Origin of the sequence: Pseudolabrys sp. Root1462, assembly GCF_001426945.1 — a bacterium.
Lineage (GTDB): Bacteria > Pseudomonadota > Alphaproteobacteria > Rhizobiales > Xanthobacteraceae > Pseudolabrys.
In genome coordinates this window covers 485,097-542,144 of the sequence record NZ_LMFS01000003.1, presented here as the reverse complement: position 1 = coordinate 542,144, position 57,048 = coordinate 485,097, and the positions used below count along the sequence as shown (strand labels likewise).

Genomic DNA, 57,048 nt, shown 5'->3' with positions numbered 1-57,048 from the left:
GATCGGACGTGCGGTGATGTCGGTCATGCTTGAATAAGGTGGGCGGGCACCGGATCGACCCGGCGCCCGCCGCTGGCCTTAGTTGGTCGGCGCGTTCGCCGCCTGGGCGGCGAAGTCGGCGATCATCTTCTTCAGCTTGGCCTGATCGCCGGCCTTGTCGGCTTCGACGAAGGCCGCAACCTGCGCCTTGAACGGCGAGGATTCGGCCTTCGCGGTGGCGGCCTGGTCCTTCTTGATCTCCGCCTGCAGCGGCTCGATCTGCGCGGTCTTCTCGGCCTCGGAGAGCTTGGCGTCGCCCTTGATCTTCATCATCGCCTTGTTCGCTTCGAGGATGCGGATCGGCAGCAACTGGTTGTTGCTCGAGGGATTGAACGGCGACCAGATCAGGTTGGCCAGGACTTCCTTGGCGTGCTTGATCTCGTCGGGGGTACCGACGCGGCCATAGCCCAGCAGGAAGGTGTAGAGCTTGGTCTTGACCGCCGGGTCGAGATCCTTACGCCAGGCCAGCGGATCGAGCGGGATAATCGGCGAGGTCCAGATGACGCGGATCTTCTTGAAGTCTTCCGGCGACGACATCTGCAGGCGCTGCATGTCTTCCGAGTTGTTGGTTGCGGCCTGTACCTGCTTGTGCGAGATCGCCATCTGGTTGGCCTGATGGCTGGCGTTGCGCACGGTCTTGAAGCATTCCTTCGGGTCGATGTTCTTGGCCGCGAAGATGTACGAGGTCGGCACCAGGAAGCCCGAGGTCGAGTTCGGATCGCCGATGCCGAAGTCGATCGACTTATCGCACTTCAGCACGTCTTCGAGCTTCTGATACGGGCTGTCGGCGTTGACGATGATATGCGAGTAGTAGCCGGTCGAACCGTCCTTGCTGACGGTCTGGGCGAAGACTTCGGCGTTCGAACGATCGACCGCTTCCATGCCCGACTTGTTGCCGTACCAGGCGACCTGCACCTTGTTGAAGCGCATCGCTTCGATCACGCCGGCATAATCGCTCGAATAGAACGCGTTGATCTTGAGCCCCGTCGCCTTCGTCATGTCGGCGAGGAAGGGCTCCCAGTTCTTTTTCTGGTTCATCGACGCTTCGGTCGAGATGACGCCGAAGTTGATTTCACTCTCGGCGCGGGCGGCGGTTGCCGAAATGCTGGCGACGATCGCCAGGGCAGTACCAAGCAGGGCGAGCTTGCGCATAGGACCTTCTCCTGTTGCAGTCGTTTCTTAGTCAGATGTCCGGACGTCTGCCCGCCGTCAGGCGGAGAGCCGTCCGGCTTTCGCGTGCGACTTGGTCATAGCGACAGTCGGTGCATGCGGGATGACAATGGTCGGCGGCTCGGACCAATGACCGTTGCCGTCGATCGCCGCTTCCGTATCGGCCCAGTGCAGGCCATCGCCCTGCTCCAGCGCGGCGCCGAACGACGGCAGGAACAGTTCTTCCGATTCGGCGCCGTAGATCCGGTTGAGGAAAGCCGGCGTCAGCGCGCTCGACGGCCCGTCATAGGCAATCTTGCCGTCCTTCAGCGCGATGGTGCGCGGGCAATATTTCATCGCGTATTCGACCTGATGCAGCGACACCAGCACGGTCAGGCCGTCATTGCGATTCATGTCGGCGAGCAGATCCATGACGCGGCGCGACGACGCCGGGTCGAGCGAGGCGATCGGTTCGTCGGCGATCAGCAGTTCGGCGCCCTGCACCAGCGATCGCGCGATCGCCGCGCGCTGCTGCTGGCCGCCCGACAGGTCGTTGGAGCGGCGGAGTGCGTGCTCGGCGATGCCGACGCGCGCCAGCGCCTGCATGGCGATGCGCTTCTCATCGTCGTTGAAGCGGCCGAGCGTGCCGCGCGCGCTCGGCACGCGGCCGAGCAGGCCGAAGCAGACATTGGTGAGCAACGACAGCCGCGGCACCAGATTGAACTGCTGGAAGATGACGCCAATGCGAGCGCGCAAAGCGCGACTGCAGGAAATACGGCCGCCGCGCTGGATCGGCTGGCCGAGCACATGGATCTGCCCCGCGTTCGCGCCGTTGCCGCGCGGCGAATCGATCGGGATGAGCCCGGCGATGGAACGGATCAGTGTCGATTTGCCGGAGCCCGATGCGCCGATCAACGCGACCATCTCACCGCGCTTGAGCGACAGCGAGATATCGTCCAGCACGATCACGCCGCGCAGGTACGATTTCGAAACGCCTCGGGCCTCGATGACAGCATCCATTCGCGGGGCACCCTTCTGCATCGTCTGTCACAATCGCTAACAACGGCGTGTGACAGTTGGATGAATGGCGGACGGGTTTCCGTGGAGTTCACACGTCTCATTATCCGCGCCACGAGCGGGCCGGGAAGCGCAACATCTTCAAGAGATTGCGCGACAGGAAGTCAGGCGGGACTGCCGAGTGCCGCCTGATGCAGCACGGTGAACGGGGCGCCGGGCTGCGGCTGCCGCGATATGACGAGGCGGTCGAAGGTCAGGAGCGGCGCCTGCAGCAGTTGCTCAAATTTCGCGCAGAGGAATCTGGAAGCCGCTGTCCGCTTCTGCACCGGCAAGGAGCCGGTCAGCGTCATATGAAAGCGGAAATCCTCGAAAACATAAGGATAACCCCAGCGGTATAGATGTTCGATCTGGCGCTCGCTGAGGCCGGGCGTGAGGCGGCGCGTCAGTTCCTGATCGGTCATCATCGCACGGTATTTGTCGAACGTACTGACGCAGGAAGCGGCAAGCGCGTTGAGCGGTTCGCACGGCGCTTCCGGCACCGCCGCGATGAACGAGCCGAGCTCGCGCACAACCAGGCGTCCAGCGGCAAAGGGTCGCTGTCGCGCGGCGAAAGCCTGAAAGGCCTCCACCAGATCGCGCTCGATGTAGCCTTCCTTGAGCCGGATCGGCGCTTTCATGGTCGCGTGAAAGCCGTAGACCCGCGGTTCGCGCACCAGCGCCGGCCAAGTGCCGCCATCGGCTCCATCGAGATACGAGCAGTCAACGCCTTGGTATGCGTCGTAGCCGAGCGCGGCGGCGCCGAAGCGGTAGAGCGCCGTTGCCGCCGCCGGCACGTAATAGATGGCGTAGCGGGCTGTCGAACTCATGCCGCCGCACTCCAACTTGTCAATTGAACCGGCTGGCGTCGGCGACATGAACGAAGCGGCCGCTCGTCATGGTGGCGAGGGCGCGCGGCCGCAACGGATCGTTGGCATCGACCACGACGATGTCGGCGCGCTTTCCAGATTCCAGCGTGCCGCGATCGTCAAGACCCGCAGCCTGCGCTGGATGGGCAGAGACGAAACGCCAGGCTTGTCCCAGCGGCGCGACCTTGTCGGCGGCGAGGCGGAACGGCGCGAGCAGCGGCGCCGGATAGTAATAGTCGGACGCCAGCACGGTGCAGAGGCCGCGGGCGATCATGTCGGCGGCGGCGATCCAGCCGATGTGGCTGCCGCCGCGCACGACGTTGGGCGCGCCCATCACGACGTTATCCCCGGCGCGCGTCGCATCGTCGGCGGTCTCGAGATTGACCGGGAATTCGGCGAGTCGGCAGTCGAGCGCGCGGAACCACTGCCGCTGCGCCGGCGAGTTATCATCGTGCGACAGAGTGGCGACGCCATTGTCGTTCGCAGCGTGCGCCAGACGTTCGATCGAGCCCGGCACTTCATTGGCGCGGGCGCGGAGGCGTTCGACCAGAGCATTGAATTCCTCGACGGTAAGCCCGGCGCGCGCCGCCATCTCGGCAATCTTGCGCGTGCGCGGCGGCGCATCGGCGCTTGGCATATGATCGTTGAAGCCGAGCATGCCGATCCGCTTGTCGCCGAGCCAGTCGGTGATCTCGGCCTCGGCGGCGAGATTGAAGGTCTCGTGGCGCAAGTGGCAGCGCGTGTCGGCGCCGAGCGACGGATTGAGCGCTTCAATGGCATTCAGCACCGCGCGCGCATTGTCTGCGCCGCGCAGGCCGGGCTCCCACGACCAGGTGACACCGTGGAACAGGGTGGTGATGCCATTGCCGACGGCCTGGCGGTCGCTCTCCTGCAACGCCAGATCGGTCGGAAAGCCGACGCCCGGACGCGGCATCAATTGCCGCTCGAAAGCATCGGCGTGAATATCGACGATGCCCGGCAGCACATAGAGGCCACGCGCGTCGTACGTCCGGCCATTGCCGCCATTGGCGCCGACCGAGGCGATGGCGCCGTCCCTGTCGTCAACCACAATGTCCGCTTCGACGAATTGCCCGCCGACCAGAACCTGCCCACCTTGAATCCGCATTGCCATTCCTTATCCGGCGGCCGTGACCTGCATGGCCGGCTCCGGCAGCGCGCCGCCTTCGTACCTGTCGAGAAACTGCTCGGCGCTCAACGCGCGGAAATCCCTGAGCGCCGCGTGCAAGCGCTCGTGCGGCCAGTTCCACCAGCCGAGTTTCAGCATTCGCTCCGCGACCCCGTCGGCAAAGCGCGGCCGCAGCACGCGCGCCGGATTGCCGACTGCGATCATGTAAGGCGGGACGTCCTTGGTGACGACGGCGCCCGCGCCGATCACGGCCCCGGTCCCGATCGACCGTCCAGCCATCACAATGGCGCCATGGCCGATCCAGACGTCGTGGCCGATGGTGACGTGAAACGAGCGACGCCAGTTGAAGAATTCTTCCTCGTCGGCCGCGCCGTCGAAATAGGCGCTTGCGCGGTAGGTGAAGTGCGATTGCGTCGCCCGATTCATCGGGTGATTGCCCGGATTGATCCGGGTCATCGCCGCGATCGAGGTGAACTTGCCGATGGTGGTGTAGGCGATGTCGCTGTCATTGACGACATAGGAGTAGTCGCCGAGCTCGACCTCCTGCAGCTTGGTGCGCGGCCCGACCTCGGTATAGGCGCCGAGGCTGCATTTCTTCACCGTCGCGGTCGGGTCGACGAACGGTGTGGGGGAGAGTTTGTTGTTGGCCATTGCTACAGAACGACTCTCTTTCAAGACAGCAGCGTGACGCCGCCACGCAATCCTAGCTTTCCACAATCAGCGCCACGCGATCGGCGGAGAACCGCGCGCGCGCCAGCATGATCGGTTCGTCACTATCGGTGACGTTCAGTCCTTCGGCGATCAGGATCGGCCGATGGACCGAGAGCCTCAGCCGGCCGGCATCGACCGCGTCGGTGAAGCCCGCGCTGATCCGCGTCCATTTGCGGCGATAGCTCTTGATGCCGAAATGCTCGAGCATGCGGGTGATGGAACGCACACGGCGGAATATCTTGGCGGCCTCGCCGTAACGATCAGCTGGCAGCCAGGTCGTCGAGACCGAGATCGGCACGCCGTCGGCGGCGCGCAGAATTTCCAGGCGCACCACCTCGTCGCCGGGCTTGATGCCGAGATCGCGCGCGACATCCTCGTTGGCCGCTTCGTGACGATGGCCCTGCAACCGGCCTTCCGCCTCGTGACCGGCCGCGGTCACGATCTCGGAGAATTTCATGCGCTGGCTGATCGGGTAATTGAGCTTGTCGGTTTTGACGAAGGTGCCGCTGCCGCGCTCGGTGCGCACCAGCCCGCGCGCCGCGAGCTCCGCCATGGCGCGCCGAACCGTATGACGGTTGACGCCGTAGCGCGCCGCGATCTCGCTCTCGGCCGGCAGCTTCGAGCCGTTGTCGTGCTTGCCGACCAGAATCGCCTGTTCGAAATCGTCGGCGATGCAGCGCCACAGCATGACACCACGCGCCAAAAGGTCGTCGCGGTCCGAAGACCCTTTCGCAGTTCCTCGGGGAGTCCGTGTCAGCATGGGCGCCCTGTCATCATGGCGTCATTGGAAGGCATTTATAACTTGTCTATTGGACTAGACAAGTTATAACGGCACTTGTCTAGTCGACTAGACAACTTTCCGCAAGGCTGCCGAAAGCTGACCGCCCATGACCGCAAGCACCCACGCTGCCGCCAAAAACCCGCCCGACCTCCAGGACCGGCGTGAAGCGCTCGGCGTCCTGGCGCGTGCCGAATCGCGGGATATTGCGGACGGCCTGCGTCAGTTGGATGACGGGTTGTCTTATTCGGAACCGCGTCCGCCGGAAGTCGGCCTGGTCATGTTGCGCGGACGCATCGGCTCGCGCGGCGCGCCGTTCAACGCCGGCGAAGCCACCGTCACCCGCGCCGCGGTTCAATTGGCGAGCGGCGAGGTGGGTTTCGGCTATGTGCTTGGACGCGACCGCGAAAAGGCGCGGCTGGTCGCCCTGTGTGACGCGCTCTGGCAGGTCGCGGACCGGCGCGCAGCCGTCGAGAACCAGGTTCTCGCGCCGCTGCGCCGAAAGCAGAACGAAAAGAAGGATCTCGAGCGCGCCCGCACCGCGGCGACGCGCGTCGACTTCTTCACCTTGGTGCGCGGAGAGGATTGAGCATGCTCGACATCACCGCGAACACGCCGGCATTCGACCCCGCTTATGCCAGCCAGGCCGCGTTCCGCGCGCTGATGGAGTGCATGGCGAGGCCGGGCGAGATCCGCTCGCTCAAAGGCATCGACGCGCCCGCGCCATTCGCACCGGCAACGGCGGCGCTGATCAAGAGCCTCGCCGATTATGAGACGCCGCTGTGGCTCGATGCCACCTTCGCCGCCGCGCCTAAAGCCGCCGAATGGATCCGCTTCCACACCGGTGCGCCGGTCGTCGGCTCACCCGCTCAAGCCGCCTTCGCCCTGATCGCCGACGCACGCACCCTGCCGGATTTCGGTCTCTTTGCGCAGGGGACGTCGGAATATCCTGACCGTTCGACCACGGTGATGGTGCAAATCGACGCTTTCAGCGGCGATGCCGTCACGCTCAAGGGGCCTGGCATCAAGGCGGCGCACCGTTTTGCCGCCGCGCCGTTGCCCGCAGACTTCGACACGCGCCTGCAAGTTAACCGCGCCCTGTTCCCGCGCGGCATCGATCTCGTTTTCATTGCCGGCAACGGCATCGCGGCGCTGCCGCGCTCGATCATGATCGAGGAGCGCTGAACCATGTATGTCGCAGTCAAAGGCGGCGAGCGCGCCATCGACAACGCCCACAAGCTGCTCGCTGACGCCCGGCGCGGCGACCGCGAGGTGGCGGAGCTATCGCTGGCGCAGATCGACAACCAGCTCGCTTTGGCGGTCGATCGCGTGATGTGCGAGGGCTCGCTGTATGATCGCGAACTCGCTTCGCTCGCGATCAAGCAGGCGCGTGGCGATCTGATCGAAGCGATCTTCCTGCTGCGCGCCTATCGCACCACGCTGCCGCGCTTCGGCGCCTCGGAGCCGCTGGAGACCGGCGCCATGGACATCCGCCGCCGCGTCTCGGCGACGTTCAAGGATCTGCCCGGCGGGCAGGTGCTGGGCCCGACTTTCGACTACACCCATCGCCTGCTGGATCACACGCTCGCCGAACAAGGCGACGTCGAGGAGCCGGCGACGGCGCCGGCCGAAACCGGCCGCTTCAAGTCGGTGGCGGAATTGCTAGACGGCGGCGGACTGATCGAGGGCGATGACCCGCCGGCCGACGAGATCGGCGATCTCACCCGTGAGCCTCTTTCTTTCCCCGCCAACCGCGACCTGCGCCTGCAGAATCTAGCGCGCGGCGATGAAGGTTTCCTGCTGGCGCTCGGCTATTCAACGCAACGCGGCTTCGGCCGCACGCATCCGTTCGCCGGCGAAATTCGTTACGGCTCGGTCGAGGTCGAGTTCTTCGCCGAGGATGCCGGTTTCGCTGTGCCACTCGGTTCGATCAGCGTCACCGAATGCCAGATGGTCAATCAATTCACCGGCAACGGCACGCAGGCTCCCCGCTTCACGCGCGGCTACGGCCTGGTGTTCGGCCAGAGCGAGCGCAAGGCTATGGCGATGGCGCTGGTCGATCGCTCGTTGCGCGCACGCGAACTCGGCGAAGAAACCGGCTCGCCGGCGCAGGACGAAGAATTCGTGCTCAGCCATTCCGACAATGTGCAGGCGACCGGCTTCGTCGAGCATCTGAAGCTGCCGCATTACGTCGACTTCCAGTCCGAGCTCGGGCTGCTGCGCAAGCTGCAGGTCGAATTTCATGCGCGCGACGGGCGAGACGAAACGCCGATACAGGATGCCGCCGAATGAGCGCGCCGGTTTACAACTTCGCCTATCTCGACGAGCAGACCAAGCGCATGATTCGGCGCGCGATCCTCAAGGCGATCGCCATTCCGGGCTATCAGGTGCCATTCGCGTCGCGCGAAATGCCAATGCCGTACGGCTGGGGCACCGGCGGCGTGCAGGTCACCGCCTCGATCCTCGGCCCCGACGACAAGCTCAAGGTGATCGACCAGGGCTCCGACGACACCACCAACGCCGTGTCGATCCGCAAATTCTTCGTCAAGACCGCCGGCGTGGAGACCACGACGAAGACCAGCGAAGCGACCGTGATCCAGACGCGCCATCGCGTTCCGGAACAGGCGCTGACCGAGGACCAGGTGCTGGTTTACCAGGTGCCGATTCCGGAGCCGCTGCGTTTCCTCGAACCGCGCGAGACCGAGACGCGGCGCATGCACGCGCTGTCGGAATATGGGCTGATGCACGTCAAGCTGTACGAGGACATCGCGCGCCACGGCCACATTGCCACGACCTATGCCTATCCGGTCGAAGTCGGTGGCCGCTACGTCATGGACCCGTCGCCAATCCCGAAATTCGACAATCCGAAGCTGTCGGACTGCGCGGCGCTGCAACTGTTCGGCGCCGGCCGCGAGAAGCGCATCTACGCCATCCCGCCCTACACCCATGTGAAGTCGCTCGACTTCGAGGATCATCCGTTCGAGCCGTACCGCCACGATGCGCAATGCGAACTATGCGGCGCGATGAATTCTTATCTCGACGAGGTGATCACCGACGACGCCGGCAGCCGGATGTTCGTCTGCTCGGATACCGATTTCTGCGAGGGCCGTCGTGCCGCCGGCCACGGCCCGGTTGCAGCGGGCGCAATGGAGACCGCACGTGGTTGAGCTCGACGCCATCAATATCCGCGAAGCCGAAAAGCGCGACCTGCCCGGCGTGCTGGCGCTCTATGCCCAGCCCGATCTCGATGACGGCGACGTGCTGCCGATGATCGACGCCGAACGCATCTTCGACCGCTTTGCCCGCTATCCCGACTACACGCTCTATATCGCCGAACTCGATGGCCGCATCGTCGGCACCTTCGCGCTGCTGATCATGGACAATCTCGGCCATCTCGGCGCGCCGTCGGCCATCGTCGAGGATGTCGCCGTCGGCCCGATCCTGCATGGCCGCGGCGTCGGCCGCGCCATGATGGCCTTCGCCATGGAACGCGCCAAAGAGAAGCACTGCTACAAGATCGTGCTGTCGTCGAACGCCAAGCGCGAACGGGCGCACGCCTTCTACGAACAGATTGGCTTCGAACGGCACGGTTACAGCTTCCGGATCCTGTTCGACGAGGTGACGGCATGATCCAGGAAAACGACCGCCCGCTGCTCGTCGCCGAGGGCCTGACCAAGTATTACGGCCGCCAGCTCGGCTGCCGCGATGCCTCGTTCGAGCTATACGAAGGCGAGGTGATGGCCGTGGTCGGCGAATCCGGCTCCGGCAAATCGACGCTGCTGCAACTCCTGTCGACGCAGATCGAACCGAGTGCCGGCCGCGTCCTCTATCGCATGCGCGGCGGCGCGGTGAAGAGCCTGTGGGAGATGACCGAACCGGAGCGCCGCTTCCTGCTGCGCACCGATTGGGGCTACGTGCATCAGGATCCGCAGCATGGCCTGCGCATGGGCGTATCCGCCGGCGGCAATGTCGGCGAACGCCTGATGGCGGTCGGCCAGCGTAACTACGCCAACATCCGCTCGGTCGCGACCGATTGGCTCGGCCGCGTCGAGATTCCGGAAGATCGTATCGACGACACGCCGCGCACTTATTCCGGCGGCATGCGCCAGCGCCTGCAGATCGCGCGCAACCTCGTCACCGCACCACGGCTCATCTTCATGGACGAGCCGACCGGCGGCCTCGACGTCTCGGTGCAGGCCCGCCTGCTCGACCTGCTGCGTCGCATCGTCTCGGAAATGCGCATCGCCGCCATCGTCGTCACCCATGATCTCGCCGTGGCGCGGCTGTTGTCGAACCGCATCATGGTGATGAAAGGCGGTGAAGTGATCGAAGCCGGTCTCACCGATCAGGTGCTGGACGATCCGCACCAGCCTTATACCCAGCTTCTCGTATCGTCGATTTTGCCGGTGTAAACCATGACCGCGCTTGAACTCAAAGACGTCGCCAAGACCTTCACCATGCATCTGCAAGGCGGCCTCAAGCTGCCGGTGCTGCGCGATGTCAGCTTCGCCGTCCGGCCGGGCCAGTGCGCGGTCCTCACCGGACCGTCCGGCGCCGGCAAGTCATCAATCCTGAAGCTGATCTACGGCAATTATCGCTGCGACGAAGGCGCCATCCTGGTGCGTGACGGCGACACCCAGGTCGACCTCGCCACCGCCGCGCCGCGCCGCATCCTGGCGGTACGCCGGCGCGCGCTCGGCTATGTCACCCAGTTCCTGCGCGCGGTGCCGCGCGTCTCCGCGCTCGATATCGTCGCCGAACCACTGATCGCCGAGGGGATTGCCGCCGCAGAAGCGACTGAAGCCGCCGCTGCCATGCTGCGGCGCTTCAATGTACCGGAGCGGCTGTGGAGCTTGCCGCCGGCCACGTTCTCAGGCGGCGAACAGCAGCGCATCAACCTGGCGCGCGGCCTGTTGCCCGAGCATCCCATTCTGCTATTGGACGAGCCGACCGCGTCGCTCGACGCCAGGAACCGCGCCGTCGTCGTCGATATCGTGCGCGAGCGCAAGTCGCGCGGCGCCGCCATCGTCGCCATCGTGCATGATGAGCAGGTGCGCGATGACATCGCCGATGTCGGCGTCGACGTCACCCGTTTTGCCACTGCCGCCTAAGAAGCCATGTCAGATCCGACGATTATCGAAAATGCCCGTATCATCCTCGCCGAAGAGGTGATCGAGAACGGCTATGTCGCCTTCGACGGCGGACAAATCGCCGAAATCGGTGAAGGCCAGGCGCCGGGGCGCGGCCAGGTCAACCGCATCGACGCCAACGGCGATATGTTGCTGCCCGGCCTGGTCGAGTTGCACACCGATCATCTCGAGGCGCATGTGCAGCCGCGACCGAAGGTGCAATGGAACGCAGTCTCCGCCGTCGTATCGTACGATGCGCAGATCGCCACCAGCGGCATCACCACCGTGCTCGATTCGCTGCGCGTCTGGCGCGAGGAAGGCAGCGCCGAAGCCGCGGACGGCCAGGCGGCCCTGCTGTCAGATGCCATCGACCGCGCCCGCGCCGCCGGCCTGCTGCGCGTCGATCATTTTCTGCACCTGCGTTGCGAAGTACCGATGCCGAAGGTCGTCATCGATGCCGCCGATCTCATCACGCGACCGGATGTCCGACTGCTGTCGTTGATGGACCACACGCCGGGTCAGCGGCAGTTCCAGGATGCGGGCAAGCTGCGCGATTACTATCGCGGCAAATCGGGCGGCATGACCGAGGCCGAACTTGACGAGATGTTCGCGCGGCGCATTGCTCATTCGGAGCAATACGCGCCACAGAACTACAAGGGTCTGGTCGAACTGGCGCAGAAGCACGGCACGCCACTGGCGAGCCACGACGACACCACGTCAGAACATGTCGAACAGGCAATCAAGGACAGGGTGGCGATCGCCGAATTCCCGACCAACGTCGCCTCGGCGGAAGGCCTGCATGCCAACGGCATCAAGGTCATGATGGGGGCGCCGAATCTCGTGCGCGGCGGTTCGCACTCCGGCAATGTCGCTACCGCCGAACTCGCGCGCGCCGGCCTGCTCGATCTGATGTCATCGGATTACGTGCCGTCCAGCCTTCTTCTCGCGGCGCTGATGCTGCCGAAAGCCGCCCCCAACTACGACCTGCCGGCCGCCATTCGCACCGTATCCAAGACTCCGGCCGAGGCTGTTGGTCTTAACGACCGCGGCGAAATCGCCACTGGCAAACGCGCCGATGCCATCCTTGTTCACGTTGCGCCGGATGGCGCCGCCGTGCGCAGCGTCTGGAGCGGTGGCCGCCGCGTCGCCTAAAGAGAGCCGCGCGCACCGATCGCGGACGGCCGCCAGCCGCGGGCATCGCGCGTCTCGGATCGTCAATTCAGCGTGCGGGCATCGCCGAAGCTGGCGGCGACGGCGCGTAACTGCGGCTGCGTCCGCTCGATCGCCGATACCTGATGATGGCGCGTCACGTAAAGCGCGACAAAGCTCAACGTCAGCGCATCCTCGGCATAGCGGAATGAGACACCGAGCCGGTCGAGCATCCGGGTGACCAGCGGCCGGTGCGCTTGCAGGGAGAACCGGACGGCCACGTGGTAGGAATCAATCAGCCCCGCCGCGAACGGAAAACGCAGCAGATAGTGGAACAGATCGAGCAACGGCGCGCCGTCGCGATCGCTGAACTCCCAATCGATAGCGCGACAAGCACCGTCGTCCTGGCAAATCAGATTCCAGGATACGAAGTCGCCGTGATAGAATGCCTTCGGCACCCGCTCGTCGCTGCGGATCGAATCCAGCATGCGCGCGAACTGCGATTCGCCCTCGTGCCCCGCCAGTGCCGCGAGCCGAGCGCGATAGCGCTGCGCCAGATCGCCTAATGTCGTCGTCGTGTCATCCTGCTGCAGCAGCGCGAGAAAATCGACGGCGGCTTGCGGCGGCGGCGACAGACGGATTTCACCCTCGATCCATTCTTGAGCGGTCATGCCAAGCGTCGGATAGAAGCCGAGGGGCCGCGGCGCGATTCCCGGATGCATTTTGCCGACGGTTTCGAGATTGGCATGCTCGCGCTCAAGCGACGACCAGGCGTGCGACCCCAACGAGACCTTCACCACTCGATTGACCTCGCCGCTGCGCGACGACAGCAGGCTGACCACGGCCTTTTGCGTCGTCGACGGCCGGGCAACATAGACCACCGGCACCATATCGCCGTCATCAGCGACACCGACTTGCGCCCACGCGGACCTGTCCAGGCCGGCGACGCCGATAACCGTCGCGCCAGGAATGTGTCCGATGCATTGCAGACGGTGAGCAATCATAGCCAGGCGCCATTTGGCGCGCGACGCGCGCCCGATCGGCAACCATTGCCGCAGAACCTTCTCCGATAGGCTCCAATCGAGCGGTGCAATCCAGCGCGGACCGTCATCGCCCGGAATGATGACAAAACGTTGCGCCTTGGGAACCGACGCGGCTGGAACCAGCTCGCAGCCCGGAGGAAACAGACGTTTTAGCAATGCTTCCACGTCGCCCGCCCCTTCCCTGCTTATCGTTTGAGCAACCGTCTCAACGATCGCTCATCGTTATCCGAATCGCGCCCGCCTCTGCCTTATTTCTGCGCGCACGGAACTCGGCACACGGTAACATTTCTATAACGCGTCCGTTCCCGTCGACGCAGCGGCGTGCGCGCGGCAAGCGCATATGAAGACAGCTCACGCATTGTGGCGAATCTCGTACTTTGACCTTTTATTGCCGCAGACATTGCGCACCCTTTCTGCTTCGCAACATGCTCCACGTCACCCTCAGAAAGGATGCACAACATGGCCCTGCGCGAATTGTTGGCGCCGACGAAGAAGAAGATCGATCTGAAAGCCGGTCTCGTGGTTCCGGTCCTTCTGTCGGGCGGAGCTGGAACACGGCTGTGGCCCCTGTCTCGCGAAACCTATCCGAAGCAACTGCTGTCCCTGATCGGCGACCATACGCTGCTGCAGCAGGCGGCAATGCGCGTGGCGGATCGCAACAAGTTCACGGCGCCGCTGGTGGTCGCCCACGAGGAGCATCGGTTCGTCATCGCCGAACAGTTGCGATCACTCGGAATTGCCGATCCGACCATTGTGCTGGAACCGGTTCGGCGCAACACCGCGGCCGCAGTGGCCGTCGCCGCCTTGATCGTCAACAAGATCGATCCAAATACGACCTTGCTCGTCATGCCGGTCGATCATCTCATCCGCGACACTGCGGCATTTGTCGAGACTATCGATACCGCGATGGCGGCGGCGGAACATCACAAGCTGTCCTTGTTCGGCATTCGCCCGACATATGCGGCAACCGGATACGGCTATATCAAGGCCGGCGACGCGATGGAGACGGCCGCAGGCGTCAATGAGGTCGGCGAATTCATCGAGAAGCCAGATGCGGATCGCGCCGCGCAGCTTGTCGCCAGCGGTGACTACCTGTGGAACAGCGGCATCTTTCTGTTGCCGGTGCGGGCGTTCCTCCGCGAATTGGAGCGCCACGCCCCCGACGTTCTCAAGGCGGCGCGCGGCGCGGTCGCTACCGCCTCGCTCGATCTCGACTTCCTGCGGCTGCGCGAAGAGCCGCTCGCGGCGTGTCCGTCGATATCGCTCGACAAGGCGGTGCTCGAGAAGACAGACCGCGCCGCGGTCGTGCCGGCGCGTTTCGACTGGAGCGATATCGGCAGTTGGTCAGCGCTGTGGGACGTTGGTGACAAGACCGCCGAAGAAAACGTCGAGATCGGCGACGTAGTCGCGGAGAACAGCCGGGGCTGCTATCTGCGCGGCGATGGTCCGTTGGTGGCCGCCTTGGGCGTCGAGGATCTCGTTATCGTGGCGACGCCCGATGTCGTCCTGGTAACGCCGAAGAACAATGCGCAGGATGTCGGCAAGCTGGTCAGCCGGCTGAAACAGGACGGCCACAGATCGGCGACGCAGACCCAGTGCGTTTACCGGCCTTGGGGCTATTACCAGCAGATCCATGTCGGCGAGCGCTTCCAGGTCAAACGCATCACGGTCAATCCCGGCTGCAAGCTGTCGCTGCAGAAACATTTCCACCGCGCCGAACACTGGGTCGTGGTCAACGGCACCGCGCTGGTCACGCGCGACGACGAGCAGGTGCTACTTGGTGAAAACGAGTCGCTGTTCATCCCGCTCGGCGCCATGCACCGCCTGGAAAACCCGGGCAAGATGCCGCTAAACCTGATCGAGGTGCAATCCGGAGCCTATCTCGGCGAGGACGACATCGTGCGCGTCGAGGACATCTACAACCGGGTGACGCCGGAACTGGTCAAGACCGGCACCTGACGGATCAGTTGACCGTGCCGCGAAGCGCCAGCGCCTCGGCGCTGCGCTTCCTGGCCGGTCTCGTCTTGAGCAACAGCGCCGGGCGTTCGACGGCGAGATAAGTCAGTGCTGAAAGCGCGATGGTGACCAGGAGCACGGCCGCATAAGACGCGAGGATGAGCGGCAGGGTCTGCGGTCGTTCGCCGTGCAGCAGCCATTTGTACACGCCCCAGATCACCGGCAGATGCCAGAGATAGAAGCTGTACGAGATCACGCCGATCCAGCGAATCGGATGCCACTCGAGCAGCGCCACAAGCCAGTGCGGTCGCCTTGACGCCGTTTCAGTGGTGACGAGCAGCACCACCACCGCGAAGAACATCGCAAAGCCGAACTCGTATTCGACGCGGGTCATCGCGGCGGCTGCGGCCGCGGCAACATAAAGCCAGCGGCGGAAGCGGGCCCGGTCCTCACGCGCCGACAGTGTGAGGCTGTGGCGATAGCCGATCGCCGCGAGCATGCCGAGACCGAACAGATCCGCCTGGCACAGGATGCTCCGCAGATAGACGGCCAGCCAGGTGCCGCCCCACTGCTGATAGAACTGCGCCGCCGCGTCGCCGTGCACCTGCATGTTGCCGATGGTCCGGCATACGAGCCCAACCACGATCATGCCCGTCGAGACGGCGACCGCCGCTCGGCTGAGTCCCCAACGGCCACTGAGCCGAACAGCGACGACGGCCAGTACCGGCAGCACCAGATAGAAGCAGATTTCCGCCGTCAACGACCATGACACGCCGAGGCCGGTCTTGATCGTCCACGGCAATAACGTCTGCACCAGCAACACATTGGCGAGGATGGCGCCTGCATCGGCCATCCGGCCGACGGTCTCACCGACGCCTTCTACGCCGCCGTTCGTGGCCGAGATCGGCGACATATAGGCCAAGCCCAGCCCGCAGGCGACGACCAGAAAAATCGTCACATAGGCGGGATAGATCCGTAGAAAGCGGTTGGCGAAGTAGCGCGAGATGTTGAACGGACGGCTCTGCGCCGCCGCCGTCAGAAATGGACCGAACAGCAGGAAGCCGGACAGCACAAAGAACAGTGTGAGGCCTTGGCCAGCGAGATTGAGCAGGTGACGGGCGAGTGGCGGCACCAATTCGCCCGGCACCAGATGCAGATTGAAGTGGCCGAGCATGACCGAAAGGGCAGCCGCGGCGCGCAGCCCTTCAATGCCGGCAAGCCGCCTGCCCGAGGTCGGTTGGACCTCGAGCACCTCGACTCCGGTCGGGCTTACGGGAGCGTTCACTCGCCCTTGCCGGTGAAGAACTCACGCTTGACTGTCCACCAGATGATCTTGATGTCCAGCCACAGCGACCATTGCTCGATGTACTGAAGGTCGTAGTCGACGCGCGAGATCGCCGCCTCGGCATTGGCGGTGCTGCCGCGGCAGCCGCTGACCTGCGCCAGCCCGGTAATACCGGGCCTGATCGTGTGGCGCTGGAAATAATACGGAACGAGATTCTCATAGAGCGTGCTCGCGGCCTGCATGCCGGGTACGTGCGGCCGTGGCCCGACCAGTGACATGTCGCCGCGAATGACATTGATCAGTTGCGGCAGTTCATCGAGGCTGGTCTTGCGCAGGATACGCCCGACGAAAGTGACGCGCGGATCGTTGGTCACCGTTTGCTTGACGCCACGCTGATCGCCGAGATGCGAATGCATGGTGCGGAACTTGAATATCCGGAACCGATGATTGCGATGGCCGTAGCGATACTGCGTGAAGAAGACCGGACCTGGAGACGTCAGCTTGATCGCCAGCGCGATGCCGCCGAACAGCGGCGCAAACGCAAGCAGTGCAGCGCTGGCGCACGTGGCGTCGAACAAGCGCTTCATGCGCGAACGCGACGGCTCGCTGAGCGCGCCACGATGCGACAGGTAATACAGCCGCCGGCGAGGCGGGCGCGGCCGATCGCTGTAATTCACGCCAGGCGTGAACAGCGAGCGCTTGTGGTACCAGACCGATGCGTTGTCGTCCCGCGTGGCGGGCAGCGAAACAGAGAGGGCCATCGTTAGCTCCTTTGCAGTGTTGCTTTGCGCACGGGTGCTCCACCCCCATCGCGCGCGCCTCCCTGCATATCTTATTGGCGCGACTGTTCGGTTCGAGCAGCCGCAATTCGTACATGTGTCGTCTTTGCTCGCATCGACTCGATGCCGCCTTGGTCGACAGGAGACGTGGCGTTCTTGGAGAAAGTGTGGCGGTGCACCATCACGAATGCTGAACATTCGTCTCAAGGTGCGATTCACGCGCGCATCGCGACGATGCAATGCAATGCATCGATCAAGAAATGTTTCAGCGCAACGGTGAAAGAGAACATGCGCGTCATACAACCGTTAGAATGACGTCACGACACCACCAGCCAGATCGTGTGCATGCCCCGTCGATCGACGCCGTATTTTCATGCATTGCTACGCTTCATTCCGCTGAGACGACGCGCATGCTTACAGTTTTGGCTTGTCGCTGCGAATTTTGTCGCTTGGGCGCTCATCATTTCAGCGCTTCATCGCTTGGTCGCGCGGCTCTGAACTTTCTTGAACTATTTTGCGTGGTGTTCGGAACCTATCGCCAGGCAACGCCGTTGCCGACCTCGGTATAAGTGTCGCATTCAAGACTCCCATCTTTGACGCGGCGACATCGCATCGAATCGCTTTTGTATTCACGTGCGTAAGGGGGAACTATGCAGAACGCCTTCGGTCGACTGGTCTTTTTTGGGGCCGGTCTTGTTGGCCTTTTGATCACGGCCGGTTGCACCCCCGCTGGATCGACACGCTATGCTGCCTATCAAGAAGCTGTGTCGACACCGGCGGTTAGTCGCCCCTACACGCTCCATACCAACGATCAGGTGCACGTCCAGGTTTACAACGAGCAGACCATCACCGGCGATTACGTCGTCGACAGCGCCGGTTATCTGTCGATTCCGGTTGCGGGTCGCGTCAGAGCCGCCGGTCTGACCGTTGAGCAGCTCGAGCGCCGCATCACCGCACAATTAAACGGCGGAATCCTCAAGGATGCGCGCGTGAATATCCAGGTCGCCACGTACGCGCCTTTTTATATCCGCGGTGAGGTCAAAAAGCCGGGCGAATTTCCCTACAAGCCGGGATTGACCGTGGCCGACGCTGTCGCATTGGCAGGCGGATACACCTATCGCGCGGATGAGAATCGTGTCGTTGTGCGTCCTTCAGGTTCCAACGCCGCACTCACGCGTCCAACGGACGCGAATCCGCAGGTGTCGCCCGGCGACAACATCACCGTGCCTGAACGATTCCTTTGATCGTCGTTTGAGCATCGTGCCAATCCATTGGGCGCTTGCCGATCGCGCGCGTCGGAGCGCGCGCAATGAATCACGCGCGAGTCGGCGCGCGCGAGGAACCAAGCGTTCAACGTCACAATGGATTTTTGCTGCAGTGCGGAACCAAGCGTCGCTTATGCGGTTGATGGCGATGCTGCACGTCCGGCTCGTTCGCGGGCAGGGCCACGTCTGTGCCAACAAAGCTTGTCGTCACGGCCTAGGCCGCGACGACACCTCAAAAGCGAAGCGACGCGCTGGGCAATCTCGTGATCCAGCGCCAGCGGCAATGATCCGCCGCCAAGAGGTGCGCGATGTCTCTCAACAAAAGCGCGAAACTGCCATCGAGTTCCATCGCGGCAAAAAATTCGGCGCGCGAATTCCGCTTGCCGCCGGCGTCGCGTTCATTGCTGCCCTCGCCGGAACGCCGGAGGCTCGCGCTCAGATCGTCACGCCTCTCGTGCCCTCTCCCACGCCGCCGTGGAGCTCGCTTGAGGTTTTCGAACCTGTGCCGTTCGCACAGCTTTGGGCACGCAGTGGCGAAGCACTTGAGCCGGAGGACACGCCGGTGAAAACACGGCAGCAGCCAGGCTACGAAAGTGTTGGCGTGCGCGCGGGTCCGTGGATGTTCAACCCTTCGCTCACCGGCGGCGTGCGCTACGACAACAATGTCTTCGCATCGGGTTCCGACAAGCGTGGCGACCTGTCGGCTACCGTCAAGCCATCGCTCGAAGTGAAGTCGCTGTGGGAGCGGCACGGCATCGATGTGCAAGGTAATGTAGCTTCGACCAGCTACCGGCGTTTTTCACAACTCGATCAGACCGATGCCAATCTGCGCCTGCGCGGCCGCATCGATCTCTGGCACGATGCCGCGATCCTGACCACCTTCCGCACCGCGCTGCTGCACGAGGGCGTCGGCTCGCTGACGTCACCGACCAACGCCGCCGAACCGACGCCCTACACTTTGAACTCCGCCGACGTGACTTACTGGCAACAGAGCGGCCGATGGGCCGGCTCGTTCGGCTTGCGTTCCGACACCTACAATTTCGGCACGACGCGAGCCATCAACGGCTCGATCATCAATCAGGACAGCCGTGACGGTCATATCGAGGCCCTGCACGGCCGTATCGATTATGCGATGTCGGGCAGTCTTGGCCTGTTCACTGCCGCCGAAGCCAATCGCCGCAGCCTGCGCGGCTCGCCGACGCAATCGCTGAGTTCCGACGGCTATCGCGTGCTCGCAGGCGTCAACCTCCAGCTTGGCCATCTTATCACCGGCGAAGTGAGCGCAGGCTACGCTCGGCAGCGCTTTGACGACCCGAGTATCGGCACCATCAGCGGCCCGACCTATCGGGCGCTCGTCAATTGGAGCGTCACACGCCTACTCGATGTGCACGTCAAAGCCGAACAACTCGTTACTCAAGCCGCCGACACGGTCGCGGGCGGCATCCGCGCAGATGCGATCCAGGTCGGCGCCGACTACGAGCTTCGCCGCAACATCGTGCTCTCGGTCGGTGCCACCTACGAACGTGACAAGTTCTTCGGCCAATTGCGCAACGACGCCGTATTTTCGACGCTGACTGAGCTCACATACAAACTCAATCGATACAGCACTGTCTCACTTCAGCACCAATACTTCCGGCGCGACAGTGACGCTCCGTCGGCCAGCTACGACAAGCATGAGGTGGGACTGAATGTCACAACGCGCTACTGAATACGGGCCTGTTCCGCTGGCTTACGAGCCTGAGCTTTCCCACGTCCCCGGGTGGGAGGGCGTCACTCTTTCGGAAATTTTCCGCATCCTCAGACGGCGCGTTGCGCTGATTGTGTTGACGACCATCTTCTTCGCCGCCGCGGCAACCATCGCGGTCGTCATGATTAAGCCGCTCTATACCGCGACCGCTACGGTGTTGATCGATCCCCGCCGGCCTAACGTGATCAATCTCGACGCAAAGCAGACGCCGGTGCAGACTCCGTCGACCGACGACGCAACGATCGAGAGTCAGGTTCTGCTGACCCAGTCCGTCTCGGTGCTGCGCCGCGTCGTCGACGACCTGAAGCTCACTGAAGACCCGGACTTCATGCCGAAGCCCGGGCTGCTTGCGCCGATCAAGCGCCTGTTTGCCCAGAATGCAACGCAGAATGCCGATCCGCGCGAAGCCGCGCGCATGGCCGCGGTCTCTGTGCTGCAGAGCCGCCTTAAGGTCGCTCGTCAGCGCACGAGCTTCCTGGTCGACATCAATGTCAGCGCGCACAATCCCGAAACCACGGCACGCATCGCCAACGCGATTTCGGCGGCATATTTTGCGGAACTGGTGCGATCGAAATCCGATGCCACCAAGATGGCGGCCGGTTGGCTCAATCAGCAGCTCAATGACCTCAAGGCGCGCGTGCTCGCCTCCGACAAGGCGGTCGAGGAGTTCCGCGGCGCCCATAATCTCACGCTCAGTCAGGGCGAAACCGTCAACAGCCAGCAGATTACCGACCTGAACAGCAAGCTGGTGGAGGCTCGCGCCGAGGCGGCGCAAGCGCAGGCCAAATATGACCAGGTCGCCGAAATCGCCAAAACCAATGCGGATCCGGGTTCGCTGAGCGAAGCGCTGGCTTCGGAGACCATCGCTCGCTTGCGCGGCCAGTACGCCCAATTGACGATGAACGAGGCCGATCTGACGAGCCGCTACGGGCCCCAGCATCCGCAGGTCACGGCCGTTAAGGCGCAACTGCGCGATACACAGAAGCTGATCAGTGCCGAAGTGCAGCGCATCCTGCAGAGCCGAAGGCACAGCTACGAAGTCGCAGCCGCGCGCGAAGCCTCGCTGGAGAAGAGTCTCGCGGCACTGCAGAACATCTCGACTGAGTCTGGACAGGCCGAGGTCCGCCTTCGCGAACTGCAGCGCGAGGCCGACGCCAATCGCGCGCTCTATGAGTCGTTCCTCAGCCGCTACAAGGAAGCCAGTGCGCGCGAGAGCCTGGATCTCCCCGAGGCGCGCACCGTCACCGCGGCCAATGCGCCGACGCAGCCGTCTTTCCCGAAAGGCTGGTTGTTCCTGGGGCTGGCCATTCCATTCGGCGCCGCGTTCGGCTCAATCATAGCCATTGCCGTCGACCGGTTCGATCGCCGCATCAAGACTATCGACCAGGTCGAATCGATCTCCGGCGTTCCCGGCATCGCCTCACTGCCGCTGGTTGGTTTGCGCGAACTTTCACGCATCACCAAACGCGGGCGCGACGAACTCGCTCGCTATCGGGAGCAGCCGACCCGGATGCTGCCGCTGGCGCTGCAGCCGCCGCTGATGCGCTACATCATCGAAGAGCCGAATTCGGTTTTTGCCGAGGCGATCCGCGCCGTACGCCTGTCCGTACAGCGGGCGGCGCGAACGCGTCCGATGCAGACGATCATGCTGACCTCGGCGATCGAGGGCGAAGGCAAGACCACGCTCGCCGCCAATCTGGCGCTGTCCTATGCCATGATGGGCGTGCGCACGCTGATCGTCGAGGGCGATCTGCGCAATCCGCAATTGACGCGTTCGCTGTGCCCGAATGCCGAATGGGGCCTTTTCGACGTGGCGCTCGGCCGGGCGTCTCTGCAGCAGGCGATTCTCTTCGACACCGCGACTTCGCTGTCGATTCTGCCGGCGCCGTCGTCGGATGAACTCGAGAGCATGAGCGAGTTCGCGTTCTCCGATTCGATTCGGATCATCCTCGGTGAACTGCGGCGGCATTACGACATCATCATCGTGGATGCTCCGCCGCTGGTCCCCCTGGTGGACAGCCGCGCGCTTGGTGAGCACGTTGATGGCATCGTGCTCGCGGTCGGCTGGGATCGAGCGCCGCAGGACCTCATCGCTCGCGCGATCGAACTGTTGTCACCGCTGAAGGATCGCGTGTTGGGAACCGTGCTGACGCGTGTCGATCTGCGCCGCATGCGCAATTACGATTATTACCACAGCTCCGCCTACATCAAGCCTTATGAATACAATAGCGACCTCCGGCAAAGCGCCAGTTCGTAAACGTTTCCGAGCGGACGGAGTTTGAACGAATGACCACTGTGCTCCTGGTCAGCGGCTCGTGGCCTCCGCAGGTCTGTGGGGTTGGCGATTACACGCAGGTGCTTGGTCATGAACTGGCCAAGGCCGGCGTCGAGGTACGACGATTTGCCAGCGACCGGTTTTCACAACTTTACGCGCGGTCCATTCTCGAAGAAATTGAGAGCGTCGACTGTGACGTCATTCACATTCAATATCCGACCGTTGGATACGGCCGCTCGCTGACGCCGAGCGCCATCGCGCGCGTCATTCGCGATCGCCCCGTCGTCGTGACGCTGCACGAGTATTCGGTGTTCAAGCCGTACCGGCGCGCCTGGTTCTCGCCCTTTGCCAAGCACTGCGCGGCCCGCGTCTTCACCACCGACGAAGAGCGCGCACTGTTCGCGCAACGCTTCCCGCGGCGGGGCGGCATCGATGCGACCATCGAAATCGGCAGCAATGTCCCGGCAGCCGCCGGCCGGCCGCGCCTGCCGGATCTCGTCTGCCAGTTCGGCCTCATCGCGCCGAACAAGGGCCTCGAGTCGTTTCTCGAACTCGCTCGTCTCGCCGGCGCGGCGGAAAGCGGTCTGACCTTCGAAATGATCGGCGCCATCCCCGAACGTCATCAGCGCTACGCCGACGACATCATCGCGCAGGCGAAGACCCTCGGCGTGAAGGTCTTGTTGCAGTTGCCGGATCATGCGGTTGCCGAGCGGCTCGCGACGGCGACCTTCGCCTATCTGCCGTTTCCCGATGGCGCCACCGCCAAGCGCGGCACGTTGGCAGCGGCCTTCGTCAACGGGCTGATCGTGGCGACCCATCACAGTCGGATCACGCCCGACTGGATCCGCGCCGCGACGCTCGATACGGCGACGCCGCAGGATGCTCTCGGAGCCCTCACGCACCTGCAAGCCAATGCCACCGCGCGCGCGGATTTGCGCCACCGCGTCGCGACCGCATCCGATCACTTTCGCTGGGACGCGATCGCCGACCGCCATGCCGCACTTTATCAGAGTCTGCTGGAGCGGCGGGCGGCGGCCGGTTTGCGGAGCCGCCACGCCTTCCGATCATTCGACTACTCCATTTCAGCACCGCAATGACAGGATCGAACATGCAGCACAGGGATCTCGCCAGAAAGTATCTGCCGCAACCGGTTGTCGATATTCTTCGGGCGGTGAAATACCGCTACGAGCTGGCAACGTTTCCCCAGCGCGTGGTGACGCACCGGTACGGGCCGCACGTCCTGGAGATGAGCATCGATGATCGCATCGCGGCGGAGTGGTACGACAAGGATTGGGAGCTGCCGCCCGAGATCGAGTTCCTGGCGCAAATGCCGATTCCGCAAGCCGGCCGCATCTTCGATCTCGGCGCGCATCAATGTCTGATCGCGATGCTGCTTGGCAAGGAGGTTACGCCGGGCGGAACTGTCGTCTCCGTCGAGGCCAACCGGCATAACGCCGCGATCGCGCGCCGGAATCTCGAACTCAACGGCGTCGATAATGTCGAGGTCATGCACGCGCTGGTCTCCGACGTCACCGGCCGCGGCCGCGCCGACATGAGCTTCAATTCGCGCGCTCGCCCGGGGATCGGCGGCCTGGTCGGCGATCAGGTTTCGGCGCTCAGCATCGACGATCTCGCGCAGATGCGGGGCTTCCCCGATCTCGTCTACATGGACATCGAAGGCTTCGAGGTCGAGGCGCTCAAGGGCGCCACGCAGACACTGTCACGCTGGTGCTACTGGTTCATCGAACTGCACGGCGACGATCTGCTCGGTCGCTATGGCGCCAGGAATGCCGACATCCTGCGCTATTTCAGCTTCCAGGATTTCGCCGCGTACCTGTGCCTCGAAACGGACACCAAATTCCGGCCGCTCACCGAGCGCGAGCCGCTGCCCGCGGAACGATGCTTCCTGATCTTTGCGCCGCGCTCGGCGCGTTTGATCAAGCACGGCCTGCCGGACGGTGCGCTCAGCCAGCAATGAAAGTCATCTACTACAAAAGCCCCCGCGGCAATTTCGGCGACGATCTGAACCCTCTGTTGTGGCGGGAAGTGCTGCCGCCCGCCTGCTTCGATATCGACGACGCCGTACTGCTTGGCATCGGCTCGATCTTCCGCGACGATTTCCTGTCGCCGCCGGCAACGGTGCGCAAGCGCGTCTTTGTGCTTGGCAGCGGCGCCGGAACCGGGCCGCTGCCGTCGCAATGGCCGAACGGCGACTGGTCAATTCTCGCGGTGCGGGGGCCGCTGACCGGCCGGCTGATCGGCATGCCTGCCAAGGCGATCACGGACAGCGCCGCCCTGCTCGCGACCACGCCGGCACTGAAGCCGGAGGTGCCGCGCAGCGGCCGCGTCGTCTTCATGCCGCACTACAATTCGGTCGCCTACAGCCGCTGGCCGGAGATCTGCGAGGAGATCGGTTTCGACTTCATCGACGCGCACTGGCCTGTGGAGCGCACCCTGAAAAGTCTTGCCGGCGCCAGCCTGGTGATGACCGAAGCGATGCACGGCGCGATCGTCGCCGATACCTTGCGCGTGCCTTGGATTCCGGTCGCCTGCTCGCCCGAGGTCGCGCCGTTCAAGTGGATCGACTGGACTCAGTCACTCGACCTCGATTACCGGCCCGTTTCGTTGCCGCCGAGTTCTGCCTGGGAGGCCTTGAAACACTTCAAGATTCGCGCCGTCGATGGCGCCAAGGGCCTCGACGCCCTGTCGGACGACGATGAGGACCTGTTTGCCGACTTCAATCGCCGGTATGGCCAGGCGGCGGGCGCTGACCTGACGCCAGCCCGCATCGTGCCGAAGAGCCAGGCGGGGCGGCTGCAGAAAATCACCGCCCTGTTCGATCCGTTCTTCGCCGAACGGGCCACACGGGCGCTGATATCGGCAAGCAAGGGGCAGTCCTACCTGAGCAAGGATACGATTTTCCTGCGGCGCGTTGATCAGCTCCAGCAGGCTGTGGCCCAACTGGAGCGGGCCCTGCTCGGCACCGCGCACTGACCGCCGTCACACCGCGGAAGGCCGCGGTCGCAGCGCGGTGACGATCACGATCGCGGCGCCTGTCGCAGTCGCGATGGCGTTGGCCCAGAGCACCCCGGTGAGGCCCGCCGTCCACCCGAGCACGACGCCGCCGCCGCCGAACGCACCGAGCGCGATCAGCCGCGACGTCAGCACGATCCGGGTGCGCCGCGTCGCCAGCAGAGACATCGATGCCGCGACGCGGCTCGCTTCCCAGATGATTCCGAACGACAACGGCCACAACAGCGAAGCTGACGCCGCGATTTCCGGCTTTTTGTAGAGCAGCGGCAGCAGCAGCGGCGCCGTGGCGAGAACGGTTGCGCAATAAATGAGTACGAGGCCGGCAAACCCGGCAGTGGCGCGCAGCGCAAAGCGGCGCGCATAGCCGTCGCCGTGATCGGCGACCTTGTCGGCGACGCGCGGCAGCAGCGCGAGATTGAGCGCCGAATTGAACTGTACGATCGGCGTCAGCAAGTTTTGCAACGCGCGGATGATGCCGGCGGCGCCCGGACCGCTGAAAGCGGCGACCAGCGGAAAGATGCCCCAGCTCATCAACCACGACACCACCGCGGCCGGTGCCAGCCAGCGTCCGGAATTCCAGATGCGGACGGCGAGCCATTTGACATTGACGGCGCGAATTCGCGTTACCCGGCCGATGCCGGCGCCAAGGATCGCCGCCATCGCCGCTGCCGCGGCCAGCCCCGGCAACGCCAAAACCGCGCCCACGGAAACCATCTTGAAGAGCGCCAGCGCACCGGCGCCCGCCAGCAATGTGACGCTGTAGGCGGCCGCTGCCGCTGCCGCCACGCCCTGCCGGTCGCGGATGTAGCAGAGGCGGCGGAAGTACAGATACATGCGCTGCAGCGGATTGGCCAAAGCCAATACGAACACCGGCATCGCATAGGCGGAATTCAGGGCCCACAGCACGCCGGCTGCCGCGAGCAGCAGCCCGCTGCTCACGAGGCCGAAAGCCGCCACCACCCAGAAGGCTGCGACGTCGATGCGTCCGCGATTGCGCCGCCCATGATGACTGACGATGGCCGGCAGGGAATCGATGATCATCGAGTTCTGCACCGCCTCGATGAAGAACACGGCTGTCCACACGACGACGTAACGGCCGAAGTCGTCGAGCGGCAGCCACCACGCATAGAGCACGGTGAGGACGAAATTGGTGCTGCTGTATAGACCCTGATCAAGAAAGGCGAAGAGAATGCGGCCCTTCCAGCGATGCGCGAAGCTCCACGCGTTGCTGAGGCGGCCTCGAAAACCCGTCAACGCCATATCCCCCGAAGCAGCCGTCATCGACGCTCCTGTGTCACTGCGACGAAGCCGACGACACGCGGGCGCCGCCGATCCACTGCCGCACGACCCGTAGCAGGAAAATCGGCATCTGCACGAGGTAGCGCCGCCACAGCCGTCGCGGCTGCTGCATCATGCGGAAGGCCCATTCCATCCGGGCCGCGCGCACCCATTCAGGGGCCCGCGGCACGACCTCGGCCATGAAATCGAACAGTCCGCCGACGCCGAAGCCAAGCCTGCAACCGGTTTCGCGAAGACAGTCATTGAGCCAGGTCTCCTGATGCGGGTTGCCCATCGCGACCAGCAGAATATCGGCGCGCGATCGACGGATGTCGCCGATCAAGTGATCCCGCTGCTCCGGCGGCACATAGCCATGACAGACACCGACGAATGTGTGCTGCGGCGCCATTGCAGCGAGCCGCTGCGCGGCGCGCTGGGCGACCCCGGGCCTGCCGCCCAGCAGATAGATGCGATAGCGGTGCGTGGTATTGCGCAGATAATGCGGGATGAAGTCCGTGCCGTTGAGGTTTTCCGGAAACGACTTGCCGAACAGCAGACGGCTGGCGATATCGACGCCGACGCCGTCATTGAACACGATCGAGCGCTGCAGGATTGACTGCACGCGATGGTCGGCGACGGTGGCATTAAGCGTATGAGCGTTGGCGAAAATGACGATGCCGGTTCGCCCTGCCGCAAATTCCTGGTCGAGCAACTCCACGGCCTCGGTCGAAGTCTTGGCCAGGATTGGCACGTCGAGAATGGCGCGGCTCTTCCTGCCCAGGACTGAATCGTACAGCGCCTCATACCTTTCGCTGGCGACCTCCCATCGGTAGCCGGCGGCGGCTTTCATAGCCGCGTAACGCGCTTCATCGTAGTGGGCCGCGACCTTTTCCCAGAGGCCGAGGAACGCCAGCGCCGCGGCATCGACGTTGTCGAAGTTTACGACCGAACCGATGCCGGTCTGTTCGACCAGATGCCGGAACGGTGGAATGCCGCTCAGCACCGGCCACAGGCCAGCCGACATGCCTTCGATAGCCACCAGCCCGAAACCTTCATAGGCTGAGGCACTGATGAACACCGAGCTGCCGGCCATCAGCGCGCGCATATCTTCATTGCTTGGGCTATCGATGATGTTGACGGCACCGGTCAGCCCCAGATTCTTCGCATAGCCGGTGAGATCGTCGACCGAGACGTCATAGGGCCTCCCCGCGATCGTCAGCGACCATTCGGGATCGATTCGGCGCACCGCGGCCAGAAAGGCCAGAACCCGGTCGATACGCTTGTTGCTGGACAGCCGGCCCATTGCCAGCATCGATTTCTTTGCTACCGGCGAGCCGGCGTCGGCAAATTTATCGACATCGACGCCGTTTTCGATCAGGCAGGCGCCACGCGCCCGCACATTTCTGAACAGCGCTTCGTCGGCCGCGCTTACACAGGCGACGCCGGCATACCAGCGCAGCGACGCACGCGTGACCACACTAAAGTAGAGCTTCTTCAACCGCGCGGCGAATGACGTGTGAAAGAAACCACCGTGGGTGGAGACCACCAGTTTGCGGCGATGAAGCGGTGCGGTCCAAGCGAGATAATCGAAGATGAAATCAATGCCGTGAACATGGACAATATCGGCGTGACGGATATGGCGAAGGATCGATAGCGCGATCGGATAGCGCGTCGAGCCGAAATACGGCACTCGAATGATCTCGATATCCTCGATCCGCTCCCACTTCGGCAACTTCCCCGCACCTTGTGCGTTGAATAATCGATCAAGCGTGACGACCCGCACATCGTGGCCCTTGGCGTATTGCGCGTGAGCCAATTGAGCGACGACATCTTCCAGACCGCCGACCGACGGATGGAACTGGCGCACAACATGAACGATTTGCATGTTCGTTGAGATTCCTGTGGCACGACAGGATGCAACGCCGAAAACTCAATTCCGTTTCAGTTCCATCGTCACTCTTAAGTCTGAACGCATTGCCGCGCTTCCGACACTTTGTCGTCGTCGAATTACCCTCCGAGCCGGCAATGTCGCTTCCGCGTGACTCGTCGCGTCCATTCGCGACGTCCGTGAATACGGACGTACGACTTGATCGAACTTTAGATCTTCAACGATGGATGGAGGCAAGAATTGTCAGCCCGACACGGCCGTCGTTTCATCTGCCCAAAAATTACGCATCGCGCGTCAATTCTGGTGCTGTTGGCATGCGCTCTGTCGCTGACACCGCTGGCCGCGCGCAGCCAGCCCACGCACCTGACCGGCGTCAATATTTCCGGCGCTGAATTCAAGGGCCGCAAGGTTCCCGGGATTCCCGGCACGGACTACTTCTATCCAGCGCGCGCGACGATCGACTACGTAGCCAGCAAGGGACTCAATACAATCCGCGTGCCGTTTCTCTGGGAGCGGATGCAGCCGCAACTGAACGGTGCACTCGATGCCGCCGAACTCAAGCGCCTCGACTCGGTCGTTAAATACGCGACGGACAAAGGTCTCTATATCGTCCTCGATGTTCACAACTACGGCTACTATCGCCAGCAGGTCATCGGCAGTGCGGCGGTGCCGGTCACCGCCCTCGCCAGCCTGTGGCAGCAATTGGCGCAAAACTACAAGGGCAACGGGAAAGTCGGCTTCGGTCTCATGAATGAGCCGAAGGGTTTGCCGACCGAAACATGGCTTGATGCCGCCAATCAGGCCATCGCTGCGATCCGCCAGGCGGGCGCGCAAAACACCATTTTCGTTCCGGGTAACGCCTGGACCGGCGCGCATAGCTGGGCGAGCACGAGCTATGGCACATCGAACGCCAAAGCCATGCGGAACGTCGTCGATCCGGCCAACAACTTCGTTTACGAACTGCACCAGTATCTGGATTCGAATTATTCCGGCACGCACCCGCAATGCAAGAACGAGACCGTCGGCGTCACGACACTGGCGGGCGTGACCAACTGGCTGCGGCAGAACAATAAGAAAGGCTACCTCGGCGAGTTCGGCGCCGGCAGCGATCCGACATGCCTCGCGGCGCTCGACGCCATGCTCAAATATATGGACGATAACCGCGACGTCTGGATTGGGTGGAGCTATTGGGCCGCGGGCGCTTGGCCGCCGAGCTACTTCACCAGCGTACAGCCCGTAAACGGTCAGGATCGCCCGCAGATGGCGGTGCTGCTTCGGCACCTTTCCGCTCCCGCCGAGAACACCGGATCGGGCGCGCGGCAATGAGCAACGCCGGCACCCGGCCGCGCCCGATCGCCGTGGTGGCGCGGCAGCCGTTCTGGCTGCAACCGCCCACTGTCGCCGTCATCGGCGCGACCGTGTTCAATTTCCTGCTGTGCCTCGTCAACACCAACGTCACCAGTGTGGGCTCGGCCGCGGCGATCGGCTGCGAACTCATCATCATATCGGCCGTGCTTCTCTATACCTATCAGCGGCTCAACTATACGCAGCTACTCGTCATCTGCGGCGCCGTGTTCTATCTGATGGCGCTCGCCGCCGGACGGCTTTTGCTCAGCGGCAACGCCGATGTGAAGCCGATCCGCGACCTGCTGATTCCAATCGCCTTCTTCATTCTCGGCGCCGGCGCACCGGATCTGAAGACGGCGGATCGCATCATCGGCGTCATCGCGCTTCTGGTCGTCCTCGTCGGCTTGTTCGAATACTTCCTACCCGACGTCTTCACGCGGTTCTGCAACATCGCCAGCTTCTACGTCGAGCGCGGCACCATGGATGCGGCGCAGATGCAACAGTCGTCCAGCCTGTTCGTCTCCGGCATGCGACCGGAAGGCGCCGGAGGCGGCCGCAATATCCTGCCCTTCCTCGGCAATCATCGCGTATCGTCGATATTCCTCGAGCCGGTATCGGCCGGCAATTTCGGCATCATCCTTTTCATCTGGGGCATGGTCCGCTCAATGATGGAGCGGCGCCTTTACTGGGGCCTGTTCGCAGCGGCCGGCTTCGTCATCATCATGTCGGACAGCCGTTTCGGTGCATATTTTTGCGCGATCGCGCTGTTGCTGGCGATCGTTCCTTCCGCGATCCGATACATCATGGTGGCGCTGGCGCCGCTGGTCGGCGTCTTGACCATAGCCTTCCTGCCGGACCTGCTGTCGAATCAATTCGGCATGAGCAACGGTTTCATCGGCCGCATCATCATGTCGGGCGAAATTCTGAGCCGCTTCGATGCGCTGACATGGTTCGGGTTGCGCGCGCCGGAGTTCGGGATGGCGGACTCGGGCTACGCCTATTCGATCGCGTCGATCGGCCTCATCGGCATGGCGATCTTCTGGGCCATGCTGCTGTTGACCGAGGGGCGCAGCCGCTTCTTCTATACATTTCGCGATCTGGCGGCGGCCTACGTCGCCTTCCTGCTGTGCATCAGCAACTCGCCTTATACGATCAAGACCGGCGCCTTGCTGTGGTTCCTGACCGGTGTGCTGTCCGCGGCTCCCGCTTTGCTATCGCGACGGGCTCCGCGCGCCGCGCCGAAAGCCAACTACGCCTCAGCGATGCGATAGCCGATCCCGGGCTCGGTGAGCACGATGCGCGGATCGTCCGGCTTGTCCTCGATCTTCTGGCGCAACTGACCGATGTAGACCCGGAGATACTGCGTATCCCCGGTGTGCGCCGGGCCCCAGACCGCGGCCAGGATCTGCTTGTGCGTGATAACGCGCCCGGCATGCCGCGCCAGGAATGACAGCAGCTCGAATTCCTTCGGCGTCAGCTTGAGCTCGGCGGTGCCGCGCAGAACCCGGTGTCGAACCGCGTCGATCTCGAGGCCGCCGACGCGCAGCACGGGGATTTCGGCCTTGCGTTGCAGACGATGGCGCAGCGCCGTGCGCATGCGCGCCATGAGCTCGCCGACGTTGAATGGCTTGTTGACGTAATCGTCGGCGCCGAGATCGAGCGACTCGATCTTCTCCGCCTCGCGCTCGCGGGCTGACAGCACGATGATCGGTACGTCCGACCACTCGCGGGCGCGGCGGATGACGTCCTTGCCGTCGCCATCCGGCAGGCCGAGGTCGAGCAGCACGATGTCCGGCGTCTCGGCGGCGGTGCGCTTGATCGCCTCCGCCACGGTGCCGGCGCTCGTCATCTCGTAGTTGTTGGCTTCCAGCGCGGGCTTAAGGAAGCGCAGGATCGCGGCTTCGTCGTCGACGACCAGCACCCGCATCTTGGCGGTCATGGGCTTGCCTGCTCCCGCGGAAATTCCAGAGTGAAGCGCGCGCCGCGGCCGGACGCCACCGGCGTTGTGACGTCGATCGCGCCGCCATGGGCTTCCATGATCCCCTTGGCGATGGCAAGCCCTAATCCCGTGCTCTGATGACCGTCGGCGCGGCTGAGGATTTCGCCGCCCTTGGCGAATTTGTCGAAGATGTGTGGCAGCGCGTCTGCAGCGATGCCGGGCCCGTCGTCGGTGACGCGCAAGCCCACATTGTCCACCCCAACGACCGCGTCGATGACAATGCGGGTATTGGCCGGCGTATGGATGAGCGCGTTGGCGAGCACGTTGCCCAGCGCCTGCTCGACCAGCGTGGCGTCCGCGCGTACCAGCGGTAGATCGGTCGGCAGCTCGACGGCGATGGTCTGCGCCGCGCCACGGCGGCGCGCTGCGCCGACGACGCGATCGGTGGTCTCGTGCAAATCGAGCCAGTCGCGCCGCAATTCGAGAGCGCCGGCGTCGATGCGTGTGATGGCAAGCAGGTTGCGCACCATCTCGTCGAGTCCCTCCGCCTCATGCTTGATGCCGCCGAGCAAGTCCTGTTTGGTCGCGCTGTCGAGCTTGTCGCCATAGTCGATGAGGCTGGTCGCCGAGCCGAGAATCGACGACAGCGGCGTGCGAAAATCGTGGGAGATCGAGGCCAGCAAGGTGTTGCGCACGCGCTCGGTCTCGGTCGCGGTCTTCGCCGTCACCATCTCGCGCGCCAGCGAGGCGCGGTCGAGCGCTGCGGCGGTCTGCTCCGACAGGGTATCGAGCAGCGCACGAGCTTCCGAGTCGAGCGCACCGCTGTCGTCGTTCTTGCCTACGCCGATCACGCCCATGGTCTTGTCGCCGATGCGCAGCGGCACGAAGTACCACGGAATGATCGGCAAGGTGCCGGTGTCGGCACCAGCCGGCTCGGCATGGCTGAAGGCCCAGCGCGCCGCGGTCATGGCCGCGGCATCGAGCGTATCTTCCGGCGGCCACGCGGCCGTGAGCGCGAGATCGTCGGTCTGCGCAAGCAGCACGACCACCGGGCGGCCAAGACTGGCATGGATCTCGCTGGCGGCGCCTTCCGCCAGGGCATCCTGCGTCGCCAGTCCCGACATGCGGCGGGTAAATTCATAGAGCCGGCGCATCGCGCGCATGCGGCTCGCCGAGACACGCGCCTGCTCGCGCACACGGCCGGCCATCGCCGACGACACCACCGCCACGACAAGGAAGATGATGAGCGCCAGAAGCTCGTAAGGCTCGGCCACAGTGAAGGTGTAGAGCGGCTGGATGAAGAAGAAATTGTAAACGGCCGACGACAGCAGCGACGCATAGATCGCCGGCCACATGCCGAAGTTCATGGCGGCGAACAGCACCGCGAGCATGAAGACCATCGACAGGTTCGGAATGGGCGTGAAGCGGATAAGTGCTTCACCAACGCCGAGCGCTGCGAATACCGCTGCCGTCGCGTAGAGGAAATGCAGAGGCTCCGGCGCCAGCCACCTCCGACGCCGCGTCGCCGGGCCGGACGGCGCATCGACTTCGCGCGTGACCAGGTGAATGGCAATGTCCTGCGTCCGCCGCACCAACTCATGCGGCAGCGACCGCCGCAGCAATTCGCTGAAGAAACCGCCGTGCGAGCGGCCGACCACGATCTGGGTGACGTTCTCGAACTTGGCGAAGCGCAACAGTTCGGCCGGCAGGTCGGCGCCGGTCAGCGTCTGCGTTTCCGCGCCCAGGCTTTGCGGCAGACTGAAAGCATCGTCGAGCCGTTGACGGGCGACATTGTCGAGCGCCGCGCCGGGCCGTTCGACCGTCACGGCCATCCACGGTGCATCCATCAGGTCGGCCATGCGCTTTGCGGTGCGGATCACCACCGGAGAGCCCGGATCGGGACCGATGCACGCCAGGATCCGTTCGCCCGCCGCCCACGGCCCCTCGATCGCCTGCGCCTGCATGCGTTCGATCAGCGATGCATCGACGCGTTCGGCGGCGCGGCGCAAGGCCAATTCGCGCAACGCCGTGAGGTTCTGCGGCTTGAAGAAATGCTCGACCGCGCGCGCCGCGGTGTCCTGCACATAGACCTTGCCCTCGGCCAGACGCTTGAGCAGTTCGTCAGGCGGGAAATCGACCAGCACCACCTCGTCGGCCTTGTCGAATACGGTGTCCGGCACCGTCTCGCGCACCCGCACCTTGCTGATCTTCTGGACGACGTCGTTGAGGCTTTCGAGATGCTGGATATTCAGCGTCGTCCAGACGTCGATGCCGGCCTCGAGAATCTCGTCGATGTCCTGCCACCTTTTGGGGTGACGGCTGCCCGGCACATTGGTGTGCGCGTATTCGTCGACCAGCAGCAGGCCGGGCCGTCGCGCCAGCGCCGCGTCGAGATCAAACTCCTGAATCACCTGATTGCGGTAGACGATGGGCTTGCGCGGCAGCATGTCGAGGCCGGCCGTCAGTTGCTCGGTCTCCCGGCGGCCATGGGTTTCGACCAGCCCGGCGACTACGTCACGTCCGCCCGCAAGCTCGCTATGCGCGGCCGTGAGCATGGCGTAGGTCTTGCCGACCCCCGGAGCTGCGCCCAGAAAAATCTTGAGCCGGCCCCGGCCTTCCTTCTTGGCCAGGGCCAGCAATGCATCGGGGGAAGCTCTTTGCGCTTGATCGCTGGCCATACGGCTCCTCGTTGGAGCCGATCTTATGACTTCATTGCATCGAGCGCGAGATTGAGCTTGAGCACATTCACCCGCGGCTCGCCGAGCAGGTCGAGCCAGCGGCCCCGAGTTTCGCTCTCAACCAGTGCTCGCACGCTGCTTTCCGGCACGCTTCGCGCCTTGGCGACGCGCGGCACCTGGAACAGCGCCGCGGCCGGCGAGATGTCCGGATCGAGGCCGCTGGCCGAGGTGGTGACGAGATCGACCGGCACCGCCGCCGACGGATTCTCCTGCTTCAAAGTGGCGACATCTTCCTTCAGCCGGTCGGCCAGCGCCTTGCTGGTCGGCCCGAGATTCGAACCGCCGGAGTTGGCCGCGTTATACGGCGCCGACACGCTCTTGGTGGGATCCTTGGGGTCCGGGCCGGTGGTCGCCGACGGGCGGCCGTGGAAGTACTTGGCCTCGGTGAACGACTGGCCGATCAGCGCCGAGCCGATCACCTTGCCGTCCTTTTCGATGAGACTGCCCTGCGCCTGGCTGGGAAAGATCGCGCCGGCGATACCCGTCATGGCCAATGGATAAATGAGGCCGGTGATGATCGTCAGCCCCACGATGAAAACGATAGCCGGACGAATTTCCTTCAACATGACCTCTCCTCCTTTAAGCCAGATGCAAGGCTGTGACGATGACGTCGATGGCCTTGATGCCGATGAACGGCAGGACGATGCCGCCGACGCCATAAACCAGCAGATTCTGCCGAAGCAGCGCGGCCGCGCCGATCGGGCGGTACTTCACGCCCTTTAGCGCCAGCGGGATCAGCGCAATGATGATGAGCGCATTGAAGATGATGGCCGACAGGATGGCGCTCTGCGGCGACGACAGGCCCATGATATTGAGCACGCCGAGTTGCGGATAGAACGCCGCGAACATCGCCGGGATGATGGCGAAGTATTTGGCGACATCGTTGGCGATCGAGAACGTGGTCAGCGAGCCCCGCGTCATCAGCAGCTGTTTGCCGATCTCCACCACCTCGATAAGCTTGGTCGGGTCGCTATCGAGATCGACCATGTTGCCCGCCTCGCGCGCCGCCTGCGTGCCGGTCTGCATGGCGACGCCGACATCGGCCTGTGCGAGGGCCGGCGCATCGTTGGTGCCGTCGCCGCACATCGCAATGAGCCGGCCGTTCGATTGTTCGTTGCGAATGTAGCGCAGCTTGTCCTCGGGCGTGGCTTCGGCGATGAAATCGTCGACGCCGGCTTCCGAGGCGATCGAGGCGGCGGTCACGGGGTTGTCGCCGGTGATCATCACCGTCTTGATACCCATGCGGCGCAGCGCGGCGAAGCGGTCCTTGACGTCGGGCTTCACCACATCCTTCAGGTGGATGACGCCGAGAATGCGTCCGTTCTCAGCCAGGCCGAGAGGCGTGCCGCCGGAACGGGCGATCTTGTCCACGGCGGCGCGGAAGGCCGCTGGCTCGGCCACATCGTGGCCGGCCTGCTCGCGGACGAATTTCAGCACCGAGTCAATCGCACCCTTGCGCAGCTTGCGCGTGCCGGCATCGACACCGGACAGGCGCGTCATGGCGGAAAACTCGATGAACTTCGCCCCGGCAGGCGCCGCTTCGCGGCGGACATTATACTTGTCCTGCGCCAGCGCGATGATCGATCGGCCTTCGGCCGTCTCGTCCGCGTCACTGGCGAGCAAGGCGGCTTCCGCGGCCTCGCGCTCCGTAACGCCGGGAACCGGAATGATCTCAGTCGCCAGGCGGTTGCCGAACGTGATGGTGCCGGTCTTGTCGAGCAGCAACGTATCGACGTCACCAGCGGCCTCCACAGCGCGACCCGACATGGCGAGCACGTTGAAGCGCACCAGGCGGTCCATGCCGGCAATACCGATGGCCGACAGCAGCGCACCGATGGTGGTCGGGATCAAGGTAACGAACAGCGCCACCAGCACGACCACCGAGATGCTGCCGCCGGCATAGAGCGCGTAGCTCGGAATGGTCGCTGTAGCGAAAACGAAGATGAGCGTCAGGCCGACGAGCAGGATGGTCAGCGCGATTTCGTTCGGCGTCTTCTGCCGTTCGGCGCCTTCGACCAGTTTGATCATGCGGTCGAGAAACGAAGTGCCCGGCGACGAGGTGATGCGCACGACGATGCGGTCGGAAATCACGGTGGTGCCGCCGGTGACAGCCGAACGGTCGCCGCCGGATTCGCGGATGACCGGCGCCGATTCACCAGTAATGGCCGCCTCGTTGACCGAGGCCACACCTTCTATGATGTCGCCATCGCCAGGGATGACGTCACCGGCTTCGCACACGACCAGATCGCCACTGCGCAGGTCGTCTGCGGCAACGGTCTCGAAACGCTCAGGGTTGTCGGCGGAGAGCAGCCGCTTGGCGCGGGTCTGGGTGCGGGTCTGCCGTAGCGTATCGGCCTGCGCCTTGCCGCGGCCTTCGGCCACCGCCTCGGCGAAATTGGCGAATAGCACGGTGAACCAGAGCCAGACCACGATCTGCAGTTCGAAAGCGAGGCTCTGCCCGCCCTGCACGATGTCGCGGAGCAGCAGCACGGTAGTCAGTACAGTGACGACCTCGAGCACGAACATCACCGGATTCTTCACCAGCGTGCGCGGGTCGAGCTTGACGAAGGACTGGCCGATCGCCGGCAGCACGATCTTCGGATCGACCAGAGTCGAGACCGGCATCCGCTTGCGTACTTTGGAGGTTTCCATGATCACTGCTCCGAATTCAGAACACGCTGCCGGCCAGCATCGAAAGATGTTCGACGATGGGCCCGAGGGCGAGCGCGGGGAAGAAGGTGAGACCGCCCACGATCAGGATGACGCCAACCAGCAGGCCGACGAAAAGACCGCCGGTGGTGGGGAACGTGCCGAGCGATGGCGGCACACTCTTCTTGGCCGCCAGCGCCCCGGCGATCGCCATCGCGGGAACGATCATCCAGAAGCGGCCAATGAACATCGCGACCGCGCCGGACAAATTGTAAAACAAGGTGTTGCCGGTCAGCCCGGCGAAGGCCGAGCCGTTATTCGCCGTCATCGAGGTGTAGGCATAGAGCACCTCGGAGAAGCCGTGCGGACCGGCATTGGCCATCGACGCGACCGCCGGGGGATAAACCACCGCGACTGCCGTCCAGCCGAGCATCATCAGCGGCAGGATCAGGATGGCCAGCATCGCCATCTTCACCTCGCGCGCCTCGATCTTCTTGCCGACATATTCCGGCGTTCGGCCGACCATTAGACCGGCGACGAACACGGTGACGATGACGAACAGCAGCATGCCGTAGAGACCGGCGCCGACGCCGCCGACGACGATCTCGCCGAGCTCCATGTTGATGAGCGGGATCATGCCGCCGAGCGCGGTGAAGCTATCGTGCATCGCGTTGACGGCGCCGCAGGAGGCCGCGGTGGTGATGACCGCGAATAGCGCCGAGGCGACGATACCGAAACGAACTTCCTTGCCTTCCATATTGCCGCCGGAAAGACCGAGCGAGCTGAGGATATGGGTGCCGTTGGCCTCGGCCCAGTAGCAGACCGCGACGCCGGCGATGAACAGCACGCCCATCGCGGCAAGGATCGCCCAACCTTGGCGCGGGTTGCCGACCATGCGGCCGAACACATTGGTGAGCGCGGCGCCGAGGGCAAAGATCGAGAGCATCTGCACGAAATTCGACAGCGCCGTCGGGTTCTCGAAAGGATGAGCGGCATTGGCGTTGAAGAAGCCGCCGCCATTGGTACCGAGCATCTTGATCGCGACCTGCGAGGCGACCGGCCCAACGGCAATGGTTTGCTTGGCGCCTTCCAGCGTGGTGGCATCGATGTAGGAGCCCAGCGTCTGCGGCATACCCTGCCAGACCAGGAACAATGTGTAGACGACGCAGATCGGCAGCAGGACGTAGAGCGTGCAGCGCGTGATATCGACCCAGAAATTGCCCACCGTCTTGGCTGAGGCTCGGGCAAAGCCGCGGATCAACGCCACGGCCAGCACGATACCCGTCGCCGCCGACAGGAAATTCTGATGCGTCAGGCCGAGCATCTGCACGAGATAAGACAGCGTGCTCTCGCCGCCGTAGTTCTGCCAGTTGGTGTTGGTGAGGAACGAGATCGCCGTATTGAACGACAGGTCCGGCGGCACGCCCGTCATGCCGGCGGGATTGAACGGCAGTGCGCCCTGCAGACGCAGCAGCGCATAGAGAATGACGAAGCCGCCGACATGAAACAACAGCATGGCAACGGTGTAGGCGAGCCAACCTTGCTCGCTTTTCTCGTCGACGCCGCCGGCGCGATAGAGAAGCACTTCCACCGGTCGCAGCACTGGCGCAAGGAAAGTGCGCTCGCCGTTGAACACGCGCGTCATGTAGCCGCCCAGCAAGGGCGTCAGCGCGACGATGATCGCGCAATAAAGAATGATCTGGACCCAGCCGATGGCGGTCATGGTCGTCCTCTAGAATTTCTCAGGGCGCAGCAGCGCGTAGGTGAGGTAAAACAGCAGCCCCAGGGTCACGAGGGCCGCGAGCGAATAATCAATGGGCATGGCGCACCTTCAGAGGCGGTCGCAGGCGATGGCGTAAGCAAACGTCAGCGCGAACAGGACGAGGCCAAGGGCGAGAACGGTGAGATCGAGCACAGGGGGCTCCCTTTCAAAGGGTCCGGAGCAAGCCCTGAAATAGAAGCCGGATCATAAAGAAGCGATGCGGAATGAATTTGAGCGGCATCAAGACGGCATAAAGACCGGTTGCTCGCCGGCACTGACGAGTCTGCAATCGCCATGCGCCGCGCGCGCGGCAGGCCGGATCTGGATAAACCTCAGCGGATCATGGCCGCGGGGCACGGGCCGGGCAGTTCAATCCAGCGGCAGCGCCGCCGACGCAATTGGGCGAGCGGCACGAGGACAGGCCTCGGCCGCGAAGCGCTTTCAAGCCTGGAAACGGCGGTTTTGGCCGTCTAGCCCCGGAAATCGGGGAAATAATTGGCGGAGAGGGAGGAATTTTGCTGCCGCTTTCGCCTACCGAATTTGATTGTCGTTAACGATCCATTACCATCTACAGAAGACGCGAAAATGGCTGCTTTTATTGACCTTTTACGGCATCGCGACTGTCGCCTAACGTCCTCGAACGTACATTGACAGCCACCTAAATCGCCGGCACGTGGTGGGGTATAAAGAGGGGTACAGGCGACAAAGGGGTTTCGTAATGCGTTCGATTTACCGGCTTTCAGCCCGCAAGCTGCCGAGCCTGACGGCACCCGGCCGATATCCTGACGGCAACTGCCTCTACCTACAAGTTGCGAAGCCCCGGCGGCCCGGCGAGCCCCACGGCGGCCGTTCGTGGATCGTCCGCTACCACGCGCCCGGGACTGGCAAGGTGCGTGAAATGGGCCTTGGCCCCCTTCTCAACGTGAGCCTTGAAGAGGCCCGGAAGAAGACCGATGCCGCGCACTCCTTGATAAAGGCCGGTACCGATCCTCTGGAGGATCGCAGCTCCAAACGCGCCGTCAAGGCGAAGTCCCGCACCTTCGGCGACTACGCCGAACACTATTGCAAGACCGTGCTGACCGGCTTGAAGAATCCGAAGCATCGAGCGCAGTGGGAATCCACGCTCAGGACCTACGGCAAGCCGATTTGGAAAAAGCTTCTTCACACGATCACCATGGATGACGTGTTCGCGTGCCTTGATCCGATCTGGGATGAAAAGACCGTCACGGCGAAGCGCCTGCGGGGCAGAATTGAGAACGTCCTTTCGGCGGCGAAGGTGGATGGCTTGCGCGATGGGCTCAATCCGGCCCGCTGGCATGATAATCTTGCGCCCAAGTTCAAGAACAGAAAGCAAAAGGGCAAGAAGCACCATGCCGCCGTGCCTTTCGAAGAAATGCCCGCTTTCATGGTTGAGCTTCGCAAGCTCAATTCCACTTCAGCCCTCGCGCTCGAATTCGTCATCATAACGGCCGTTCGGACAGGTGAGGCGCGAAAAGCGACGTGGAGCGAAATCGATTTCGAGGAAAAGACTTGGACCATTCCGGCCGCGCACATGAAGAAGACTAAGCAAACGGAAGATGCGGAAGATCATTGTGTGCCGCTTTGTGACCGCGCCATTGAAATCCTGAGGTCGCTGAAGGCCGGCAAACCCGATGAGTTCATTTTCAAGGTGACGCGCGATGCCCGCACGCGCGGCAAGCCACTATCGGATCAGGCTATGCTCCAAGTGGTGCGCGGCATCCGCGATGGTTTCACCACCCACGGCATGCGCAGCAGCTTCCGTGATTGGGTTGGCGAGGTCACCAACTACCCGAGTGACCTTGGCGAACTGGCATTGGCGCACAAGATCAAGAACGCGACTGAAGCGGCCTATCGCCGCCGCAAGGGATTGGAAAAGCGGCGACCGATGATGGCCGATTGGGCGGCTTATCTAGACGGTTAACGACGCGTCGAAACGTTCATTGACAACAATGCCACCGCGCATATTCTGCGCTGATTGAAGGACCGCGCATGGCTATTTTGCGCGGATTGACGTGGGGACGGCCGAATAGGCCGCGTCTCAAATAGTGCCAGCCCCGGGCCGATCCTTAACCTAGGCAAGCAACGCGGATGCGGGCTTGCCTTTCGGAATCGGCCCATGTCCATCAAAGCCTTACTCGACTCTAGCCCTGCCCCGCGCGCTTTCTCGCTAGAGGACTGCCAATTCACCGTCAGCGAAGCTGCGCAGCATCTTCGAATCTCCCGCGCATACTTCTACAAACTTGTCGAAGCCGGGAAGATCACGCCCGTGAAGTGCGGGAAGCGCACCCTAGTGCAGGGTCCCGAGCTTCGTCGGTTCATGAAATCGCTGGCGGCGTGAGCTTCGGCAGTGCTTCGCTGCTTCGCGGCGGCGGCATTGGTTTGCGTTGCGACCACTGCCGCCATTGCCGATTCGCGCCCGTCCAAATGGTGCGGCTGGTTCATGCGCCACGAGCTTGGCGTTTCCGACACCCGCTTTAATCGCGCCGATCAATGGGCTGATTTCGGATCGCCGGCCGATGGCCCGGCGGTCGGCGTCATCGTCGTGTGGCCTCACCATGTGGGCATCATCACCGAACGCACCGAACGCGGCTTCATCGTCCGATCCGGGAATGATGGCGGCAAAGTTCGGGAGCGCGAGCGCAGTTTGCGCGGAGCTATCGCGCTGCGGTGGCCGCAATGAAGTCCATAGCCATCGCCCGCCCCTCACCGGATACCGCTGCGCTTGCGCACGTCCGCAAAATTCTGAGTCCCGATTTTCCGCCGTCCGACTTCGAAGCCGCTCTGGACGGCATGGCGACGCGCGCCGCGTATCCGCCGACCGTTGCGGCGTTGTCAAGATTCGTTCGTGCGAAGCGCGGCGACTCGCCGTTGGTTGCGACGCTTGTGGACCCCTTGCTGACTCAAGACGTGCGTGCGCGCCGCGTCTCGCAAGCGGTCGGGCTGTTTAAACGAGACGATGCAGACGCATTTGGTTTCGCGTTCGGATATGCCGAGCTTGTCGAAGCCACACGCGTCGCGCCGCTAGCACGATTGGCCCTGTGTTGTCTCGGCTATGTCCTCGATCCCGACGGCACGCCTATCCCATACCAGTATGGGATGGCGTGGCCCGATACGCGGCGAGAGCGGGCGGGGCTAGCGCTTCACTTCCTGACCCGCCGCGCATTCGACTTGCGGGGCGCGCAATGAAGCCCAAAGAACGCGCTCGCATAGTCGAATTTGCGGCAAAGCTGCCGGCGGAGCTTGGGTCCGAATTGATCGCACTCATAACGCCGAAGCGAGGCGCTCCGCGCAAAGAACGGCTATTTGGAGGGACTTATAAACAGCTACTCACGGCCCTAGCTATTATTGAATACAGAGATTTGATCGCGGACAATTGGGACAACGAGGAAGCCCTCGGTGAGATTGAGCGAAAGCACGCCAATCGGAAGATCGGCCTTGCGGAAGGGACCATTCGGCAAGCTTGTATTAAACGTGGCGGTTCACAACTCCCGAAGATCGTTGGAAGACTCGTGGATGAGCGCAAGCGGATCGCGGCAAGCTATGGTCTTGAAGCTGCGATGAAAATGCTGCGAACAAAAATCGAGCAATTTAAATCCGGATGACGAGTAGCGTTTCGGGCTCCATCGTGTGTGCAGTTTCAACACGCCACAATGGAGTCCGCCATGCCCGTCACCAGCATCGCCGGCAATTCTGTCATTTCAACCGCCGGCAACTCCGTCGCGGAATTCATCGCCAGTATGGATAAAGGCGACTTCCACGACCTTCTGTCACGCACCACACCGCGCGCCCGCGAGCGCGCAGAACAACTGGCCGATACAGACCTGAAGATTAACGGCGAACGTGCTCAAAGACTAGCCGATGCGGATCATTTGTCGGAGCGAATGGCAGAAATCCGCAGCGCGGCACTCCGCGAAGATGCTGACTACCGGCGAAACGGGGTCGAGAAGAAGGCGCTTGATCCCAAGACTGGCAAGACGATTCCGGTCGATATCAAGGCTGAAGCGGAAGCCAAGATTGCGCCGTTGAAGGCCCGCCGAACCAAACTTCTGACGATGAAGGTGCCGGCGTCCGCCCTCGCCATGGCCGCCGACGATCCTGCGCCGCGTAAAGTGAGCTACCGCGACGCCGTTCTTCCGGCCGTGGCCCGAAAGGGCAAGGAAGAGTGGCCCGACTTGGTCATGCGTATGCGCGCGGAGCGGCACGCCGCGTATACCGAATTAGAGCGTGTTCAAAAAGCGCGCATTCCTACAGCCGAAGCCTTGGAATTCGTGGAAAGCACGATCCTTCCGCGCCTGCGCCGAAAAGCGCGCCTGATTTTGTCGCCCGCGTATCAAGGCGGTCATATCGCGTTCAGCGGAAAGTTTGATCCCTCTCACCCGAACCGTCGAATTGAATGGCCCAAGATCAACACTGGCGCGGAGGACCGTGCGGGCGAGCCGGTGTTGATTCCCGATGCCGTTGCCATCGCATATTGGTTCGACCCTGCGCGATTCAAGAAGCGCTTGCTTGAAGATGTCGCGGCATTTGGCGACGACTCGAAAGCTATTCCCCAAGCCGACAAGCCGCGCCTACTCAACGAAATCGCGGAACGGATTTTGTGGTGCGAACGCGCGGAGGAGGAAGCGATCCTCGCTGCCGCCAAGCATGGCGTTGTTGTGGACCGCGAGCCCTACCGCCATCCGCTTCTGGTCCTTCTTGGGATCGAGCCCGGCGTGCCCGACCAACCCGCCGAAGTCTCTGACGAATTCGACGGCGAGGATCGATGAATTCGGGCAATGGCGAACTTGGACACGCCAAAGCCGGCGCGCCGTAACTCCTGCGGCGCGGGCCGCGTCCGGCCTCGACAACCGGACGCGGCAAGAATCGGCCGAACGGCCCTAGACAGTGCGACGAACAACCCATGGAGAAGGAAAATGCCTACGATTGAGGAAGTCCGCGCGGCCCTCCGCCCCGTGCTGGAAAGCAACGGGAACGACGCGGTGACGCAGTTGCTGGATAACGTTGCCGGCGTCACTCGGCTCACTGATTTGCCCGAGTCGTATTATGCGGCCGTCGTGAAGGCCGCCAAGTCCGGCGACGTTTCGAAGTTGCCGACCCACGAGCGCATACAAGCGCAGGCGGAAGCCTACTGGAACGCCAAAGCTAACCGGTCCCGAGGCCGTGGTCGCGGCAGAGGAATTGGCAGCACACCGGGTAGAACCGATGATCAAGAATGATCGCGGTGGGCTCTATTGCGCGGCGAGCGTCGCGGCCACCTTGGCCGGTTATGACTCGCCGCGCGAGTTCCTCGATGCCGTCGCGCACGATGCTTCCGCGCCGAAAGCGCTTCCCGGCGATGCCCTAGGCGGCCCAACGTTCAATCGAGCGGAAGTCATCGCGTGGCGCGCAAAACGGATAAACGGCTATGAGTGACATCAAACGTCTTTCTCACCTCGCTCCCGTTATCGGGCTTGCCTACCAACAGCTCGCGGCGCTCGCGGAGAGACCCGATTTCCCTAGAATCCGGGCGCGGCAAGGCGTTATTCGCCTTTATGACTGCTCGGAGGTCTTGGACTGGCACGCCGCATTCGTTCAAAGACGAAATCGCACGCGCACTACTAAGAGCGCGATCTTCAACACGGCTCCGATAATTGACGGGCCAGACTCTTTAATCGACCCGCAGAGTACCGACCATTAGCGCGCAAGGAAGCGTCTCAAGTTTGCGTAAAGGAGCCATGCCATGTTCATCGAAACGATAAAGGGCGAATTCATCAACACCGACTATATCGTATCGGTGGATAAGTCGTCTGCGGATGAAGACCTGTGGATCATCCGCGATGCAGATGGCGGGATCATTGGGCGCGTCCATGATGAAGAATGGCGCAAGGCACAAGAAGGGCATGATCCGATTGTGGCTGCGTCGCCCGGCTATTTCCTGCTTTGCGTTCCCGAGCCGGAGGACATCGTTGATGCGCTTAGCGAGCCCGGCCAAATGTGTCTCCGCGATCCGATTATCGGCTGGCGTGGGCTGCAAGCCATCCCGGTTACGCTTGACGGGTATGATGAAAGTCAACGGAGCGCGATCTTATGCCCGGACGGGCGCGTGATCGAACCGCAGTGCACCACCTACGACTCAATTGCGGAATTCGAGGCCGCGATGGTGCGCATGGCTTTGGACGCCGTTGATCGCAGCGCGAAAGCGCGCAAGGCGAAGACGGCAGCGTGAGCGAGACGAAGTCATGACGAAAAGCGCCACCGACAATTCCGCCACCTTCGTTGGCCTCGCCCCTAAACACGGCTGGGACCACGCGGTTGACTTCTATCCGGCGCAAGAGATTGTCCGCGAGTATTCCATCCCCGATGACGATCACAGCGCCGTGCCTGCCGTGGAAGCCATGGCGAAGCGGGTGCGGGAATACGGCATCCACACCCACCTTCTCGCGGACTGGATTCTGGAACTCCTAAAGCCCACCAAATCGAAGGATTGGCTTCTAGCCGTCCTGATTAGTGCTTATCGGAAGCTCAAGGAAGTGCCCGGCCGGCGCAGCGCCTTCAAGCCGGAAGTCTTCCCCGATGATGACGAATTCGATTTTGAGCCGAAGAAGCCGGACCCGATCACATACGACCAGCTCCGCCTTCCTGCCATGCTGGATCACGTTGAAGCGTGCCTGCGCGCCGCTGGCACCGACATTTTCCAGATGGAAGGCCGGTTGGTTCATACCTACAGCGTTGAAGCGGACTCGGCTGACGATGACGCCGTGCGGCGCAAGGCCGGCGCGCTCATTGTCAATGACGTGGCCCCGCTTCGGTTACTCGAATATACCATTGAACACGTCCCCTTCATTAAGGCCGGCAAGAAGGGCGTTCTGACGCCTTACGCGCCGCCGATCAGTCTCGCCAACCATTATCTCGCCCGGGAAGACAAATGGCGGCTGCCGATGTTGCGCGGCGTGATCGAAATCCCGACCTTGCGGCAAGACGGCACGCTGGTCGTTGAGGACGGCTATGACGAAGAGTCAGGGCTTCTTCTCAATATGCGAGGCGTCGAATTTCCGACCATCAAGGATGAGCCCACGGAGGCCGAAGCCAAGGCCGCTCTAGCGACCCTCAAAACCGTCATAAAGGATTTTCCGTTTGTCGCCGACGAGAATGGGCATAGCCCCAGCCGGTCGGTGATGTTGTCCCTGATCTTGACAGCCCTTGTACGGCGGTCGCTTCCTTCCGCGCCGATGCACGGCTTCCGCGCGCCGACCATGGGCACCGGCAAGACACTTGCCGTTAACGTCGCCTCCATGATCGCGACTGGCCGCGAGATTACGGCGATGAGCCAAGGCCCGAACGAAGAGGAAGACGAAAAACGGCTCTTTTCGGTTTTGCTCAAGGGCGATCCGATGGTGCTGATTGACAACGTCACGCGGCCGATAAGCGGCAATGCGCTTTGTACGGTCCTGACTGAGGACACGTGGCAATCGCGGTTTCTTGGCGAGAGCAAAAACAAGACCGTTCGGACCAACGCCACATTTGCAGCGAGCGGGAATAACATGACCTTCAAGGGCGATATGACCACGCGCGCCTTGCTTTGCTGCCTCGACGCCGGGCTTGAAAAGCCGGAGACGCGGCGCTTCGACGTGGACCTCAAAGTGGAAGTGCCAAAGCGACGGCCGGAGCTTGTCGTCGCCGGCATCACCGTGTTGCGCGCCTTCGTGGTGGCAGGCCGGCCGGGCCTATCTAGATTGGTCCCCTTCGGTCGCTTTGAGCATTGGAGCAATCTGGTGCGTGGAGCGCTGGTGTGGCTTGGCGAGGCCGATCCGGTCGCGAGCCGCGAGCTTATCGCTCGTGACGATCCGGAACGCGGCGACCTTGGCGCACTCATAGCCGCGATTGCTGACTGCACCTTCGGTCCGTTCACGGCTGGCGATATCGTGAAAGCGGCTGAGGACGACTACGATAGCCCGCTTCGTGATGCGATGGAGAGCGCGATCCCCGGGTACAATAAGAAGTCGGTGTCGTCTTATCTACAGAAGTACCAAGGTCGGATCGTGGACGGCCTGAAGATCAAGGGATGGTTCAGCACTCGCGGAAAGCGCTGGCAGTTCCAAATAGTGCCGGCCACTAAGGACGGGTGATGCGGGTGATGACGGGTCATTTTTCGGCCAACGTCGATTCAGATACGTCTTACCCCATTTTTAAGAGTAGGATTGGCTGGAAAACTACCCGTCATCACCCGCATCACCCGTCCTTTGGACCTCATGAGCGGCCGTTCGAGTAATTCGCGCCCGACAACAAATAGATTTATTCCCATAGCGCCTAGAGGGAGGGGCCCTAGGGTCCTTCCCCGGCGAAAAGCAATGCGGGTAAATTCGGCGTGCCCAGCGCTTGTTTCGATGAGCTTGAATAAATGATACCGAAATTGAGTACGCAATTTCCGATACCTTTATTATTCGATATTTCCGATGCCTAAATTCACTACGCACTCGCTGGTTTAATTCGTACATTGGCGCAAGCGCTAATTTCCGATACCTTTATCGGATGAAGAAGAGCGCGAAGCGGAAGGCCGGACGGCCTAAGATCGGCGAGCGGATTCTTATGATCCTGCCCGCTGACTTGATCCGTCGCATTGATGAGTTCGCCGCAGACAATTTTGGCATGTCGCGGCCGGACGCCGTTCGCGCGCTTTTGGAGCTTGGGCTAGAAGGGGATCACGATGACGCTTAATTCACGCGGCCGTCCGTCGAAGGGCGGCCCGAAGCCGCAGATAAACGTGAAGCTGAACGAAGCTGTGTTCGCGAAGATCAAAGCTCGCGCCGATGCCGACTTCACGTCCCCGTCCACCTTGGTGGCCGAAGTAGTCGAAGCTGCGTTCAGCGGCCGTGACACAGTAGCGGCAACCGGCGGCGAAGGCGGCCTTGGAGACACTCGCGCCGAAGCCGCGAAGCTGGACTTGGAAATCAAGCGCACGCGGTTCGATCAAGCACGGGGTCAGCTTGTCCGCGTCGAAAATGTTTTGCAGTTTTACCACAACCGGCTATTGGAAATTAAGTCACGCGGCGTGGCTTTCGTCAATGAAGTCGCGCGCGAGACAGGGCTAAACGGCCGCGATCTTACGGGACGGTACCTCTCCGCAATGTCTGGTTCAGACAGCGTGCCCGAAAAGGAAGTTCGCGACGAAGCCACCGCATTCGCCAAGGCACCGCCGGCTGTGTAACAAAAGCGCGCTACAAAGGCTTATGGCTCGGCTTTATCGGCGCTAGCACCTGCCCGCCAAAACGGCTTTCGAAGGCGGTGGCGTCTGCGTGACTGACGAAGCACCAACGCACAAAGTCTCTATCGTTCCGCCGTCGAAATCCGCCACGGCGAACTTCTATTCGGCGCTCTTGGTGGAAGTCGTAAATCAAGTCCAGCGTCCGTCCTAGGCCGCCCTCCGGCAGAGACATTTCGACGATGTGCGGAAACTCGCGCTCATTGGCACGCACGGTTCGTTCGCCCTTTCGCCGCGTCATGGAGCAGACCTCAACGGAATGATAAAGGCCAGGTAGTGGGGCGGTAGGATTGCGTCCCTTCGGATACGCCCACCTTTTAAGAAGATGCACTAACTGACCGATTCCCCCTCGGTTGGCGAATCGCTGTATATTGCTCGCTTTGGTTGCCAAGGGGGACCTGAGTTATGCGCCTTCTCAAGTTTAAAGTGACCAATTTCCGTTCTGTTATTGATAGCGGCTGGATCGATGCCGAACGGGTCACCGCCTTAATTGGGGTCAATGAATCCGGTAAAACCAATTTACTCCTACCCCTTTGGAAACTGAATCCGGCTCGCGAAGGCGAAATTAAACCCACGTCGGATTATCCCAAGGGCAATTTCGCTGCCGTTCGGGCAAACCCCGGTTCATTTGTCTTTGTCACCGCGCGGTTTGATGTTGCAGAACTAGCCGCGCATCTGTCTTCGATCACGGGCGTCAAGGCCGATCATCTTTCTGTTGTCGACGTGAGCCGTACTTTTGATGGCGAGTATCACCTTGAGTTCCCAAAATACAAACCGGCTTTAGAGATAGAAATTGACGTAGTGCGAGATTTAGTCGACAGCGCGATAGACGATATAAATGCAATCCCAGTGGTCGAGGGCGAGAAGGCGACGAAGGACGCTCTGCTAGAAGCTCTGGAAGCGGCCAAGAACATGGTCGCAAGCGGCACGCCCTTAAACGCCACCCGCATAGCCGAAATTGCCGATGCCCTGAAAGATGCCCTTCCAAAGACGCCGGCCGCCAATAGCTCGATAGTGCCGCGCTTCAACAGACTCTTGGCCTCTTCCGATTCTCTACAGTCACAATTGAACGTGCTTCAGCCGGCAAGGGCTGACGGGGTCAAGGACTTTTTAATCGAAGCCCTGCCTCGATTTGTTTATTATTCAAATTACGGCAACTTGGATTCCGAGATTTATCTTCCTCATGTAGTCGAAAATTTAAAACGCGAAGATCTTGGCGCGCGCGAGGCCGCCAAGGCTCGCACGCTGCGGGTCCTGTTCAGCTTTGTACAATTGGAGCCCGAGGAAGTTTTGGAAATGGGCCGAGACTTCCGGCACCCTGAAGGCAAAAAGCCTAGCGAAGCGCAGATTGCAGAAATTGCGACGAAAAAGCGAGAGCGAACGATCCTATTGAATTCCGCTGGTACCGACCTCACGAAACGCTTTCGCGACTGGTGGAAGCAGGGAGACTACACGTTTGAATTCCAAGCAGACGGAGACCATTTTAGGATTTGGGTGAGTGACCAGCGCAGGCCCGAAAAAGTTGAACTGGAAGATCGTAGCAGCGGGCTCCAATGGTTCTTGAGCTTCTATCTCGTGTTTTTGGTAGAAAGTAGCCGCGACCACCGCAATGCAATCTTGTTGCTCGATGAGCCCGGCCTATCGTTGCATCCGCTTGCGCAACGCGATCTGTCAGCATTCTTCGAAAGCTTAGCAACGACCAATCAAATCGTTTACACAACTCATTCGCCCTTCCTTGTGGACGCCGACTTGCTTGACAGGGTTCGGAAGGTGTTCGTTGCCGCAGACGGCTCCACGAAGGCCTCTGCTGATCTTCGGCAGGGCAACGACAACCCTAGGAAATCTGGGGCAACATACGCAATCTATTCGGCCCTTAACATGAACGTGGCTGAGAGCATCCTTTACGGTTGCCATCCCGTTATCGTGGAGGGGCCATCAGATCAGCATTACCTTGCGACGATAAAGTCCCTCCTTATCGGCGGGCAAAAAATAAGTCCGAAGCGAGAACTCGTTTTTCCCCCGTCCCATGGGGCAAAGAATGCGAAAGTAGTGGCGAGCATTCTAACTGGCCGAGATGAGACGCTGCCCGTAATGCTCCTTGACGGAGACGCCGCCGGTCGAAAAATGGCGACCGATATGAAGAATGGTCTTTATCAGCAAGCTAAAGACAGAGTGCTCTCAACAGATGCATATGCCGATTTTGAAGCTTCCGAGATCGAAGACTTATTTCCTGCATCATTTCTGGCGGACGTAGTGGATCGCTGGGAACGTCGTTCAGATGTTAGATTCAGCGATGTATTGAAAGCAGGCAGCCCGATTGTCCCGCAGATTGAGAAATGGGCGGAGGGCGAAGGCCTCACCTTCGAAGAAGGATGGAAGGTCGATCTTGCGAGAGAGGTTAAAAAACGAGCGCTGAATATAGGCCTTGAAAAGTTCGAAGCCGAAACAGTCTCGAAGTGGACCCGACTATTCACCGACTTTTTCAGAGACCACTAGGCCATAGGATCGCGCCGGCCCGACATTATTGCAATTAGATTCGTCGCCGAAATGGTAGCTTCGACGCAAAACGCGGCGTCGCGGAATGTAGCTGTTCGCTTGTGTTGAAGATGAAGCGCAAGATCAATCGCAGCGCGCGCATGCTTGCGCACATATTCATTCGCGCTACCCACCAATGTCGAAGCAACATACGCTTCAAGCATCCGCTTGGCGTCGGTCAAGCTCGCTTTTACGCCGTCGATTGTGGGATGATCTTCCGGGCGAAATACCGCTTGTCCGAGAGAAATTAACATCTCGCGACACAAGAGCCCGACAGCTTGAAACTGCTCTTCATTTTCAGCCGATGCTAACCGATTGCGTAGCTCGTTCGCCGTTCGGTCTACACGATTCCATCCCGTCGCCTCATATGCAACTGCCGGACCGGCTTGAACTAGCTTTATGAGCGGCGAGAACAAGGTCGCAACGTATTCGCGTCGCGAACGATAATTCTTCAATGATTCGGTACCGCTCCAATGACCGTGCCACTGCCAAAGGTCACGATATGGCAAACTGTTCTCAATACTTCGACTCGAAAGCTCGACATTAACAGCGTCAAACCTTCGGATGAATTCATACTGAACATCTTGGATTCGCAGGCCGCCAGTGGCGACCGAAATCATAATGGCCTTCAGGCGGTCAAGTTCTTGGATCAGCTCCGCGGTCGTCATTCGCCACCATTGAGCCGGTTATAACTCGCGGGGCCATTTTTCATACATCTGCGCCCGTAAGGCTTGATAAACAGATTTGGGCCCGTGACATATTATTTTGCGGTCAATGCCACCTGTTTGGAAATATGCGACACCGAGCAGGCGAAGTTGCTTTAGATGTTTCTCGTTATTTGTATATGCCCTCCAAAGTCCTCCGCCGCTTGTACCGCCATAGCTAACCGGAAGTCGAAATCCGTTTTCTGGAAGCGGATCAAATTGGTAGCGATCAAAGCCATGAAGAGCCTCAATCTCTGTTACGACGCCCACGTTATGCAGTCCGCTTAGCGTCGTAACCCGCAAATTGGCCACGTCGCGAACTGGCTCCTTCCACTCGCCGATGGTTCCCAGCACAGCGTCAATGGACTCGGACGCCTCCAGTGGGGCCGGCGCGAAGGCCGAAGCGGCTTGCTTCTCAAAGTTTGCGAAAGAGCTGTTGGCGGCTAAGGCTTCGGCAAGCGTGATGGGAATACGGAGAAAAGCCAGATCGGGGCCTTCTTCTCCGAATGGACCATCCCCCATGTGGACGTGATCAAGATAACGGATTTCGACCCGCAGTCTTTGCGATTGCTCCATACGCACCGGAAACTCTAAGAGCCCGATTTCGCGCTCTCTTAGAATGACTTGTAATACGTGCGCGGCAGTCAAAATGCCCTTTACGCTTCCGGCGTCAATTAAGGTGCCGGAGCCCAAGAGTTCGGCCTTGGCGGCCAGCCGCACAAATCCGACTGTATAGTGCCCTAGGTCTAATGGGGGAGGCATACGAAATTGCCTTTTCAAGCTTAAGCTTGCGGCAAGGGCGCTTCGACTTGATTGTCTCCGCGCCCGATCCGACTCCAAGCTTCTCGAAATTTTATATCTGCATATTGCTTACGCGGCAGCCAATAAGCGCGGCTCCCATTCTTGTCCTGAACGGCGCGCTTCCTGACTTCTCCGGGCTTCATGATGAAGCATTCCGGATTGGTCGCAACTTTTGAAATGATGATCCACCAATCGCCAAGCAGATTGTCTAGCGGCTTGATACCGAGCGGGATGGCGCTCGCCTTCGAAAGCGTCTTGACCTGAATGCCCAGATATTTGTCGGCATTGGCGTCATAGGCGAGCAAGTCTATACCCCGCGCATTCCTAGCTGTGGGCATGACATTCCAGCCGTATCGCGACAATTGGTAGGCCGCGAAGTACATCCCAACATTTCCGGTGACTTGTTGCTTTGACATCCTCGCTCTCCGCTTAAGGCGGCCCCGCGCAAGCCTGCCATCCCGATTCTATGGAAACTTTGTTACCTGAACCTCTGGGCTGGGGGACGCCGATTGGGCCGGGAACGTCCCCCGAATGTGCCTGCTAGCCACAGGCGTGGGCACTGGTGCGCTTGATGGACGAAGGGCGGTGAGCCCCGGACCGGGAGCAATCGCGCCCTCGCGCGGCCAATTTTCAATAGCTAGCCGGCAGTGGGGCTATTAGTGGGGTACGAGAAAGTGATGAAAAAATAATATCAAAGACTTCAATAGGTTAAAAGAAAAACTGGCGGAGAGGGAGGGATTCGAACCCCCGATACGGTTGCCCGTATGCCGCATTTCGAGTGCGGTGCTTTCAACCGCTCAGCCACCTCTCCGGAGCCCAATCGGGCCTCAAAAGGCCCCAATTGGACGGCGCTGTGTAACCAACAGAAGCGAGACAAACAAGGGCCGTCGAGCGTATAAATGCCTAGGCCTTAAGAAATCGGCACCAGCCCGCCAGCCTATGCCCGACACCGTCAAATTCGCCGGCTTGCGCAAGGAACTTCGTCCGCTTTTGCTGACGACGCTCCTCGTCGTCGCCATTTCGGTGGTGATTCTCGGCGTTGTTTGGACCACCGGGCTGACGCGAGGTTCGGTGCTCTACCTTGTTCCGGTGATCATCGCCGCGACGCGCTGGGGCATTGTGTCGTCCCTGTACGCCGCCGCTGCCGGCGTGCTGTGCTCGGCCTTCTTCTTTTTCCCACCGCTGTACAGCTTCCGCATCCGCGACCCGCAGGAATTCATCAATCTCATCCTGTTCGTCTTCGTCGCGATCCTGGTCAGCCAGTTGGCGGCCCGGCTGAAGGGCCAATTGGAGATTTCGCGCCAGCGTGAAATCGACATGCGCGACCTGTACGCCTTCTCACGACGGCTTGCGGTCGCCTTCGACGTGCCGGACATTCAGGCGGCGATCGAGAACCATCTCACTGCGGCCATCCAGCGCCGCGTCGTGCTGTTCGCGAATGCGCGCGACGCCGCTGCGGCCGCGAGCCAGCGCACCGGCAACACCCTTCCGCCGCATGTGCTCGCGCAGATCGCCGCCACCGACCGGCCAGGTTCGGCCAGGGACATCGGGCTGACCGTCGCCAGCGTCACGGCGACCAACGGTGATATCTGGCTGGTGCGACCTGTCTCGCCGAAGAGTCCGGAATTCGGCGTCGTCGCCATCAATCTCGGCCAGCCGTCCAAGGACGACATCGACGATATGCGGGTGCGGGTCGATAATGTGCTCGCCGATGCCACTGCGACGCTGGAACGCCTCGGCGTCGCCCAGGCTATCAACGAAGCGCGCATGCGTTCGCAGACCGACGAACTGCGCGAGGCGCTGATCGGTTCGGTGAGCCACGAACTGCGCACACCGCTCGCGTCCATTCTCGGCGCCGCTACCGTGCTCAGCAGCGCACCGGCGCTCGCTGGCGAACCGAAGCTGCAGGCCCTTGTGGCGGACGTTCGAACCGAGGCCGAACGCCTCAATGACGACATTCAGAATTTGATCGACGCCACGCAGATTTCCAGCAACGGTGTCAGGCCGAGCCTGGAATGGGCCGATCCGCGCGATATTCTCGACAGCGCGATGGAGCGCTGCCGCAAGCGGCTTGCCGACCACAAACTCGTTCTGAACCTGCCGCACGATCTGCCGCTGATCCATGTCGATCCGGTGCTGGTGAAGCGGGCTCTGGTGCAGATTTTCGACAATGCCGGTAAGTACTCTCCGCCCGGGACCGCGATCACGATCGCCGCCCGCGCCCGCGACGGCCACATGATCATGAGCGTCAGCGACGAAGGCGCCGGCCTTACGGCCGCCGAACAGCCGCATATCTGGGACCGTTTCGCGCGCGGCGAGCGCATGGCCGCGGCGACCAGCGGTTCGGGCCTAGGCCTTTGGATCGCCAGATCTTTTATTGCCGCCAATGGCGGCGAGATGAACGCCGTCAGCGATGGTCCCGGCAAGGGCACGACGATGGCAATCGACCTGCCGGTGGCGCAAGCCGCCGTGCACTCCATGGAAAGTGACTCCGATGAGTGAGCCCTCCCCGATCGTTCTGATTGTTGACGACGAAATCCAGATCCGGCGTTTCCTGCGCACCGGTTTCGAGCTCAATGGCTTCGTTGTTCATGAGGCCGGCACCGGCGCCGAAGCCATACGCGCGGCGACGCTGCGGCCGATCGACATCGTCATCGTCGATCTCGGCCTGCCCGACATGGACGGCTCGGAGGTGGTCGAGCGCATCCGCTCCTGGTCCACGGTGCCGATCATCGTGCTGTCGGTGCGCTCCACGGAAGCGCAGAAGGTGCGGCTGCTCGAACTGGGCGCCGACGACTACGTCGTGAAGCCGTTTGGCATCGCCGAGTTGATGGCGCGCGTGCGGGTCGCGTTGCGCCGGCAGTTGCGCGCCGCCTCGGGCGAGCCCTCGGTCACGGTGGGCCCGCTGACCATCGATCTGGCCGCCCGCGCGGTGACGCTCAACGGCCAGCGTCTCACGCTGACGCCGAAGGAATACCGGCTGCTCCAGGTGCTCGCTCAGCATGCCGGCAACGTCGTCACCCACCAGCACCTGCTCAAGGACGTCTGGGGTTCGATCCACATGCAGGACACCCACTACCTGCGCATCTTCGTGCGCAAGCTGCGCCAGAAGATCGAACCGACCCCCGACTCGCCGAAGATCCTGGTCACGGAGCTCGGCGTCGGCTACCGGCTGGCTCACGCCAGCGAGGCCGAAAACGGCGCGCCGGCGCCCGTGACGGTGTCCTGAAGGGGTTAACCTCGGGGCCACCTACGGCGGCCCGCCGGGCAAAATCGCTCCATTTCCTTGACATTTGCCGCCTTTTCCCGGCATAACCCGCCGTCTGCGGACCTTTTTGAGGTCCGCATACTTGTTCAGGGTGCTTAAGCCCCTGAATTCATACGCAAAACAAGACTGACAAGAAGCCGGTCCAGGGCCTCCGGGCGCTGAGACGCGGATTTGAACACGAAGGAAAAAAACGATGTTCGCAGTCATCAAAGCCGGCGGTAAGCAGTACCGCGTTGTGGCTGAAGATGTGATCCGGATCGACCGCCAGGCGGGCGAACCGGGCGATGTGATTGAATTTGGCGAAGTTTTGCTGGTCGGCGGTGACAATCCGCAGGTCGGCGTGCCGACCGTGTCGGGCGCCACCGTGGCCGGCGTGGTCGTGAACCACGAGCGCGGCGACAAGGTCATCGCGTTCAAGAAGCGCCGCCGCAAGAATTCGCGCCGCAAGCGCGGTTTTCGGCACGAATTCTCGGTGATCCGCATCACCGAAATCCTGACGGACGGCAAGAAGCCGTCGAAGACGCCGCCGGAAAAGCCGAAGCGCGTCGCCAAGCCGAAGGCCGAAGGCGAAGCCGCCCCGGCCGAGCCGAAGAAAAAGGCCGCGAAAAAGCCGGCTAAAAAGGCCGAATAAGCGGCTGGCGGCTCTGAGCCGCGGCAAAAAGGCCACGCTGCGGCGAAACCTAGGTCGCCGTGGCGGTAGGTAAGAATTAGTGACGTGATTCCGACAAGGAATCGGTGTAACCAGTAACGGAATTCGAGAGAGCCCAGTTATGGCGCACAAAAAAGCAGGCGGTTCATCCCGCAACGGTCGCGACTCTGATGGTCGCCGTCTTGGTCTGAAGAAGTCCGGTGGTCAGCTCGCGACCGCCGGCAACATCATTGCGCGTCAGCGCGGCACCGTGTGGCATCCCGGCCGTAATGTAGGCATGGGCAAGGATCACACGCTGTTCGCACTCGTCGATGGAAAAGTTCAGTTCGCTACCAAAGCCAAAGGCCGCACCTACATTTCGGTTGTCCCGACGATGGAAGCAGCGGCTGAATAAACGGTAGACCAAAATTCGAGGTCTGCCGGTCACCAAGTCAAACCGGCAGGGCTCATCGAGGCTCTGAGAGGGGGAGACGGGTGACCGGCTCCCCCTCATCGCTTTTGGACCCGGGAGCGGCCTGGGTCCGACATCGGAGCCTGAGCCATGACACTGCTGGAAGAAATACCGAGCGGAACCTTCCGCGAAGCGAGTATCCCCGTCCTCGAGACCGAGCGGCTGACGATGCGCGCGCCGCGTCTCGCGGACGCTAAAACGGTATCGATGCTCGCAGCAGACCGTCGTATTGCCGAAAACACCGCGCGTATCCCGCATCCGTATCGTTTGTCGGATGCCGAGAATTTCATTGCCGGCGCCAACAAGCCTGGCGGCGAGCAGGTCTATCTCATTACGCTTCGCGACAAGGCGGTCATCGGCGCCTGCAGCATCG

General features: G+C 62.1%; 55 protein-coding genes and 1 tRNA gene (2 of these 56 running past the window's edge). 34 read left to right on the top strand and 22 right to left on the bottom strand.

What is annotated here, in order from left to right; translation table 11 throughout:
* From phnE to phnF, 7 genes are all read right to left on the bottom strand, one after another.
* A protein-coding gene (gene phnE / locus ASD45_RS19345) for a phosphonate ABC transporter, permease protein PhnE (protein WP_056913302.1) crosses the window boundary here: on the bottom strand, positions 1–27 show its 5' end (the start). The gene continues 798 nt to the left of window position 1, outside the view; 27 of the gene's 825 nt are visible here — the first part of the coding sequence; the start codon lies at positions 25–27; the stop codon falls past the left edge of the window.
* A gap of 51 nt (positions 28–78) precedes the next feature.
* Positions 79–1,191, bottom strand: coding sequence for a phosphonate ABC transporter substrate-binding protein (phnD, locus tag ASD45_RS19340; protein WP_056913301.1), 1,113 nt, complete (start codon positions 1,189–1,191; stop codon positions 79–81).
* A 57-nt stretch (positions 1,192–1,248) separates the two neighbouring features.
* A complete protein-coding gene (phnC, locus tag ASD45_RS19335) occupies positions 1,249–2,208 on the bottom strand; it encodes a phosphonate ABC transporter ATP-binding protein (protein ID WP_082541038.1) in 960 nt (319 codons plus the stop codon).
* Positions 2,209–2,369: 161 nt separating this feature from the next.
* A complete protein-coding gene (locus ASD45_RS19330) occupies positions 2,370–3,071 on the bottom strand; it encodes a DUF1045 domain-containing protein (protein ID WP_056913300.1) in 702 nt (233 codons plus the stop codon).
* Positions 3,072–3,090: 19 nt separating this feature from the next.
* Complete coding sequence (locus ASD45_RS19325; RefSeq protein ID WP_056913299.1) at positions 3,091–4,242, bottom strand: alpha-D-ribose 1-methylphosphonate 5-triphosphate diphosphatase; 1,152 nt, start codon at positions 4,240–4,242, stop codon at positions 3,091–3,093.
* Positions 4,243–4,245: 3 nt separating this feature from the next.
* Positions 4,246–4,908, bottom strand: a complete 663-nt coding sequence (locus ASD45_RS19320) for a DapH/DapD/GlmU-related protein (protein WP_056913298.1) — start codon at positions 4,906–4,908, stop codon at positions 4,246–4,248.
* A 52-nt stretch (positions 4,909–4,960) separates the two neighbouring features.
* Positions 4,961–5,656, bottom strand: a complete 696-nt coding sequence (gene phnF, locus ASD45_RS19315) for a phosphonate metabolism transcriptional regulator PhnF (protein ID WP_244485543.1) — start codon at positions 5,654–5,656, stop codon at positions 4,961–4,963.
* Positions 5,657–5,855: 199 nt separating this feature from the next.
* Here phnF and phnG point away from each other — a divergent pair, with 199 nt between their 5' ends.
* The 8 genes from phnG to ASD45_RS19275 are packed head-to-tail and all read left to right on the top strand — an operon-like array spanning position 5,856 to position 12,027.
* The gene (gene phnG, locus ASD45_RS19310) at positions 5,856–6,335 is read left to right on the top strand and encodes a phosphonate C-P lyase system protein PhnG (protein WP_056913296.1); all 480 of its coding nucleotides are present in this window, start codon (positions 5,856–5,858) and stop codon (positions 6,333–6,335) included.
* Between the two features lie 2 nt (positions 6,336–6,337).
* Positions 6,338–6,931, top strand: coding sequence for a phosphonate C-P lyase system protein PhnH (gene phnH, locus ASD45_RS19305; RefSeq protein ID WP_056913295.1), 594 nt, complete (start codon positions 6,338–6,340; stop codon positions 6,929–6,931).
* A 3-nt stretch (positions 6,932–6,934) separates the two neighbouring features.
* A complete protein-coding gene (locus ASD45_RS19300) occupies positions 6,935–8,038 on the top strand; it encodes a carbon-phosphorus lyase complex subunit PhnI (protein WP_056913294.1) in 1,104 nt (367 codons plus the stop codon).
* Entirely contained in the window at positions 8,035–8,913 is an 879-nt protein-coding gene (locus ASD45_RS19295; RefSeq protein ID WP_056913293.1) for an alpha-D-ribose 1-methylphosphonate 5-phosphate C-P-lyase PhnJ, read from the top strand. The genes ASD45_RS19300 and ASD45_RS19295 overlap by 4 nt, the downstream gene beginning before the upstream one ends.
* Positions 8,906–9,376, top strand: coding sequence for a GNAT family N-acetyltransferase (locus tag ASD45_RS19290; RefSeq protein ID WP_200949740.1), 471 nt, complete (start codon positions 8,906–8,908; stop codon positions 9,374–9,376). Before ASD45_RS19295 ends, ASD45_RS19290 begins: the two co-directional genes overlap by 8 nt.
* Positions 9,373–10,158 (top strand): phosphonate C-P lyase system protein PhnK, encoded by a 786-nt coding sequence (gene phnK, locus ASD45_RS19285; RefSeq protein ID WP_056913292.1) that lies wholly within the window; start codon positions 9,373–9,375, stop codon positions 10,156–10,158. The genes ASD45_RS19290 and phnK overlap by 4 nt, the downstream gene beginning before the upstream one ends.
* A 3-nt stretch (positions 10,159–10,161) precedes the next feature.
* The gene (phnL, locus tag ASD45_RS19280; RefSeq protein WP_056913291.1) at positions 10,162–10,857 is read left to right on the top strand and encodes a phosphonate C-P lyase system protein PhnL; all 696 of its coding nucleotides are present in this window, start codon (positions 10,162–10,164) and stop codon (positions 10,855–10,857) included.
* Positions 10,858–10,863: 6 nt separating this feature from the next.
* Positions 10,864–12,027, top strand: coding sequence for an alpha-D-ribose 1-methylphosphonate 5-triphosphate diphosphatase (locus ASD45_RS19275; protein ID WP_056913290.1), 1,164 nt, complete (start codon positions 10,864–10,866; stop codon positions 12,025–12,027).
* Positions 12,028–12,089: 62 nt separating this feature from the next.
* Here ASD45_RS19275 and ASD45_RS19270 read toward each other — a convergent pair whose 3' ends face one another.
* Positions 12,090–13,232 (bottom strand): phosphotransferase, encoded by a 1,143-nt coding sequence (locus ASD45_RS19270; RefSeq protein WP_056913289.1) that lies wholly within the window; start codon positions 13,230–13,232, stop codon positions 12,090–12,092.
* A gap of 294 nt (positions 13,233–13,526) precedes the next feature.
* On the opposite strand from ASD45_RS19270, the gene ASD45_RS19265 reads away from it, so the two are divergent.
* A complete protein-coding gene (locus tag ASD45_RS19265) occupies positions 13,527–15,026 on the top strand; it encodes a mannose-1-phosphate guanylyltransferase/mannose-6-phosphate isomerase (RefSeq protein WP_056913611.1) in 1,500 nt (499 codons plus the stop codon).
* A gap of 4 nt (positions 15,027–15,030) precedes the next feature.
* On the opposite strand, the gene ASD45_RS19260 is transcribed toward ASD45_RS19265, so the two are convergent.
* Positions 15,031–16,308, bottom strand: a complete 1,278-nt coding sequence (locus ASD45_RS19260) for an acyltransferase (RefSeq protein WP_156380985.1) — start codon at positions 16,306–16,308, stop codon at positions 15,031–15,033.
* A complete protein-coding gene (locus ASD45_RS19255; RefSeq protein ID WP_082541037.1) occupies positions 16,305–17,069 on the bottom strand; it encodes a sugar transferase in 765 nt (254 codons plus the stop codon). Before ASD45_RS19255 ends, ASD45_RS19260 begins: the two co-directional genes overlap by 4 nt.
* 668 nt (positions 17,070–17,737) lie before the next feature.
* Here ASD45_RS19255 and ASD45_RS19250 point away from each other — a divergent pair.
* The 6 genes from ASD45_RS19250 to ASD45_RS19225 all read left to right on the top strand — a co-directional run bounded on the left by ASD45_RS19250 (position 17,738) and on the right by ASD45_RS19225 (position 25,368).
* Positions 17,738–18,331 carry a polysaccharide biosynthesis/export family protein gene (locus tag ASD45_RS19250; RefSeq protein ID WP_082541036.1) on the top strand — a complete coding sequence of 198 codons (594 nt, stop codon included), beginning with the start codon at positions 17,738–17,740 and terminating at the stop codon, positions 18,329–18,331.
* Between the two features lie 154 nt (positions 18,332–18,485).
* Positions 18,486–20,060 carry an outer membrane beta-barrel protein gene (locus ASD45_RS19245; protein WP_210168899.1) on the top strand — a complete coding sequence of 525 codons (1,575 nt, stop codon included), beginning with the start codon at positions 18,486–18,488 and terminating at the stop codon, positions 20,058–20,060.
* Positions 20,061–20,076: 16 nt separating this feature from the next.
* A complete protein-coding gene (locus tag ASD45_RS19240) occupies positions 20,077–22,356 on the top strand; it encodes a Wzz/FepE/Etk N-terminal domain-containing protein (protein ID WP_280136411.1) in 2,280 nt (759 codons plus the stop codon).
* A 29-nt stretch (positions 22,357–22,385) separates the two neighbouring features.
* The gene (locus ASD45_RS19235; RefSeq protein WP_056913284.1) at positions 22,386–23,471 is read left to right on the top strand and encodes a hypothetical protein; all 1,086 of its coding nucleotides are present in this window, start codon (positions 22,386–22,388) and stop codon (positions 23,469–23,471) included.
* A gap of 11 nt (positions 23,472–23,482) precedes the next feature.
* Positions 23,483–24,352, top strand: a complete 870-nt coding sequence (locus ASD45_RS19230; RefSeq protein ID WP_056913283.1) for an FkbM family methyltransferase — start codon at positions 23,483–23,485, stop codon at positions 24,350–24,352.
* Positions 24,349–25,368, top strand: coding sequence for a polysaccharide pyruvyl transferase family protein (locus tag ASD45_RS19225; RefSeq protein ID WP_056913282.1), 1,020 nt, complete (start codon positions 24,349–24,351; stop codon positions 25,366–25,368). The genes ASD45_RS19230 and ASD45_RS19225 overlap by 4 nt, the downstream gene beginning before the upstream one ends.
* A gap of 6 nt (positions 25,369–25,374) precedes the next feature.
* On the opposite strand, the gene ASD45_RS19220 is transcribed toward ASD45_RS19225, so the two are convergent.
* Together ASD45_RS19220 and ASD45_RS19215 are read right to left on the bottom strand one after the other, a co-directional pair.
* The gene (locus ASD45_RS19220; RefSeq protein ID WP_156380984.1) at positions 25,375–26,661 is read right to left on the bottom strand and encodes a hypothetical protein; all 1,287 of its coding nucleotides are present in this window, start codon (positions 26,659–26,661) and stop codon (positions 25,375–25,377) included.
* Positions 26,662–26,701: 40 nt separating this feature from the next.
* Positions 26,702–28,570, bottom strand: a complete 1,869-nt coding sequence (locus tag ASD45_RS19215; RefSeq protein ID WP_056913280.1) for a WecB/TagA/CpsF family glycosyltransferase — start codon at positions 28,568–28,570, stop codon at positions 26,702–26,704.
* Positions 28,571–28,876: 306 nt separating this feature from the next.
* Between ASD45_RS19215 and ASD45_RS19210 the strand changes: the two genes are divergently transcribed.
* Together ASD45_RS19210 and ASD45_RS19205 are read left to right on the top strand one after the other, a co-directional pair.
* Entirely contained in the window at positions 28,877–29,899 is a 1,023-nt protein-coding gene (locus tag ASD45_RS19210) for a glycoside hydrolase family 5 protein (RefSeq protein ID WP_200949739.1), read from the top strand.
* The gene (locus tag ASD45_RS19205; protein ID WP_056913279.1) at positions 29,896–31,191 is read left to right on the top strand and encodes a hypothetical protein; all 1,296 of its coding nucleotides are present in this window, start codon (positions 29,896–29,898) and stop codon (positions 31,189–31,191) included. Before ASD45_RS19210 ends, ASD45_RS19205 begins: the two co-directional genes overlap by 4 nt.
* Here ASD45_RS19205 and ASD45_RS19200 read toward each other — a convergent pair.
* From ASD45_RS19200 to ASD45_RS23180, 6 genes are read right to left on the bottom strand one after another with little or no spacing between them, the layout of a single operon-like run.
* Positions 31,170–31,859: a response regulator gene (locus tag ASD45_RS19200; RefSeq protein ID WP_056913278.1), complete on the bottom strand. Its 690-nt coding sequence runs from the start codon at positions 31,857–31,859 to the stop codon at positions 31,170–31,172. The two genes, ASD45_RS19205 and ASD45_RS19200, sit on opposite strands and share 22 nt — an antisense overlap.
* On the bottom strand, positions 31,856–34,537 hold the full coding sequence (locus tag ASD45_RS19195; protein ID WP_056913277.1) for a sensor histidine kinase KdpD: 2,682 nt from the start codon (positions 34,535–34,537) through the stop codon (positions 31,856–31,858). Before ASD45_RS19195 ends, ASD45_RS19200 begins: the two co-directional genes overlap by 4 nt.
* Before the next feature lie 23 nt (positions 34,538–34,560).
* Entirely contained in the window at positions 34,561–35,163 is a 603-nt protein-coding gene (locus ASD45_RS19190; RefSeq protein ID WP_056913276.1) for a K(+)-transporting ATPase subunit C, read from the bottom strand.
* Between the two features lie 13 nt (positions 35,164–35,176).
* Entirely contained in the window at positions 35,177–37,249 is a 2,073-nt protein-coding gene (gene kdpB / locus ASD45_RS19185; RefSeq protein WP_056913275.1) for a potassium-transporting ATPase subunit KdpB, read from the bottom strand.
* Between the two features lie 16 nt (positions 37,250–37,265).
* Positions 37,266–38,969, bottom strand: a complete 1,704-nt coding sequence (kdpA, locus tag ASD45_RS19180; protein ID WP_056913274.1) for a potassium-transporting ATPase subunit KdpA — start codon at positions 38,967–38,969, stop codon at positions 37,266–37,268.
* Positions 38,970–38,978: 9 nt separating this feature from the next.
* The gene (locus ASD45_RS23180; protein ID WP_082541033.1) at positions 38,979–39,068 is read right to left on the bottom strand and encodes a K(+)-transporting ATPase subunit F; all 90 of its coding nucleotides are present in this window, start codon (positions 39,066–39,068) and stop codon (positions 38,979–38,981) included.
* Between the two features lie 658 nt (positions 39,069–39,726).
* On the opposite strand from ASD45_RS23180, the gene ASD45_RS19175 reads away from it, so the two are divergent.
* From ASD45_RS19175 to ASD45_RS19110, 12 genes are all read left to right on the top strand, one after another.
* Positions 39,727–40,950, top strand: a complete 1,224-nt coding sequence (locus ASD45_RS19175; RefSeq protein WP_082541032.1) for a site-specific integrase — start codon at positions 39,727–39,729, stop codon at positions 40,948–40,950.
* Between the two features lie 195 nt (positions 40,951–41,145).
* Positions 41,146–41,367, top strand: coding sequence for a helix-turn-helix domain-containing protein (locus ASD45_RS19170; RefSeq protein WP_056913272.1), 222 nt, complete (start codon positions 41,146–41,148; stop codon positions 41,365–41,367).
* Positions 41,368–41,376: 9 nt separating this feature from the next.
* The gene (locus tag ASD45_RS19165) at positions 41,377–41,709 is read left to right on the top strand and encodes a hypothetical protein (RefSeq protein WP_244485539.1); all 333 of its coding nucleotides are present in this window, start codon (positions 41,377–41,379) and stop codon (positions 41,707–41,709) included.
* Positions 41,706–42,215 (top strand): hypothetical protein, encoded by a 510-nt coding sequence (locus tag ASD45_RS19160; protein WP_056913271.1) that lies wholly within the window; start codon positions 41,706–41,708, stop codon positions 42,213–42,215. Before ASD45_RS19165 ends, ASD45_RS19160 begins: the two co-directional genes overlap by 4 nt.
* Positions 42,212–42,631 (top strand): hypothetical protein, encoded by a 420-nt coding sequence (locus ASD45_RS19155; RefSeq protein WP_056913270.1) that lies wholly within the window; start codon positions 42,212–42,214, stop codon positions 42,629–42,631. Before ASD45_RS19160 ends, ASD45_RS19155 begins: the two co-directional genes overlap by 4 nt.
* Before the next feature lie 60 nt (positions 42,632–42,691).
* Positions 42,692–43,795: a hypothetical protein gene (locus tag ASD45_RS19150; protein ID WP_156380983.1), complete on the top strand. Its 1,104-nt coding sequence runs from the start codon at positions 42,692–42,694 to the stop codon at positions 43,793–43,795.
* Positions 43,796–43,942: 147 nt separating this feature from the next.
* Entirely contained in the window at positions 43,943–44,245 is a 303-nt protein-coding gene (locus ASD45_RS19145) for a hypothetical protein (RefSeq protein ID WP_056913268.1), read from the top strand.
* Positions 44,232–44,441: a hypothetical protein gene (locus ASD45_RS19140; RefSeq protein ID WP_056913267.1), complete on the top strand. Its 210-nt coding sequence runs from the start codon at positions 44,232–44,234 to the stop codon at positions 44,439–44,441. Before ASD45_RS19145 ends, ASD45_RS19140 begins: the two co-directional genes overlap by 14 nt.
* Positions 44,442–44,748: 307 nt before the next feature.
* Entirely contained in the window at positions 44,749–45,234 is a 486-nt protein-coding gene (locus ASD45_RS19130; RefSeq protein ID WP_056913265.1) for a hypothetical protein, read from the top strand.
* A gap of 13 nt (positions 45,235–45,247) precedes the next feature.
* On the top strand, positions 45,248–47,134 hold the full coding sequence (locus tag ASD45_RS19125; protein ID WP_056913264.1) for a hypothetical protein: 1,887 nt from the start codon (positions 45,248–45,250) through the stop codon (positions 47,132–47,134).
* A gap of 578 nt (positions 47,135–47,712) precedes the next feature.
* Positions 47,713–48,213: a hypothetical protein gene (locus ASD45_RS19115; RefSeq protein WP_056913262.1), complete on the top strand. Its 501-nt coding sequence runs from the start codon at positions 47,713–47,715 to the stop codon at positions 48,211–48,213.
* Positions 48,214–48,672: 459 nt separating this feature from the next.
* Positions 48,673–50,763, top strand: coding sequence for an AAA family ATPase (locus ASD45_RS19110; protein ID WP_056913261.1), 2,091 nt, complete (start codon positions 48,673–48,675; stop codon positions 50,761–50,763).
* On the opposite strand, the gene ASD45_RS19105 is transcribed toward ASD45_RS19110, so the two are convergent.
* The 4 genes from ASD45_RS19105 to ASD45_RS19090 form a co-directional block, all read right to left on the bottom strand.
* Positions 50,760–51,470 (bottom strand): hypothetical protein, encoded by a 711-nt coding sequence (locus ASD45_RS19105; protein ID WP_056913260.1) that lies wholly within the window; start codon positions 51,468–51,470, stop codon positions 50,760–50,762. The genes ASD45_RS19110 and ASD45_RS19105 overlap by 4 nt on opposite strands.
* A gap of 18 nt (positions 51,471–51,488) precedes the next feature.
* Positions 51,489–52,226, bottom strand: a complete 738-nt coding sequence (locus tag ASD45_RS19100) for a hypothetical protein (protein ID WP_156380982.1) — start codon at positions 52,224–52,226, stop codon at positions 51,489–51,491.
* 62 nt (positions 52,227–52,288) lie between these two features.
* Positions 52,289–52,723, bottom strand: coding sequence for a hypothetical protein (locus ASD45_RS19095; RefSeq protein ID WP_056913258.1), 435 nt, complete (start codon positions 52,721–52,723; stop codon positions 52,289–52,291).
* Between the two features lie 305 nt (positions 52,724–53,028).
* Positions 53,029–53,118, bottom strand: a tRNA-Ser gene (locus ASD45_RS19090).
* A gap of 128 nt (positions 53,119–53,246) precedes the next feature.
* Between ASD45_RS19090 and ASD45_RS19085 the strand changes: the two genes are divergently transcribed.
* The 5 genes from ASD45_RS19085 to ASD45_RS19065 form a co-directional block, all read left to right on the top strand.
* Positions 53,247–54,809, top strand: a complete 1,563-nt coding sequence (locus tag ASD45_RS19085) for a DUF4118 domain-containing protein (RefSeq protein WP_056913257.1) — start codon at positions 53,247–53,249, stop codon at positions 54,807–54,809.
* A complete protein-coding gene (locus ASD45_RS19080) occupies positions 54,802–55,536 on the top strand; it encodes a response regulator transcription factor (RefSeq protein ID WP_056913256.1) in 735 nt (244 codons plus the stop codon). The genes ASD45_RS19085 and ASD45_RS19080 overlap by 8 nt, the downstream gene beginning before the upstream one ends.
* A gap of 232 nt (positions 55,537–55,768) precedes the next feature.
* Positions 55,769–56,206, top strand: coding sequence for a 50S ribosomal protein L21 (gene rplU / locus ASD45_RS19075; RefSeq protein WP_056913255.1), 438 nt, complete (start codon positions 55,769–55,771; stop codon positions 56,204–56,206).
* A 139-nt stretch (positions 56,207–56,345) separates the two neighbouring features.
* Positions 56,346–56,618 (top strand): 50S ribosomal protein L27, encoded by a 273-nt coding sequence (rpmA, locus tag ASD45_RS19070; protein WP_056913254.1) that lies wholly within the window; start codon positions 56,346–56,348, stop codon positions 56,616–56,618.
* Between the two features lie 147 nt (positions 56,619–56,765).
* Positions 56,766–57,048, top strand: partial view of a GNAT family N-acetyltransferase gene (locus ASD45_RS19065; RefSeq protein WP_156380981.1) — the beginning only. 317 nt of this gene lie beyond the right edge of the window; the window shows 283 of its 600 coding nt (coding positions 1–283); it begins with the start codon at positions 56,766–56,768; its stop codon lies beyond the right edge, outside the window.

Excerpts from the sequence above, each read along its gene's own strand:
- phnD (WP_056913301.1), bottom strand. The coding sequence starts at position 1,191 with ATGCGCAAGCTCGCCCTGCTTGGTACTGCCCTGGCGATCGTCGCCAGC.
- phnC (WP_082541038.1), bottom strand. The coding sequence starts at position 2,208 with ATGGATGCTGTCATCGAGGCCCGAGGCGTTTCGAAATCGTACCTGCGC.
- ASD45_RS19330 (WP_056913300.1), bottom strand. The coding sequence starts at position 3,071 with ATGAGTTCGACAGCCCGCTACGCCATCTATTACGTGCCGGCGGCGGCA.
- ASD45_RS19325 (WP_056913299.1), bottom strand. The coding sequence starts at position 4,242 with ATGGCAATGCGGATTCAAGGTGGGCAGGTTCTGGTCGGCGGGCAATTC.
- ASD45_RS19320 (WP_056913298.1), bottom strand. The coding sequence starts at position 4,908 with ATGGCCAACAACAAACTCTCCCCCACACCGTTCGTCGACCCGACCGCG.
- phnF (WP_244485543.1), bottom strand. The coding sequence starts at position 5,656 with ATGCTGTGGCGCTGCATCGCCGACGATTTCGAACAGGCGATTCTGGTC.
- phnG (WP_056913296.1), top strand. The coding sequence starts at position 5,856 with ATGACCGCAAGCACCCACGCTGCCGCCAAAAACCCGCCCGACCTCCAG.
- phnH (WP_056913295.1), top strand. The coding sequence starts at position 6,338 with ATGCTCGACATCACCGCGAACACGCCGGCATTCGACCCCGCTTATGCC.
- ASD45_RS19300 (WP_056913294.1), top strand. The coding sequence starts at position 6,935 with ATGTATGTCGCAGTCAAAGGCGGCGAGCGCGCCATCGACAACGCCCAC.
- ASD45_RS19295 (WP_056913293.1), top strand. The coding sequence starts at position 8,035 with ATGAGCGCGCCGGTTTACAACTTCGCCTATCTCGACGAGCAGACCAAG.
- phnK (WP_056913292.1), top strand. The coding sequence starts at position 9,373 with ATGATCCAGGAAAACGACCGCCCGCTGCTCGTCGCCGAGGGCCTGACC.
- phnL (WP_056913291.1), top strand. The coding sequence starts at position 10,162 with ATGACCGCGCTTGAACTCAAAGACGTCGCCAAGACCTTCACCATGCAT.
- ASD45_RS19275 (WP_056913290.1), top strand. The coding sequence starts at position 10,864 with ATGTCAGATCCGACGATTATCGAAAATGCCCGTATCATCCTCGCCGAA.
- ASD45_RS19265 (WP_056913611.1), top strand. The coding sequence starts at position 13,527 with ATGGCCCTGCGCGAATTGTTGGCGCCGACGAAGAAGAAGATCGATCTG.
- ASD45_RS19255 (WP_082541037.1), bottom strand. The coding sequence starts at position 17,069 with ATGGCCCTCTCTGTTTCGCTGCCCGCCACGCGGGACGACAACGCATCG.
- ASD45_RS19250 (WP_082541036.1), top strand. The coding sequence starts at position 17,738 with ATGCAGAACGCCTTCGGTCGACTGGTCTTTTTTGGGGCCGGTCTTGTT.
- ASD45_RS19245 (WP_210168899.1), top strand. The coding sequence starts at position 18,486 with ATGCGGTTGATGGCGATGCTGCACGTCCGGCTCGTTCGCGGGCAGGGC.
- ASD45_RS19235 (WP_056913284.1), top strand. The coding sequence starts at position 22,386 with ATGACCACTGTGCTCCTGGTCAGCGGCTCGTGGCCTCCGCAGGTCTGT.
- ASD45_RS19230 (WP_056913283.1), top strand. The coding sequence starts at position 23,483 with ATGCAGCACAGGGATCTCGCCAGAAAGTATCTGCCGCAACCGGTTGTC.
- ASD45_RS19225 (WP_056913282.1), top strand. The coding sequence starts at position 24,349 with ATGAAAGTCATCTACTACAAAAGCCCCCGCGGCAATTTCGGCGACGAT.
- ASD45_RS19215 (WP_056913280.1), bottom strand. The coding sequence starts at position 28,570 with ATGCAAATCGTTCATGTTGTGCGCCAGTTCCATCCGTCGGTCGGCGGT.
- ASD45_RS19205 (WP_056913279.1), top strand. The coding sequence starts at position 29,896 with ATGAGCAACGCCGGCACCCGGCCGCGCCCGATCGCCGTGGTGGCGCGG.
- ASD45_RS19200 (WP_056913278.1), bottom strand. The coding sequence starts at position 31,859 with ATGACCGCCAAGATGCGGGTGCTGGTCGTCGACGACGAAGCCGCGATC.
- ASD45_RS19195 (WP_056913277.1), bottom strand. The coding sequence starts at position 34,537 with ATGGCCAGCGATCAAGCGCAAAGAGCTTCCCCCGATGCATTGCTGGCC.
- ASD45_RS19190 (WP_056913276.1), bottom strand. The coding sequence starts at position 35,163 with ATGTTGAAGGAAATTCGTCCGGCTATCGTTTTCATCGTGGGGCTGACG.
- kdpB (WP_056913275.1), bottom strand. The coding sequence starts at position 37,249 with ATGGAAACCTCCAAAGTACGCAAGCGGATGCCGGTCTCGACTCTGGTC.
- kdpA (WP_056913274.1), bottom strand. The coding sequence starts at position 38,969 with ATGACCGCCATCGGCTGGGTCCAGATCATTCTTTATTGCGCGATCATC.
- ASD45_RS23180 (WP_082541033.1), bottom strand. The coding sequence starts at position 39,068 with ATGCCCATTGATTATTCGCTCGCGGCCCTCGTGACCCTGGGGCTGCTG.
- ASD45_RS19175 (WP_082541032.1), top strand. The coding sequence starts at position 39,727 with ATGCGTTCGATTTACCGGCTTTCAGCCCGCAAGCTGCCGAGCCTGACG.
- ASD45_RS19170 (WP_056913272.1), top strand. The coding sequence starts at position 41,146 with ATGTCCATCAAAGCCTTACTCGACTCTAGCCCTGCCCCGCGCGCTTTC.
- ASD45_RS19160 (WP_056913271.1), top strand. The coding sequence starts at position 41,706 with ATGAAGTCCATAGCCATCGCCCGCCCCTCACCGGATACCGCTGCGCTT.
- ASD45_RS19155 (WP_056913270.1), top strand. The coding sequence starts at position 42,212 with ATGAAGCCCAAAGAACGCGCTCGCATAGTCGAATTTGCGGCAAAGCTG.
- ASD45_RS19150 (WP_156380983.1), top strand. The coding sequence starts at position 42,692 with ATGCCCGTCACCAGCATCGCCGGCAATTCTGTCATTTCAACCGCCGGC.
- ASD45_RS19145 (WP_056913268.1), top strand. The coding sequence starts at position 43,943 with ATGCCTACGATTGAGGAAGTCCGCGCGGCCCTCCGCCCCGTGCTGGAA.
- ASD45_RS19140 (WP_056913267.1), top strand. The coding sequence starts at position 44,232 with ATGATCAAGAATGATCGCGGTGGGCTCTATTGCGCGGCGAGCGTCGCG.
- ASD45_RS19130 (WP_056913265.1), top strand. The coding sequence starts at position 44,749 with ATGTTCATCGAAACGATAAAGGGCGAATTCATCAACACCGACTATATC.
- ASD45_RS19125 (WP_056913264.1), top strand. The coding sequence starts at position 45,248 with ATGACGAAAAGCGCCACCGACAATTCCGCCACCTTCGTTGGCCTCGCC.
- ASD45_RS19115 (WP_056913262.1), top strand. The coding sequence starts at position 47,713 with ATGACGCTTAATTCACGCGGCCGTCCGTCGAAGGGCGGCCCGAAGCCG.
- ASD45_RS19110 (WP_056913261.1), top strand. The coding sequence starts at position 48,673 with ATGCGCCTTCTCAAGTTTAAAGTGACCAATTTCCGTTCTGTTATTGAT.
- ASD45_RS19105 (WP_056913260.1), bottom strand. The coding sequence starts at position 51,470 with ATGACGACCGCGGAGCTGATCCAAGAACTTGACCGCCTGAAGGCCATT.
- ASD45_RS19095 (WP_056913258.1), bottom strand. The coding sequence starts at position 52,723 with ATGTCAAAGCAACAAGTCACCGGAAATGTTGGGATGTACTTCGCGGCC.
- ASD45_RS19085 (WP_056913257.1), top strand. The coding sequence starts at position 53,247 with ATGCCCGACACCGTCAAATTCGCCGGCTTGCGCAAGGAACTTCGTCCG.
- ASD45_RS19080 (WP_056913256.1), top strand. The coding sequence starts at position 54,802 with ATGAGTGAGCCCTCCCCGATCGTTCTGATTGTTGACGACGAAATCCAG.
- rplU (WP_056913255.1), top strand. The coding sequence starts at position 55,769 with ATGTTCGCAGTCATCAAAGCCGGCGGTAAGCAGTACCGCGTTGTGGCT.
- rpmA (WP_056913254.1), top strand. The coding sequence starts at position 56,346 with ATGGCGCACAAAAAAGCAGGCGGTTCATCCCGCAACGGTCGCGACTCT.